The following is a 56,679-nucleotide window of genomic DNA, read 5'->3' on the forward strand; positions in this document are numbered from 1 at the left end:
TTTGCCTTCGCAGGCGGCACTCGCTAGAGCCAAACCCATGTCGAGAGGGATCGCCATCAGGATTCTTGCCGGGTTCGGCCTGTGCGCAGCGCTTGCCGCATGCGACACGGCTGCCGATGATCGCCCGGCGAGTTCGCAGGATTTCCCGCGCGCCTATCGCCCCGTGTCAGATGTCGGCAGCAACGCCTTTTCCACCGAGCAGACCCGTGACGATCGCGGCGAAGCGGAAACGGTGATGGACCAGGCCGCGATTACCGAAGGCATGACCGTCGCCGATATCGGTGCGGGTGAGGGATATTACACCGTCCGCCTGTCCGCCCGCGTCGGCCCGGAAGGGCGCGTGCTGGCGCAGGATATTGACGATGGCGCGCTTCGTCGCCTCGGCGGACGTGTTGAGCGCGAACGGCTCGACAATGTCTCTGTCATCACCGGCGGTATCGATGATCCGAATTTGCCGCCCGATAGTTTCGACCGTATTTTCATGGTCCATATGTATCACGAGATTACCGAGCCTTACGCCTTCATCTGGCGCATGCGTCCGGCGCTGCGCGAAGGTGGTCAGGTGATCGTGGTCGATGTAGACCGGCCCACCGATCAGCACGGAATTAATCCGCAGCTACTGTTTTGTGAATTCGAACGGGTCGGCTATCGGCTTGTGGAATTCATCCGCAAGCCCCAGATAGCTGGCTATTACGCGCAGTTTGAAGTCGTTGGAGAACGACCCGATCCGCGCGATATCGAGCCATGCGTTCAACCGGGCGACGATATTGAACAAATAACGATAGAGGAACCAGTGGGCGAAACCGTTTCGCAGCGTGATTCCTCAGGGGAAAATAATGACATTTAAGGGTCTTAAACCCATCATGTACGGTGGCAAGGAAGTCTGGCCGCTGATCGAAGGCGGTAAGGGCGTTTCGGCGACCAACCATATGTCCAGCGGAGCATGGGCCGCAGCTGGCGGCATTGGCACGGTGAGCGCCGTGAATGCCGACAGCTACGACAGCGATGGCAATCCCATTCCGCAGGTCTACCCGCAGGCCACTCGCGTCGAACGTTTCGAGCAGCTGGTCCGCTACGCCATTGATGGCGCTACCGAACAGGTGAAGCGGGCGCATGAAATTGCCAATGGCAAGGGTGCGATCAATATCAATGTGCTCTGGGAAATGGGCGGCGCGCAGCAAGTGCTGGAAGGGGTGCTGGAAAACTGCAAGGGCATGATCACCGGCGTCACTTGCGGTGCAGGCATGCCCTACAAGCTGGCCGAGATCGCCCAGCGCTTCAACGTGCATTACCTGCCGATCGTATCCTCCGCACGTGCGTTTCGCGCACTGTGGAAGCGCAGCTATTCCAAGGTTCCGGACTTGATGGCGGCTGTGGTCTATGAAGACCCATGGCTGGCTGGTGGTCACAACGGCCTTTCCAATGCCGAGGACCCGACAAAGCCGGAAGATCCCTATCCCCGCGTCGCCGCTCTGCGAGAAACCATGCGCAAGGAAGGCGTTTCCGAGGACACTGCAATCGTGATGGCAGGCGGCGTCTGGTACCTGCGCGACTGGGAAAACTGGATCGATAATCCGGAGCTTGGCCAGATCGCCTTCCAGTTCGGCACGCGTCCGCTGCTGACAGAGGAAAGCCCGATCCCGCAGGTCTGGAAAGACATGCTGCGCACGGTCGAGCCGGGTGATGTGCTGCTGCACAAATTCTCTCCGACCGGCTTCTACTCCAGCGCGGTGAAGACGCCGTTCCTCTACGATCTGATGCATCGCAGTGAGCGCCAGATTCCGATCTTCAAGCGCGATCAGGAAGAAGGCACAATTCCGCTGATGGATCACGGCAAGGCGAAGTATTTCTTCGTCCACCCGGGCGATCAGCGCAAGGCGCAGTCGTGGATGGCAGAGGGCTTTACCGAGCCGCTCAAAACGCCCGACGATACCGTGGTGTTCGTGACGCCCGAAAGTGCCGACAAGATCCGCACCGATCAGGCCGAATGCATGGGCTGCCTGTCGCATTGCCAGTTTTCGAGCTGGAAGGACCACGACACGCACACGACCGGTCGCCTTGCCGATCCGCGCAGCTTCTGCATCCAGAAGACACTGCAGGACATCGCGCACGGCGGTGACCCGGACGATAACCTCGCTTTCGCAGGCCATTCGGCATACCGCTTCAAGACCGACCCGTTCTATTCGAACAACTTCACTCCTACAGTGAAGCAGCTGGTCGATCGCATCCTGACCGGGGACTGATACTGGAACACCGCAGCGCGCCTCCACCGCTGCGGCGGACCTTGCGAGAGGGGCTGTCGCTTCCGCGCCTATTGCTCAATCCGTTGCGGCGGCCTGTTCCCGGTCCGAAGATCGGGCAAGGCCGCTTTGCGCTCGTCATTCCGGGCCTGACGACTGGCGATATCTCGACCACACTGCTGCGCCGCACACTCGCCGCGCGGGGCTTTCGACCCGAGGGCTGGGGGCAGGGCATCAACCTTGGTGCCGATCCGCAAAAGCTGGCCCGTCTCGAAGCACGCATTGCCGAGATGCACCGGACAAGCGGCCAGAAGGTTCTGCTGATGGGCTGGAGCCTGGGCGGACTGTATGCCCGCGTTCTCGCCAACCGCATGCCGGACGATATCGATATGGTGGTGACCGTCGCCACGCCTTTCTCAGGCAGCAGGCGCGCCAATTCGGCGTGGAAATTGTATGAGGCTTTGAACGATCACAAGGTCGACAATACCCCGTTCGATACCGATCTGGAGCAGAAGCCGCCCGTGCCAACGCTCGCCGTCTGGTCCGGCGTTGACGGGATCGTGTCGCCCGAATGCGCCTGCGGCAAAGAGGGCGAGCGCGACGCAGAGCTGCGCATCGATGCGACGCATTTCACCATCGGCACCTCGCGCAAATGCATCAACCAGATCCTCGCCAAAATGGCTGAGGTCGATCCGGCGAGCGCCTAGATCACCTTTTCCGCAGGCCGTGGATTGGGCCCGTAGCGGTTGTTGTCATCACGCGCAGGCCAGATGAGTAGCACGATCGCCGCAAGCCAGCTGGCCGCGTAGATCAGCTCGAGCCCTCCGCGATTGTACCAAAGATCATTGTCCGGATAACTCTCAATGGCATCGAGCCAGCCATCGTAGACAGCCAATCCGATGAGAACAAAGATCGCGAGCGCAAGCCAACCGGTTTTCCCGCTATCGTGCAGACGCCGGATGATCGCGGCGGGGATCGGCACAAGGAACGCGAGCATCACCGCGAGGCCGGCCCAGTCCGGAATAACTACGCTTCTGCCGAAAAGAAAAATCGCGCCCGCCAAGACCCACATCAGCACTATCGGTACCACACACAGCATCGCCAATTCTGTCCGCGATGATCGTCCGCGCGGGTCCCAGAACAGCTTCCACCCGCGACCATAGCTCGCAATGTCGGCGATGCAGCCGGGGCGCATTCTCAGATCGGCTTGGGCCACAGATCGCCGTCAGTCGAAATGCCAGGCGCGTTCGCCGTGGCTGCTGGCGTCGAGGCCTTGCAGTTCCTCGTCCTCGCTCACGCGCATCGGGATGAAGAGGCTTACACCCACGGCCAGCACGGCTGTCATGAAGGCGCTGAAGACACAGACGGCAACGATACCGATAGCCTGCACGCCCATCGCCAGAGGAATGTCGACCGCGAAGCTGTATCCGGTTCCGCCAAGGCCAGACCAGATAAACAGACCGAGCAGTAGCGTGCCAAGGATGCCCCCAACGCCGTGGACGGCAAATACGTCGAGCGAGTCGTCAATGCCGAGCTTATTCTTCACCAGCAGGATCGCCTGATAGCAGACGAAAGACCCCGCCGCGCCCATCAATATGGCAGCACCCGGCGCGACATACCCTGCAGCCGGCGTAATCGTGGCAAGGCCAGCAATCGCGCCGGTCGCAAAGCCAATTGTGGTGGGCTTGCCGAACTTGAACTTCTCGATCAGCAACCATACCAGAGCGGCGACCGCTGCGGCAAGATGGGTGTTGATGATCGCTGTCGATGCGTCATCGGTCGCCGTAAGCGCACTACCGCCGTTGAAGCCGAACCAGCCAACCCACAGCAGCATGGCACCAAGCATGGTAAGCCCCGGTGCGTGGGGAAGCAATTGCGATGAGCCGAAACCCTGCCTCTTTCCGAGCAGCAACACGACCACTAGCGCGGAAACTCCGGCAGTTGCGTGCACAACGAGGCCACCCGCAAAATCGACCACACCCAGCTGCCCCAGCCAGCCGCCACCCCATATCCAGTGCGCCACGGGGGCGTAGACCAGAAGGCTCCACAGGCCGGTGAATGCGAGCACCCAGCCAAAGCGCGCACGGTCCACCCACGCTCCGACCATCAGTGCAGGAGTGATCGCGGCGAACGTCATCTGGAATAGGGCGAAGGTGCTTTCGGGAAGGAGCATTCCCTCACGCAGGATCGTCAGGTCGTTGAGCATCCATTTGCTCGTGCCGCCGATCACCGCATTGAAACTCGGCCCAAAGGCGAGTGAGTAGCCGATGACGATCCACAGCACCGAAGCGAGGCCTGCCACGGCGGCAACCTGCAATGCGACCGACAGGAAATTTTTCGCGCGCACCAGCCCGCCATAGAATAGCGCGAGACCGGGCAGAGTCATCAATAGGACGAGCGCGCTGGAGACGAGAATCCACGCCGTATCGCCCGAATCGTTCTGGGCGATGTTGGTCATGCCGTCCTGCGCCATGGCAGTGTGCGGGATAGCGAGCAGCGCCGCTGCCAGCCCAATCTTGCGAACCATGAAAACCCCTCTCGATCTGCGCCGCGGCAGGTGACCCTCTATGCAGGGTACATATGACCAATTTGGAAAGAGCCGCAAGAGCGTGCGAGGTAATGGTTGCCGCGACTCAACGCGCCGCGTTAGACGGACCGCATGCGGTCCCTTCTGTGCGTTCTTTCCTTACTATTCGCTATCCCGGCATCGGCGCAGGACGTCGAATTGCCCTATTGGGCAAGCATCAGCGCTGAAGAAGCGAACATGCGCGCCGGTGCGAGCGAGGTCTATCCCATTGAATGGGTGTATGAACGCCCCGGCCTGCCGGTGAAGGTGATCCGCCTGTATCAGGGCTGGCGCTATATCGAAGAGCCGGACGGAACGCGTGGCTGGATGTTCAGCGGGCTGCTCAGCACACGCCGCACGGCAATCGTCACAGGCGACGAGCCCGTGCCGATGCGCGAAGCGGCGACGGATAGTTCTGCGCTGCGATGGAATCTGGAACCTGGTGTAATCGGGGAGCTGGGCGAGTGCGCATCAGGCTGGTGCATGCTCGATGTCGATGGTCACATGGGCTGGGTGGAGATGGACAATCTTTGGGGCGCTGGCGAACCCTGAACGAAAAAGGGCGACCCAAAGGCCGCCCTCATTTTCTGCAGTATGTTTGCGCTTATTCGGAACGCGCTCGCGTCGTAGTCTCGCCATCCGGACCAGTCCATTGAACGTCGCCTTGTGCGTCCGGTTCAGAAATCTGGTAACAGAGCGGGTCGGCGTCCAGAGCACCATCTTCGGTAAAGCACACATCGCCATCAGCAGCTGACCATGTTCCTGTGCGAACAATTTCGCCATCGATGGAATCGCTATAAATGCCATCCTCAGTCAACGTTGTGGTGAAAGTAGCGCCGTCGCTGCCTTCGCTCGTGTAAGTGCCTGCCAAAGCAACACCGATGGTTTCGCCTGCCGGTTCAAGGTCGGCAATTTCGGCTTCTACAGGCTCGTCCACGCCTTCATCCGCACAAGCGGCGAGGGCGAGGGGAAGCGCAGCGGCTGCGGCAATCAGTTTCTTCATGTAGTCTCTCCGGTATTTATATCGTTCAGGCCAGCTCGACAGCGACTGCGGTGGCTTCACCGCCGCCGATGCAGAGGCTGGCGACGCCGCGCTTCTTGCCCTGCTGCTTGAGCGCGTTGACGAGGGTGACGATGATACGCGTGCCGCTCGCGCCGATGGGGTGCCCGAGGGCCGTGCCGCCGCCATTGACGTTGATCTTGTCGTGGTCGATCCCGATGTCCTGCATCGCGAACATGGCGACACACGCGAAGGCTTCGTTCACTTCCCACAGATCGACATCGTCGACGCTCCAGCCGGTCTGTTCGAGCAGCTTCTGGATAGCGCCGACAGGGGCGATGGTGAATTCCTCGGGCAGCTGCGCATGGGCGGTCATGCCGACAATCGTGGCGACCGGCGTCTGGCCCTTCTCATCGGCCACGCTCTTGCGCGTTAGAACAAGCGCTGCCGCGCCATCCGAAATGGAGGAGGACGTTGCCGCGGTGATGGTGCCGTCCTTGGCGAAAGCCGGGCGGAGCTGCGGAATCTTGTCCGGGCGGCCCTTGCTTGGCGCTTCGTCCGTGTCGACGGTCACGTCGCCGCGACGCGTTGTGAAAGTTACGGGCACGACTTCATCGGCGAAAGCGCCGCTGTCGATGGCCTTGTTTGCGCGCTCCAGCGAAGCGATCGAATATTCGTCCATCGCTTCACGGGTGAGTTGGTACTTGTCCGCCATCTCCTGCGCGAAAGTGCCCATCGCGCGCCCTTCTTCGTAGGCATCTTCCAGCCCGTCGAGGAACATGTGGTCATAGGCCTTGTCATGGCCGATGCGCGCGCCCGAGCGATGTTTCTTCAGCAGGTACGGCGCATTGGTCATGCTTTCCATGCCGCCCGCAATCACCGTGTCGACGGTTCCGCTGGCGAGCGCTTCTGCGCCCATGATCACCGTCTGCATGCCGCTGCCGCAAACCTTGTTCACGGTGGTTGCCTGCACGCTCTTGGGAAGGTCGGAAAGGATCGCCACCTGGCGGGCAGGGGCCTGGCCAAGGCCGGCGGGAAGAACGCAGCCCATGTAAATCCGGTCCACATCATCGCCCGAAACGCCCGCGCGCTCGACTGCGGCCTTCACCGCGTGGGCGCCGAGATCGGTCGCGGCCACATCGGCCAGCGCGCCCTGCATCGCGCCCATCGGGGTGCGGGCATAGGAAAGAATGACGATAGGGTCGGATTCGTTGAAAACGGGCATCTTGGGTAAGCCTTTCAGTCGCGAATGGTGGTTCAATTTCGCGAGCTATTTAGGGTTGCACTGCAACGAATGCAAACGAGGCGCGTTGTAGATACGAATGCGTCATACTGGCGCTAAAGCAACACAAACAGGTGCAATTCATGTCGCAAGACACGCAATCCAAGAACGCAGACAACACGCAATGGCTCGATCAGATGCTGGATCGCCAGCGCAAGGCCTTCAATGCCGCGCGGCCAGAAGAGCTTTCCGTACGGCAGGACCGGCTCGACCGGCTGATCGCGCTGCTCGCGGAGAATGACAAAGCGCTCTGCGAAGCCATGAATGAAGATTACGGCAATCGCAGCGAAGTGCAGAGCATGATCACCGACGTGATGAGTGCGATCACTTTCGCCAAATATTGCAAATCGAATTTGAAAAGCTGGGCCGCGCCGTCGCGTCGCAGCATGCAATTTCCACTTGGATTGATTGGCGCGAAAGGTGAGGTGCGGTTCGAGCCCAAGGGCGTGATCGGCATCATCAGCCCCTGGAATTTCCCGATCAATCTCGCTTTCGGTCCGCTGGCGCAGGTTCTCGCTGCTGGCAATCGCGCGATGATCAAACCAAGCGAATTCACGCCAGTGACCAGCAATCTGATTGCCGAGCTTGTGGCGCATCATTTTGCGCCTGAAGAGGTCAGCGTAGCAACTGGCGGTGTTGAAGTGGCACAGGCGTTCTCTTCGCTTCCATTCGACCATCTGGTGTTTACCGGCTCAACCGAAACGGGCCGCAAAGTGATGCAGGCCGCTGCTGAAAATCTCGTGCCTGTCACGCTGGAACTTGGCGGCAAGAGCCCGACGATCATCAGCCGCAGCGCCGATCTGGAGCGCGCCGGATCGCGCATTGTAACGGGCAAGATGATGAACGCCGGGCAGATTTGCCTCGCGCCTGATTACCTCCTTGTCCCGGAAGAGATGGAAGATGGCGTGATTGCCGCGCTCGAATTGGGAGTGATGGACCAGTATCCGACCCTGCGCGACAATCCGGACTACGCCAATGTCATCAATGACAAGCAGTTCGAGCGGCTCCAGAACATGGTTGCCGATGCCCGCGACAAGGGAGCCGAGGTCATCGAGATCAATCCCGCGGATGAAGATTTCTCCGCCGGCAACCAACGCAAAATGCCGCTGACGGTGATCCGCAATCCGACCGATGACATGCAGGCGATGCAGGAAGAAATCTTCGGCCCGGTCCTTCCTGTCATCACCTACGGGCAGATCGAAGAAGCGATCGACTTCGTGAATGATCGCGACCGCCCGCTCGGCCTTTACTATTTCGGCGACAATTCGTCGGAGCGGGAGAAGGTGCTCAGCCAGACGATTTCTGGCGGCGTGACGCTCAATGATGTGGTTTTCCACGTCTCGGCCGAAGACATGCCCTTTGGCGGCATCGGACCGAGTGGAATAGGCTGCTATCACGGTCTGGAAGGCTTCAAGGAATTCAGCCACGCGCGCAGCGTTTATACCCAGCCCAAAATGGATGTGGCGGGGCTTGGCGGTCTGAAGCCACCCTATGGCGAGCGGGCAAAGAAGCTGCTCCATTTTATGGCCCGCAAATAGGGCGCGGCAGTTAGGATAAGCTGGCGGCGAGGGGTGACAACTGGGCAGGGCAGGCGGTATCGCTTTGCTCATGCTTCGCCTGACGATACTCCTCGCCGCCGCTATTTCGACGACATCCTGCGCCTCGCGCATCGAGCTTCCCGGCAGCGTCCTTCCGCCTGAGCAGGAAGCCGCGGCGGTCGAAGGCATGGGCGCGCCGGAGCCTTGGCGGTCTGTTGACGCCACGACTGGCCAAATCGCCGATGCAGAGGGGCTCATCCAGCTCGCGGAGGATTTTCCCGATTCTGCATCGGTGAGGCTCCGCTTGCTCGGCAATGCCTATCGCGATGACAGGCCCGATGATGTCTTGCAGCATTGGTACTGGCTAATGGATCGCAACTACTCGCTGGGACACCAGACCGTTGTCCAATTGAGCGCGTATCTAGCCAGCAAAGGCGAGCAGTATACCGAGGGGGTGGGCGATGATCTCCGGATCGCACACGAAGCAACGCTGGATTTGCTGCGAGAGAGCAGTGAACTGATAACCGCTGTCCCCGAAACTATTCGATTGCCAGAAGCTGTTTTGCGCAATGAGAGCAACGGGCGCACCCTAGTGACCAGCATCGTATCGCGCGGACTTTTTGTGCAGGATGGCGGGGCGAATTGGCGTGAAATCGCGATCGCTGATGCAGGAAGCCTTGCCGGCATCGCTCTGGACGAACCGCGCGGGCTCATCTGGATCGGCTCCGGTGTCGTCGACCAAACGCCCAATCCGGAAACAGCTTTTCGCGGCATTATCGCGCTCGATCGCATCACTCTGGAAGAACGCCGCCGCGTGCCAGCTCCGGATGGTGTTTCCATTTCCGATATTGCGGTAGGGCCTGACGGCACAGTCTACGGAAGCGACCCGGTAGGGGGAGGGGTATACATGGCCGCGCTGGGCGATAACGCGATGCAGACCTTCATCGCACCGGGCACTTTCCGCTCTCCGCAGGGAATTGCTGTCCGGCCAGACAACACTGCGCTCTACATCAGCGACTATCGCTATGGCCTTGCCCAAGTCATGATCCGCAGCCGTGTTGCCTATCGCATGCGCGCGGCCGAGCCGATGCTGCTCGACGGGGTCGATGGACTCTGGCTGCGCGGCAATGAACTGATCGCGGTGCAGAACGGCCTTGATCCGCAACGGGTCACGGCATTCGAACTGGGACAGGGTATCGGCGTGATAGCCTCGCAGCGCACGCTTGAATACGGGAACCCCGATTGGAAAGAGACGCTTGGAGGAGCGATTGCGGGGAATTCGCTATACTATATCGGCAGTGGTCAATGGGCCGTTTACGAAGGGGGCGGCGTATTTATCGAAGGCAGCGTCGTGGAGCCCGCACAGATCCGTCGGCTGCAACTCGTGGAAACTCCCCCCGAATAGGCGGAAATTGGCCTTTCTGCTGCCTTGCATCACGGCACGTGAACGCTTAGACGCGCCCTCGGAACCTACAGCGAACGCGAGTCCATCTTGGTCGACCTATCTCAATACCTGCCGATATTGCTGTTTCTGGCAATAGCTTTCGGCCTGTCCGTCCTCTTCGTTTTCCTGCCGATGGGCGTTTCGCGCCTGACAGGAGCGCACAACCCCGATGCTGCCAAGCTGACGGAGTATGAATGCGGCTTCCCCGCTTTCGAGGATGCGCGCAGCCAGTTCGACGTGCGCTTTTACCTCGTCGCAATCAGCTTCATCATTTTCGACCTGGAAGCAGCCTTCCTGTTCCCCTGGGCGGTGAGCTTGGGTGAAACGGGCTGGGCAGGCTGGCTCGCCATGATGACTTTCCTTGGCATCCTCGCCATCGGCCTCGCATATGAATGGAAGAAGGGAGCTCTGGACTGGGAATGAGCACCGATCCGAATACCGATCCCGCATTTGCCGGGCAGACTTCGCTCAACCCGGCGCTGGATGGCCAGCGTATGCGGGACAGCATCACTCCGACTGCCAAGGGCGGCGAAGTGAAGCAGCCCGATACGGACTATTTCAACTCGCTTCAGACCGAAGTGAACGACAAGGGCTTTCTCGTCACCTCGACCGAGGAACTGTTCCAGTGGGCACGCACCGGCTCTCTGTGGTGGATGACCTTCGGCCTCGCGTGCTGCGCGGTCGAGATGATCCACGTCAATATGCCGCGCTACGATATGGAGCGCTTCGGCATCGCCCCGCGCGCGTCGCCGCGCCAGTCCGACGTGATGATCGTCGCCGGGACGCTCTGTAACAAGATGGCCCCGGCACTGCGCCGCGTTTACGATCAGATGTCCGATCCGAAATATGTGATTTCGATGGGCAGCTGCGCCAATGGCGGCGGCTATTATCACTACAGCTACTCTGTGGTGCGCGGCTGCGATCGCATCGTGCCGGTCGATATCTACATTCCGGGCTGCCCGCCGACAGCCGAAGCGCTGCTTTATGGCGTGATGCAGCTGCAGCGTAAAATCCGCCGCGTGGGGACGATCGAGCGATGAGCACCGTGTTTCACTCCGCCCCGAAATTCGCTTCTAACGATGGCGTGCTGGAAACTCTTTCCACCGCGCTCGGCAGCATGGTGGTGGACACTCTCGAAGCCCACGGTGAGATCATCATCACCGTCGCGCGTGACAGCATCGAGGATGCCTTGCGCCTGCTGCGCGATGAGCACGCCTACCAGCAGCTCGTCGAGATTGCCGGTGTCGACTATCCGGGCCGGGCAGAGCGGTTCGAAGTGGTTTACATGCTCCTCAGCCTCACCAAGAACCACCGTGTGATGGTGAAGGTCAGCACCGATGAAGACACGCCGGTGCCAACCGTCACCACGCTGTGGCCTGTCGCCGGTTGGCTCGAGCGTGAAGTGTTCGACATGTATGGCGTCACTTTCGACGGCAACACCGATCTTCGCCGCATCCTGACCGACTATGGCTTCGAAGGGCATCCCTTCCGCAAGGACTTCCCGCTGACGGGCTATACCGAACTGCGCTATTCCGAAGAGGAAGGCCGCGTTGTGTATGAGCCGGTCGAGCTGGCGCAGGACTTCCGCACTTTCGACTTCACCTCGCCATGGGAGGGCGCGGATTACGTGCTGCCGGGCGACGAAAAGGCCGATGTGCCGCCAGTCGACGATCCCAAGGTTACCGACAGTCCGAAGGATACGGGTGCAGGCGCCAAGGCGGATGACAAAGCCGCGAAAAAGGTAAGCGCAGGCTCTCCGGCGGAAAAGGACACGGGAAAAAAGGCCGCGGGTGCTCCCGAGGCAACCGAGGACTCGCCCGATCGTGCCGCCAGCAAGGGCGATGTCGAAGAGACCAAGGGTGCCACCGTGCCCGAAACGAAATTGGATAAGGAGGACGACAAGTGAGCGGCCTCGTAAGAGAAACATCGCCCACCACGGGCGAGTATGAAATCACCAATTACACGATCAATTTCGGCCCCCAGCACCCTGCGGCGCACGGCGTGCTGCGCATGGTCATGGAGCTCGATGGCGAGATCATCGAGCGTATCGACCCGCATGTCGGCCTGCTCCACCGTGGCACCGAGAAGCTGATCGAGTACAAGACCTATCTGCAGGCGCTGCCGTATTTCGACCGGCTCGATTATTGCTCCCCGCTCGCGCAGGAGTATTCCTACGTTCTCGCCATCGAAAAGCTGCTCAATGTCGAAGTGCCCGAGCGTGCGCAGTACCTTCGCGTGCTGTTCGCCGAGCTGACGCGCATCTGCAACCACATGCTCAACATTGGTGCGCATGTGATGGATGTGGGCGCGATGACGCCCAACCTGTGGGTATTCGAGCTGCGCGAAGACTGCATGAATTTCTTCGAGCGGGCTTCGGGCGCGCGTATGCATGCTGCTTGGTTCCGCCCGGGCGGCGTTCACCAGGACGTGCCGCTGAAGCTGCTCACCGATATCGGCGACTGGGTCGACAATCGTCTGCCCGAGCTGTTCGGCGACGCGATGAGCCTGGTGCAGGACAACCGCATCTTCAAGCAGCGCAATGTCGATATCGCCGTGGTCTCGAAAGAGGATGCGGTGAAGTGGGGCTTCTCCGGCCCGATGATCCGCGCTGCCGGCATTCCGTGGGACCTGCGCAAGTCGCAGCCCTATGACGTGTATGACCGCATGGATTTCGAAATTCCGGTCGGCACCAATTCGGACTGCTATGACCGCTTCATGGTCCGCTGCGAGGAAGTCTACCAGTCCGCGCGCATCATCAAGCAGTGCCTCGCCGAATTGCCCGAAGGCCCGATTGCGAGCGACAACAAGAAGGTGTCGCCTCCCAAGCGCGGCGAGATGAAGCAATCGATGGAAGCGCTGATCCATCACTTCAAGCTCTACACCGAAGGCTTCCATGTGCCTGCCGGCGAAGTCTATGTCGCGACCGAAAGCCCCAAGGGCGAATTCGGTGTGTACCTGGTGGCAGACGGCACGAACAAGCCATACCGCTGCAAGATCCGCCCGACCGCATTCTCGCACCTGCAGGCGATGGACTTCATGTCCAAAGGCCACATGCTGCCCGACGCGACCGCCATCCTCGGCGCAATCGACGTGGTGTTCGGGGAGTGTGACCGGTGATTGGTTGGCCAGACCTCGTCATTGTAATCCTGCCTGCATTGCTGTCTGCAATTTTCGTTCACGTGGTGTTGGTTCGTGCAGGTTTTCGTTCGTTTCTTGGTATCCGCGTTGGCGCAATTGTGGCGGCTTTGTTTACGGCACACCTTAGTATTTTGGGGTCATTCGCCGTCGGGTGGTCGACTGATTCCACGCTTGCGATGATAGGGGTGTTGTTTGTCGCGGCATTCCTGCCATCGGCTATGATCTTGGCAATAGCGTTGGTTGCAAGGGCAATTTTGTTTGCTGGCAAGAATGTTGTTGTTGAGGAGGAACACAAATGATCCTCCGCGAACTCTTCATTCTTATCGCCGCATTCGCCGCCTTTGCATCGGCGGTCGCGGCGTATCTGGCGGTCTTCCACGGCGAAGCACCGCTCAAGGACATTTTCTCGACCGCAGCCGCTGCGGTAATTGGCCTCTATGTAGGCCGTTATTTTGAAAGACGGAGGCTGGCCCATGGCGGGTAGGCACATCGCCCCTGATACACCCGAACTGCGCGAGCGCTGGGGTGGTTGGAGTTTCACGGACGCGAACCGTGAAAAGGCCGATTGGCACATCAAGAAGTATCCTGAAGGCCGCCAGAAGTCTGCGGTGATGCCGCTGCTCGACCTTGCGCAGCGCCAGGTGGGTGAAGAAACCGACACGCAAGGCTGGCTGCCTCTGCCGGTGATCGAATATGTCGCCGAGTATCTGGACATGCCGGTAATCCGCGTGCTCGAAGTCGCGACCTTCTATATGATGTATAACCTTGTTCCGGTGGGCAAATTCCACGTGCAGGTATGCGGCACCACGCCGTGCATGCTGCGCGGATCGGACGAGATCATCGCCGCCTGCAAGGCGCGCGGCATGAAGTTCGGCGAAGTGTCCGAGGACGGCCTCTGGACGCTGACCGAAGTCGAATGCATGGGCAATTGCGCTACCGCGCCGATGGTCCAGATCAACGACGGCAACTATGAAGACCTGACTGTCGAGCGCCTCGATGCCGTGCTTGATGCGCTGGCCGCTGGCGAGCAGCCGAAGGAAGGCACGCAGGAGCCCGGGCGTCACACGTCGGAGCCTTCGGGCGGCCCGACGACGCTCAAGGAAATGGTCGACGCCAATCACGATTACCGGGGAGACTGGTGAGCCGATGGCAACCGCCGCGCTTCCCTTCCAGCGAGCTGATCGCCCGGCACCGCGCGTGAGCAAGTCGCGCAGCGAGATGCTGTCGCGCAGCCTGCGTTATGCGTGGAACCACCCGCTGGCCAGCAAGGACCGGTTGGGCATGGTTCGCCGTATGGCGAGCTGGCAGCTGCGCAGCGCATTCAGCCGCGGGCCGCATGTGTGCGACTGGGTCAACGGGACCAAGTTGGTGGTCAGCCGCGGGCAATCGGGACTGACGGGAAATCTGTATTTCGGCCTGCATGAATTCTGCGAAATGGCGTTTTTCGCGCACTTCCTCCGTCCCGAGGATGTGTTCGCGGATATCGGCGCCAATGCAGGGAGTTTCACAGTGCTGGCAGGCGCCGTCGCAGGAGCGAAAGTTTACGCTTTCGAACCCGGCGAGCAGGCGTTGGAGGGTCTTGCACGCAACATCGCTGCCAATGACTTGGATTCCACCGTTGAGGTCTATCCAGTGGCGCTTGGGCGTGCCGATGGGCAAAGCCTGTTCACGACTGGCAAAGGCCCCACCAACCGTATCGTCGATGAACAGCAAACCGGCACCCGACTGGTAGAGGTGCGCGAAACCGACAGTATGCTGGCTGGCAAAGGCGTGACCGCGATCAAGATCGATGTGGAGCGCAGCGAGCATTTGGTGATCGGCGGCGCAAAGAAGTTGCTGGTCGAACCGCAACTGGCTGCGATGTCCGTCGAAACACCGATGAAGGCCGTTGACACAGCGCTTCAATCCGCAGGGTTTGAACGTCTCTGGTACAACCCCTATGAGCGTCGCCTGACGGACCGGCCAAACGGATTGCGGGTGAAGAACCACCTTTATATTCGCGAACGCGCGCTGGTGGAGCAGCGCCTGCGCACCGCCGCGCCACTCACATTCGGGGAGCTATCGGTATGACCGAGCAGATCATTCCCATCATCATCGCGCTGATCCTTATCGTGATCGCGTGGAAGGTGCTGAAAGGCATCATTAAAACTGTTGCGCTGATCGCCATTCTGGCGGCCGTCGCATTCTGGGTATTCGGAGTCATGGCATAATGCTGGCTGACAAGGACCGCATCTTTACAAACGTCTACGGCTTCCAGGATTGGGGCCTCAAAGCCGCGCAGGCGCGCGGCGATTGGGACAACACCAAGAAGCTGATCGAGATGGGCCACGATTCCATCATCGAGGAGATCAAGTCCTCCGGCCTGCGCGGCCGTGGTGGCGCTGGCTTCCCCACCGGCATGAAGTGGTCCTTCATGCCCAAGGAAAGCAAGGATGGCCGCCCAAGCTTTCTCGTTATCAATGCCGATGAATCCGAGCCCGGTTCGTGCAAGGATCGCGAAATCATACGCCACGATCCGCACAAGCTGATCGAAGGCGCCTTGGTCGCCGGTTTCGCCATGCGAGCGAGGGCGGCCTACATCTACATTCGCGGCGAATATATCCGTGAAGCAGAAACGCTGCAGAAGGCGATCGACGAAGCGTATGACGCGGGCCTGATCGGCAAGAATGCCAGCGGTACAGGCTACGATTTCGACGTGTTCATGCACCGCGGCGCGGGCGCTTACATCTGCGGTGAAGAAACCGCGATGATCGAAAGCCTCGAGGGCAAGAAGGGGCAGCCGCGTCTCAAGCCGCCTTTCCCGGCTGGTGCGGGCCTCTATGGCTGCCCGACAACGGTCAACAATGTGGAATCGATTGCGGTCGTGCCGACGATCCTGCGCCGTGGTGGTGCATGGTTCGCCAGTTTCGGGCGTGAGAACAACCACGGCACCAAGCTTTTCCAGATCAGCGGTCATGTCGAAAAGCCCTGCGTGGTCGAGGAAAGCATGAGCATTCCGTTCCGCGAACTGATCGAGAAGCATGCCGGGGGCATTCGTGGTGGCTGGGACAATCTGCTCGCCGTTATCCCGGGCGGCTCCTCCGTTCCGCTGGTCCCTGCCGCAGAGATCATGGACGCGCCGATGGATTTCGACGGTCTGAAGGAACTCGGCTCGGGCCTCGGCACGGCGGCAATCATCGTGATGGACAAATCGACCGACATCGTCCGCGCGATCAGCCGCATCAGCTATTTTTACAAGCACGAAAGCTGCGGCCAGTGCACGCCCTGCCGTGAAGGCACGGGCTGGATGTGGCGCGTAATGGAACGCCTGCGCCACGGCGAAAGCTCACCCGCAGAGATCGACATGCTCTACCAGGTCACAAAGCAGGTTGAGGGCCACACGATCTGCGCGCTTGGCGATGCAGCCGCATGGCCGATCCAGGGCCTGCTCAAGCACTTCCGCCCTGAACTCGAACGCCGCATTGAAGAGCGCGAGGCGGCTCTTCAGGAGGCAGCCGAATGATGCGCTTCTTTGGACTGGCCATTGGCACTGCTCTTCTTGGCGCCGTTGCAACACCTGCAATTGCGCAAGAAATTGAGCGGGGCGAATTCGGTGAAGAGCAGATGATCGGCACGCGTTTCGAACGTGAGCCCGAAACTGCGGACGCGGCAGAGGCGCGCTGGATGCAGAAGCGGGTGGCCAACTGCACCTTCAATCGTAATCGGGAAGAGTCGGTGGAGTTGCTCGCCAACAGCAATTTTTACCAGATCCACTTTGACGCGCTCAGCTACTCCGACGAGGAGTTCTGGGACGACTTTGAAATCAATTATTGCATCGGCAGGCTGATGCGCGGCGCCGATAACCGCAATCTCAGCATGTATATGCAAATCCAGTTTTCCACTTTGCGCAATTTGCTCGCTGAAGAGGCATATCTGCGCGCGAACGATGATCCCGTTGTGATTGCACCGGGCGAGCCACAGGACATCGCGGCACGTTTCGACGGACAGCGCGTGCATCCGCAGATTTCGACGATGGCCGGGCTCGCCGATTGCGTCGTCTATAATGCGCCCGACACAGCGCATGAACTTCTGGAAAGCCGTCCGGGTTCGGGTGACGAAGGCGAAGTGGTCGACGCGCTGGGGCCCACGATCGCGGCGTGTGCGGGTAGCGACGAAACCATGACCATCTCCAGCTCGCTCGTACGGCAGATGGTCGCCGATGGCCTCTGGTCGCGCAGCTATTACTCCGCAGCTGCGGGGAGCGGCGAATAATGCGTTTGGCCCTCGCCAGTATTGCATGTGCAGCGGGACTTTGTGTCTCGATGCCTGCGCATGCGCAGCTGGCGCCGGGCTATTCCGGCTATTCGAGCGCGCCTCGCCAGGGGGTAGATGCCGAATATTGGCGCTTCCTCGATCAGGTGGGGCCTTGCCTCGCCAATCAGAAGCCCGATGATTCCGAGGCTTTTATCGACACGGTGATCGGCTCGGATGCAGAGGAAGCGGCGTTCGATACGCTTTTCAATGTCGGGCGCAATCGCCGCAACAATTGCATGGGTCGCTATTCCGGCGTCTATGGCGCGCAGCGTGCCCACATTCGCGCCTCGGTTGCGGAGGGTCTGTTTGAGGATCTTTCGGAAGCAAACATCGAAGCGCTTATCGCTTCGCCACCGGTTGCTCCTGACAGCATTGACACTTTGCACGATATTGCCAGTTGCTATGTCGCCAATCACCCGGCAGAGGCGCGCGAGTGGCTGCGCCAGACGGATATTGCGACAGAAGGTGAGCTCCAGTTTATCGGCGAGAGAGTCGACCAGCTCGGGGCCTGTTTCCCGATGGATCGCGAAATCTCGCTCGATGCCACGACTATTCGCATGGCGGTTGCGGAGGCGGCGTATCGCGCTGCTACCGGTCGCCCTGTAGCGACGATTGAAGGTAGGGACTAATGCCCAAAGTTACCGTTGACGGTCAGGAAATCGAGGTGCCGAACGGCGCAACCGTGCTGCAGGCGTGTGAGCTTGCAGGCAAGGAGATTCCGCGTTTCTGCTACCACGAACGCCTGAGCATTGCGGGCAATTGCCGCATGTGCCTGGTAGAAGTGAAGCCTGGTCCGCCGAAACCGCAGGCGAGCTGCGCTCTGCCGGCCACCGAAGGCCAGGAAATCCGCACCGATAGCGAAATGGTGAAGACCGCGCGCGAAGGCGTGATGGAATTCCTGCTGATCAATCACCCGCTCGATTGCCCGATTTGCGATCAGGGCGGCGAATGCGACCTGCAGGATCAGGCCATGATGTATGGCCGTGGCGGCTCTCGCTATGAAGAGAACAAGCGTGCGGTCACGTCCAAGAACATGGGGCCGTTGATCAAGACGATCATGACCCGGTGCATCCACTGCACCCGCTGCGTGCGCTTCTCCGAAGAGATTGCCGGTGTCGATGAAATCGGCGCGCTCTATCGCGGCGAAGACATGCAGATCACGACCTATCTGGAGCAGGCGGCCAAGCACGAGCTTTCCGCCAATGTGATCGATCTGTGCCCGGTCGGCGCGCTTACCAGCGGCCCCTACGCTTACGAGAGCCGCCCGTGGGAGCTCAAGAAGACGCTGGGCATCGACGTGTCCGATGCGGTCGGTGCGAACATCCGTATCGACAGCCGTGGCCGCGAAGTGCTGCGCGTGCTTCCGCGCGATAATGACGAGGTCAATGAAGAGTGGATCTCGGACAAGGCACGTTACCAGGTCGATGGCCTGACGCGCCGCCGTCTCGACAAGCCCTTCATCCGGAAGCGCGGCAAGCTGCAGGCTGCAAGCTGGGATGAGGCATTCAAAGCGATTGCCAAGGCCAAACCGGGCAAGAGCATCGCGGCGATTGCAGGCGACATGGTTGATTGTGAAACGATGTTTGCCGCGAAGTCGCTGCTCAAGGCAGCGGGCAGCAAACTGATCGAAAGCCGCCAGACCGGCATGGACTACGACGTTTCGAACCTCGCGGCTGTCAATTTCAACAGCAGCTTTGCCGGGATCGAGGACGCTGGAGCGATCCTGATCATCGGCAGCCACATCCGCTGGGAAGCACCACTGGTCAATGTCCGCATTCGCAAGGCGGCAAAGCGCGGCGCGAAGGTATTCGTGGTCGGGCCCGAGTGGGATACGACCTATCCGGCGGAGTTCCTCGGTAATGACCTCGGCGTGCTGAGCAAGCTGCCAGCGAGCGTCTCCGATGCGTTCAAGGGCGCGGAGAAATCCGCAGTCATCCTCGGTGCAGCAGGCTTCGCAGCCGGTGCGCATGAAGCGACTCTGGCCGTCAGCAGCACGCTGAAGGCCGAATTCAACGCGCTGCACACCGCTGCTGCCCGCATGGGCGCGCTAATGCTGGGCTTCGCGCAGAAGGGCGGGATCGCCGATATCGCCAAGGCGCAGCCGAAGGTCGTGCTCGCGCTGGGCGCAGACGAGGTGGACTGGAGCCAGTTCGACGGCTCGCTCAAGATCTATATCGGCCACCATGGTGACAAGGGAGCGCATGCGGCGGACGTGATCCTGCCAGCAGCGGCCTACACCGAAAAGCCTGGCACTTACGTCAACACGGAAGGCCGCGTGCAGATGTCCGACAAGGCGATCTTCGCTCCGGGCGATGCGCGCGAAGACTGGACGATCCTGCGCGCGCTCGCCGATGCGCTGGGTGTGTCGGTCGGCTTCGACAGCTTTGCCGAGCTGCGCGCCGCGATGACGGCAGAGGTGCCCGCGCTCGCCAATGAAGGCGAGATCGCCGATTACGGCGCGCTACCTGCGGCTCCCAAGGGCGCGAAGTCTTCGGGCTCAATCGACGCCTATCCGATAAAGGATTTCTACCTCACCAACCCCATCGCCCGCGCCAGCACGGTGATGCAGGAATGTTCGGCAGAATTGCTGCACGGCGATGAGCTGAAGGAGGCCGCAGAATGAGCCTATTCTTGATCATTGTGGCGGCCGGCGCAGTGGCCATTCTCCTCATGGGTGGCGTTCTTTGGGCGACTGCTCGTTCAGGAGGCGGTATCGGCAACGGAAACGTAAGAAACTGGGCGGAATCCGGTCACGGCAATCCCGATGGCTATGGTGGCTCAGTCTATGACTGTGGCGGCGACGCTGGCTGCGGAGGGGGCGAATAATGACCGAGTTTTTCCAATCCCTCGGCATGAATTACGAATGGGCGTGGTTTGTCGCGACCATTTCGGGAATCCTGCTGATCGCGTTGCCGGTGATGCTCGCTGTGGCGCTAGTCATTTACATGGACCGCAAGGTGCTGGGCGCTGTCATGATGCGTCGTGGCCCGAACGTGGTTGGTCCCTTCGGGATCCTCCAGAGTTTCGCGGACGGTTTGAAGGTCTTCCTGCAGGAAACCATTATTCCCTCGGCTGCGAACAAGGGGATCTTCCTGCTCGCGCCGATCATCACCTTTACCGTGGCGCTGCTCGCCTGGGCGGTCATTCCGTTCGATGCGGGCGTGGTGCTGGCGGACATCAATGTCGGCCTGCTCTATGTGCTCGCGATCAGTTCGCTGGGCGTTTACGGCATCACCATGGCGGGCTGGGCGAGCAACTCGAAATACCCGTTCTTCTCCGCGATGCGCGCCGCTGCGCAGATGATTTCATATGAAGTCTCGATCGGCTTCATCCTCGTCTGTGTGGTGCTGTACGCCAACTCATTCAACCTGACCGAGATCGTCGAAGGCCAGCGCGGCCACGGCTTCGGGATTGTGAACGGCTATTACTTCAACCTGTTGCTGTTCCCGATGTGGGTGGTGTTCTTCATCAGCTCGCTCGCCGAAACACAGCGCGCGCCGTTCGACCTGACCGAGGCGGAGTCCGAACTCGTCGCCGGTTACCAGACCGAATACAGCTCGATGAGCTTCGCGCTCTTCTGGCTTGGCGAATATGCCAACATCCTGCTGATGTGCAGCCTCAACACGCTGCTGTTCTTCGGTGGCTGGCTGCCGCCGATCGACTGGGCTCCGCTATACGTCGTGCCGGGCTTCATCTGGTTCCTGCTGAAGACGATTTTCTTCTTCTTCATGTTCAGCTGGATCTGGGCGACCGTGCCGCGTTACCGCTACGACCAGCTGATGCGCCTGGGCTGGAAAGTCTTCCTGCCTATGAGCCTCCTATTCGTCGCTTTGACGAGTGGCTGGCTGATGCTTACCCGATATGGAGGTGCGGCATGACCGCCGTCGCTCAATTCATCAAATCCTTCACACTTTGGGAATTCCTGAAGGCGCACGCGCTGACGCTGAAGTATTTCTTCAAGCCGAAGGTGACGAACAACTATCCTTACGAGAAGAACCCGATTTCGCCGCGGTTCCGTGGGGAGCATGCGTTGCGCCGCTATCCCAATGGCGAGGAACGCTGCATCGCTTGCAAGCTGTGCGAGGCGGTGTGTCCGGCACAAGCGATCACCATCGAATCCGAACCGCGCGACGACGGCAGCCGCCGCACCACGCGCTACGATATCGACATGACCAAGTGCATCTATTGCGGCTTCTGCCAGGAAGCCTGCCCGGTGGATGCGGTGGTCGAGGGGCCGAACTTCGAATATGCGACCGAAACGCGTGAAGAACTGCTCTACGACAAGGCAAAATTGCTGGCGAACGGGGACAAGTGGGAGCGAGCGATTGCCGCAAACCTTGAAGCCGACGCGCCGTATCGTTAAGCGCGCCGCACAGGACAACGGGGACCTTTCTTGACCGTCTTTGCATTCTACATGTTTGCCGCTTTCGTGATCGCGTCCGGCGCGATGACGATCCTGTCGCGCAACCCGGTGCACTCAGTGCTCTGGCTCATCCTCGCTTTCTTCAACGCGGCGGGCCTGATGGTCCTCGTCGGGGCGGAGTTCCTCGCGATGCTGCTGATCGTCGTCTATGTGGGCGCGGTCGCGGTGCTGTTCCTGTTCGTCGTGATGATGCTCAACATCGATTTTGCTGAAATGCGCGCCGGGTTCATGAAGAACGCGCCGCTCGGCCTAGCCGTGGCGGTTATCCTGCTTGCGGAGCTGGTGCTGGGCATCGGTGCCTATCGCGCAGGCAAGCTGGAGCTCGGCACGCCGACAGGCGACGCTGCCCCGATAGCGGGTGCCAGCAATATCGAGAATATCGGCGCGCTGCTTTACGGCAAATATGTCTTCCTGTTCGAAGCGGCGGGCATCATCCTGCTGGTTGCCATGATCGGCGCCATCGTGCTGACCCACCGCGAGCGCCGTGCGACCCGTGGCCACCAGAACATCGCCAAACAGAACGCCCGCCGTCCGGATGAGGCAACCGTCAATGTGAAGCCCGAATACGGGCAGGGGGTCGAACTGTGATCGGTATCGAACACTATGTCGTGGTCAGCTCCATCCTGTTCGTGATGGGCGTGCTGGGCATCTTCCTCAATCGCAAGAACATCATCGTCATCCTGATGGCGATCGAATTGATCCTGCTTGCAGTGAACATCAATCTCGTGGCCTTCAGCGCCTTTCTGGGTGATTTGACCGGACAGGTCTTCGCCATGTTCGTGCTCACCGTGGCCGCTGCAGAAGCTGCCATCGGCCTTGCCATCCTCGTCGTCTATTTCCGTAACCGCGGCACCATCGCGGTGGACGATGTCAACCGGATGAAGGGATAAGTTCCTTGAGTACCTCCATCCTCATCATCGTTTTCGCGCCGCTGCTGGCTGCGATCATTGCCGGTCTCGGCAATCGCAAGCTGGGCAATACGGTTGCCAAGTCGATCACCACAGGCGGCCTTTTCCTTGCCTGCGCGCTGAGCTGGCCGATCTTCATCGGTTTCCTGACGGGTAGCGAGACGGCAACGGTCGTTCCGGTGCTAAAGTGGGTCGAAAGCGGCGCTTTCAGCTTTGACTGGGCCCTGCGCGTCGACACGCTGACCGCGGTGATGCTGGTGGTCATCACCACCGTATCCGCGCTCGTCCATCTGTATAGCTGGGGCTATATGGAGGAAGACCCGGATCAGCCGCGCTTCTTCGCCTATCTCTCGCTTTTCACCTTCGCCATGCTGATGCTGGTGACGGCCAACAACCTCGTCCAGATGTTCTTCGGTTGGGAAGGCGTGGGTCTCGCAAGTTACCTGCTGATCGGTTTCTGGTTCAAGAAACCCTCCGCGAACGCCGCAGCGATCAAGGCCTTCGTGGTGAACCGCGTGGGTGACCTCGGCTTTATGCTTGGTATCTTCGGTACGTTTCTCGTCTTCCAGACGACGAGCATCCCCGAAATCCTCGAGATGGCCCCGGCCATGGAAGGCGCGAGCACCATTGGCTTTATGGGCATGCGCCTCGATACGATGACGATCCTGTGCATCCTCTTGTTCATCGGCGCGATGGGCAAGTCGGCACAGCTGGGCCTCCACACATGGCTGCCGGACGCGATGGAAGGCCCGACGCCGGTCTCCGCACTGATCCACGCCGCCACCATGGTGACCGCAGGGGTGTTCATGGTCTGCCGCCTGTCGCCGATGTTCGAAGCTGCGCCTGCAGCGCTCGCCTTTGTTACCATCATCGGTGCAGCGACATGCTTCTTCGCCGCCACCATTGGCACCACGCAGTGGGACATCAAGCGGGTGATCGCCTATTCGACCTGCTCGCAGCTCGGCTACATGTTCTTTGCCGCCGGCGTTGGCGCGTATGGCGCGGCGATGTTCCACCTCTTCACGCACGCCTTTTTCAAGGCGCTGCTGTTCCTCGGTGCAGGCTCGGTGATCCATGCGATGCACCATGAGCAGGACATGCGGTATTACGGCGGCCTGCGGAAGCAGATCCCGTTCACCTTCTGGGCGATGATGGCGGGAACGCTCGCGATTACCGGGGTCGGTATCTACCACCTCCAGGCTGGTTTCGCAGGTTTCTGGTCGAAGGATGCCATTCTCGAGGTCGCCTATGCCTCCGCCGGTGCTTATTCCGACATGGCCTTCTGGCTCGGCACGATCGCTGCGCTGCTCACCAGCTTCTACAGCTGGCGCCTGATGTTCCTGACCTTCTGGGGCAAGCCGCGCTGGATCGAGAGCGAACACATCCAGCACAGCGTCCATAAGACGCCGGAAGAGGCAGGCGAAGACACCACGGGCGGCTACCATCCCCATGAGAGCCCCTGGACCATGCTTGTGCCGCTCGGCATCCTGAGCGTGGGCGCGGTGTTTGCCGGACAGGTCTTCCACGATGCCTTCCTCAGCGTCGAAGATAATTTCTGGGCTGGCTCGCTCGCTTTTGACAATGAGCTGATGCACGCAATGCACGAAGTGCCCTATTGGGTGAAATACGCCGCTTTCGTGGTGATGCTTATCGGCCTGTTCGGGGCGTGGCTCGCCTATATCCGCAAGCCTTCACTGCCAGCGGAAACGGTCAAGCAACTCGGTCCGATCCACACCTTTGTTTATCGCAAGTGGATGTTCGACGAGCTGTATCACTACGTCTTTGTCGTCCCGGCCTTCTGGCTCGGCCGCTTCTTCTGGAAGCGCGGTGACGAAGGCACCATAAACCGCTTCGGCCCTGACGGGGCAGCGTGGGTGGTGATGCAGGGCTCTGCCTTCGCCAAGAAAGTTCAATCCGGTTATCTGACGAGTTACGCTCTGATCATGCTTATCGGCCTTGTCGCCGCTGTCACATGGGTGCTGTTCTGATGGGCGGTTTCCCAATCCTTTCGCTGATGCTGCTCGTTCCGCTGGTCGGAGCGATCGTCTGCCTGTTCCTTGATGCGAAGCCTGCGCGCCAAGTCGCTCTGGCCGCAACGCTGGTCAATCTGGCGCTCGGCATCGTGCTCTGGGCCAATTACGAAATTGGCGGCGAGCAGTGGCAATTCCAGGAATATCACGCGCTGTTTGCGGGTTTCTCTTATGCCTTGGGCATCGATGGCATCGCCCTGATGCTGATCATCCTCAGCGTGTTCCTGATGCCGATCTGCATCGGCGCGAGCTGGGAAGCTATCCAGAAGCGCGTGGGCGAATACATGGCCGCCTTCCTGTTCATGGAAGTGCTGATGATCGGCGTGTTCGCCGCGCAAGATCTGTTCCTGTTCTACATCTTCTTCGAAGCAGGCCTGATCCCGATGTATCTGATCATCGGTATCTGGGGCGGCGATAACCGCATCTACGCCAGCTACAAATTCTTCCTCTACACGCTGCTCGGCTCGGTCCTGATGCTGATCGCGATGTTCTGGATGGTGAACGCTTCGGGCACGACGTACATTCCGTATCTGATGGAGTATGACTTCGCTGCAAAGGCGCAGACATGGCTTTGGCTCGCATTCTTCGCCAGCTTTGCCGTGAAGATGCCGATGTGGCCGGTCCACACCTGGCTGCCGGATGCGCACGTTCAGGCGCCCACAGCCGGTTCGGTGATCCTGGCAGGTGTGCTGCTGAAGCTTGGCGGTTACGGTTTCATCCGTTTCAGCCTGCCGATGTTCCCCGATGCCAGCGCGCAGTTCGTGTGGCTGATCTGGGGCCTCAGCATGGTCGCGGTTGTGGTCACCAGCCTGATCGCGCTCGTCCAGCACGATATGAAGAAGCTGATCGCCTATAGTTCGGTCGCCCACATGGGCATCGTGACCGTCGGCCTGTTCGCTTTCAACGTGCAGGGCCTCGAAGGCGCGATGATGATTATGCTCGGACACGGCCTTGTGTCGGGCGCGCTCTTCCTCTGCGTCGGCGTGATCTACGATCGCCTGCATACGCGTGAGATTGCGCGCTACGGCGGGCTTAGCATCAACATGCCTGCCTATGCTGTCCTGTTCCTGCTGTTTACCATGGCCAGCATCGGCCTGCCGGGCACCAGCAACTTCGTGGGCGAATTCCTGGCACTCGCCGGCATCTACCAGATCAACAGCTGGGTCGCTTTCGTCTGCACCACCGGCATCATCCTGGGTGCCGCCTACATGCTTTATCTCTATCGCCGCGTTTGTTTTGGCCAGCAGGTCAATGACGATGCGGCTGCCATGCCGGACCTTTCCATGCGCGAATACCTTCTCCTCGGCCCGATTGCCGCCGCTGTTCTGTGGATGGGCGTCTATCCGGAAAGCTTCCTTGCACCGATGCGCGAAGACATTGCATGGCTCGATGAACGCCTGGCCGAAGCGGAGCCGGCCAGCGATGCGGACCTCCAGCAGGTAGCCGCTGCGGAAGGGGAGGCGCAGTGATGGATTACTCAGCTTCCTTCGCGCTGATCGCGCCCGAACTCGTCCTGACGATTTCCGGCCTGCTCTTGCTGCTTGTCGCGGCATGGGGCGGTGACAAAGCTTCGCGCCTGATCAGCATCGCCGCTGCCGTCGCCCTCGGCGGAGCTTTCGCGCTGGCCGCACCTGCCGTCTGTGCCGGCGCGACCGGGCTCGATACAATGGCCTTTGGCGACCTTTTCCGGGCCGATGCCTACGCAAATCTGGCCAAGCTGATGATTTTCGCTGCGGCAGGTGCCGTGCTCGTCGTGGCCCCGCGCTTCTTCACCAGTATCGGTGAAATGCGCGCCGAATACCCGATACTTGTGGTGTTTGCCGCACTCGGCATGAGCATCATGGTCTCGGCGACCAATTTGCTGACGCTATATATCGGCCTCGAATTGAACTCGCTGGCCGCCTACGTCCTCGCCGCCTTCCTGCGCGATGATGAGCGTTCTGCCGAAGCGGGTCTCAAATACTTCGTGTTGGGCGCGCTTGCTTCCGGCATCCTGCTGTTCGGCATGAGCCTAGTCTACGGCTTCGCCGGCACCACGAATTTCATGGGCATTGCCGAGGCTGTGCAGGGCGATTTGTCGACCGGCATGCTGTTCGGCCTCATCTTCATGCTCGCGGGTCTTGCTTTCAAGATCAGCGCCGCGCCGTTCCATATGTGGACGCCGGACGTGTACGAAGGCGCTCCCACGCCCACGACGATGTTCTTCGCCAGCGCGCCGAAGGTCGCTGCCGTCGCACTGCTGGCACGCGTCATGATGGAGGGCTTCGGCACGCAGGTCGATGCGTGGCGTCAGGTCGTGATCGCTGCAGCCCTGCTGTCGATCATCATCGGTGCGCTCGGCGCTATCGGACAGACGAATATCAAGCGGCTGCTCGCCTTCTCATCGATCAACAATGTCGGCTTCATCCTGATTGGTCTTGCCGCAGCAACGGTCACCGGGATCAGCGCGATGCTTGTTTATCTCGCGATCTATGTTGTCATGACGGTCGGGGGCTTCGTCGCCGTCCTGCTCATGCGCGATGCGGATGGCAACCAGGTCGAGGGCATTTCGGACCTTGCCGGCCTTTCGACCACGCGACCTGCACTTGCTGCGGTGATGGCGATGCTGATGTTCAGCCTTGCCGGCATCCCGCCGCTGTTCGGTTTCTGGGGTAAGTTCGTGGTCTTCGAGGCGGTTGTGCAGGCAGACATGCTCGCGCTGGCCGCCATCGGTATTGCAGCCTCGGTCATCGGTGCCTTCTATTACATCAAGGTTGTGAAGGTGATGTATTTCGACGAGCCGGCAGGCACGATCACTGGTGAAGGCGATACGCCGCACTGGGCGCTCCTGTTCATCTGCGCAGCGATCGTCTCGCCATTGGGCTATCTGATCACGCCATGGTTGGGTGAACTGGCAGACGGTGCAGCTGCTTCGCTGATGCTGCCGGGTTAAGGCAGAGCCGTTGATCGAGATCGTCGAGGAAACCGGCTCGACCAACGCAGACCTGCTGGATCGTCTTCGCAAGGGCGAAGAGTTGGTGGATGGCCACTGGCTGCTCGCACGTTCCCAAAGCAAGGGAAGGGGGCGCAGCGGCCGACCGTGGCTCGCCACGGGCGGTAACCTGTATGCGAGCACCATCCTCCGCTTGCGGGAAGATGACCCTCCAGCGCACACGCTCTCGCTCGTGATCGGCTTGGCGGTTTATGAATATGTCTGCGGCGCGATGTTCGACCATGATCGGGACAAGGTTGCGCTGAAATGGCCCAATGATGTGCTGATCGATGGGGCGAAGACAGCCGGAATTTTGCTCGAACGGCACGAGGACACTGTGGTCGCAGGTGTCGGCATCAATCTGCACGGCGCTCCGGAAATTGCTGGCAGGAAGACCACGTATCTCTCTCAATGGAACTCGAAATACGAAGCGAGCCAAGAGCATGCGCTCAAATATCTGGCACCGTGCGTCAAGCGGGAGCTCGATCATTGGCGCACAGAAGGAACGCCGCATTTGATAGCTCGCTGGTGTGCCGCTGCGCATTCGATTGGTACGAAGCTCGTAGTGCACGATGGCCAAGGCCAGGTGGCAGCCGGTAAATTTGCTGGACTCGATCAGGACGGGGCACTGATCTTGCGTTTGCCCGATGGTCAAACCCGTGTCATTCACGCGGGCGATGTAATGCTGGAGGATTGAGCATGCTGCTCGCAGCCGATGTCGGCAACACCAATGTCGTCTTCGCCATTTTCGATGGCACCGAGATACGCGCGCGGTGGCGCATCGCGACTGACGGTCGGCGCACGGGCGATGAATACGCTGTGTGGCTGCTTCAATTGCTCGCAGTCGAGGGCATCGAGCGGAGCGCCATCACGCGCATCATTTTCTCGTCCGTCGTGCCGCGAGCCGATCACAATCTGACTGTTCTCTCCCAAAAATACTTCGGCATAGAGCCGCTCTTCGCAGGGCAGGGCGCCGCAGCCTGGGATTTCGAGATCGACGTTGATCAGCCACACACGCTGGGATCGGACCGCGCGCTCAATTGCATCGCCGCACATGAGCTGGTCGGCGGCGACATGATCGTGGTGGACTTTGGTACCGCTACGAAGTTTGAAGCGGTCGATTACAACGGCGCTTACAAGGGCGGCATCATCGCGCCGGGCATCAATCTCTCGCTCGACGCGCTGGTTGGCAAGACGGCCAAGCTTCCGCGCATCGCCATCCGCGCGCCTGAAACGACCAGCGTGATCGGGCGCAATACAGAGGATCAGATGTTGATCGGCGTGTTCTGGGGCTATGTCGCCATGATGGAAGGGCTGATCGATCGGATGAAGGCCGAGTTCGGTCGCCCGGTAAAGGTTGTAGCGACGGGCGGGCTCGCCATATTGTTCGATGAGAAGACGGATATTTTTGACGTCATAGATGCAGATTTGACGATACGCGGCCTCCAGATCCTGGCTGACCGCGCAGGAGCTTAATGAAAAAAGATTTTACCCCGCAGGATGAACTCCTGTTTCTGGCACTTGGTGGTTCGGGCGAGATTGGCATGAACGTCAATCTCTATGGCTGTCAGGGCAAATGGCTGATGGTCGACCTTGGCATGAGCTTTGGCGCAAGTGAGTATCCGGGCACCGAACTGATGTTCGCTGACCCGGAATTTATCGAAGATCGCCACAAAGATTTGCTCGGCATCGTCCTGACGCACGGGCACGAGGACCATATCGGCGCGATTCCCTATTTTGCCGATGAGCTTGGAGTGCCGCTCTATGCGACGCCGTTCACTGCCGACCTGATCATGCGCAAGCTGGAAGAGGCGGGGCTCAGCAATTCCATCGAACTGAATGTGATCGATGAGGATCACGGCAGCTTCGATATCGGTCCATTCAACATCACCTATTTGCCGCTTGCCCACTCGATTGCCGAGGGCAATGCGCTGCTTATCGAGACGCCCTACGGCAAGATTTTCCACACTGGTGACTGGAAACTGGACGAAGAGCCGATCATCGGGGAGCCGACCACAGAGGACGAGCTCGCCGAGATAGGCGACGAAGGCGTTCTCGCGCTGGTCTGTGACAGTACCAATGTATTTAATCCGGTGCCGTCGGGTAGCGAGGGTGCGGTGCATCGCGGGCTTCTCGAAGAAGTGCAAAAGCATGCCGGCAAACGCGTGCTGGTGACAACTTTCGCCTCGAATGTCGCGCGTTTGCAGACGCTGGGTGAGGTGGCAAAAGAAACCGGCCGCCAGCTATGCGTTGCAGGCCGCTCGCTTGATCGCATGATCAGCGTGGCGCAGGCCAATGGCTATCTGCAGGACTTCCCCGAACCCGTCGATTTCGACCGGGCGATGGACTTGCCGCGCGGAAATCTGATGATCATTGCTACCGGCGGACAGGGCGAGCCGCGCGCTGCACTGAGCCGAATTGCGGAGGACAACCATCCTTTGGCTCTCGATCGCGGAGATGTGATCCTGTTCTCGAGCCGCGTGATACCAGGCAATGAAATGTCGATCGGACGCGTCCAGAACATGCTCGCCGAGCGCGGCATTGTGATGGTGACCGACAGGCAGAGCGAGATCCACGTCTCCGGACATCCCGGGCGGCCCGAACTGGAAGCGCTCTATGGCTGGATCCGGCCGGAGATCCTGGTCCCAGTTCACGGAGAAGTGCGACACATGCAGGAACAGGCGCGGCTTGGCGCTGCGAATGGCATTCCGCACAACGTTTTCCAGAAGAATGGTGACATCATTCGCCTTGCTCCCGGTAAGCCGGAAAAGCTCGCCGAAGTGCGCACCGGGCGACTGGTGCTCGATGGCGATCTGATCATCCCATCCGATGGCGATGCGATCACCATGCGACGTCGTCTGGCGCATAGCGGGATTTTGCTTGTCGTGCTCGACGGGCAGGGCGGTGTTCTCGTAGAAGGTATCGGCCTGCCGCTGGACGAGGATTACGATGATTTCGTCGCAGAGGCGCAGGCCGATGTCGTCAAAGCGCTGGTCAAACTCCGCAAAGGCCGCAGGGACGATCCCGATGCGATCAAGGAAGCGGCGCGACTGGCTGCTCGTCGCGCGGCGCAGCGCTGGTCGGGCAAGAAGCCGCAGACGCGCGTGATCATGGTCGATGCTGATTAGGCGGAGGCAATGAAGCTCACCTCTATCATCGCGATTTACCTGCTGTTCTGGGTGATGAGCGCCTTCATCCTGCTGCCTTTCGGGGTGCGCACCGCTGACGAAGCCGGCGTTGAGAAGGTGCCGGGGCAGGCCGATAGCGCACCGGTGAATTTCCAACCTTGGCGCATCGTCTGGCGCGCTACGATCCTCGCAGCGGTGCTCTGTGCGCTCTACGTCGCCAATTACATTGAGGGTTGGGTGACCGTCGACGACATAAACATTTTCGGGACGCCGCCCGGGTACGAATGATCAGTTGCGCAGGCGGTCGATCGCCTGTGCCAACGCGACATACAGCTTGCCCGTATCGCTGGACAGCAGCGTGACAGCAATCGCATTGCCATCGCGGGTCGCGAGGATCTCGCGCAGCATCGCCTCGAAATCGTGGATGAAGCGATTGACCGTCTCGCGGAATTCACTGTCCTCACCGTAGATTTCGGCCACCGCGCGGGCATCCTGCTTATCAAGCAGCCGCACAGCACGGCGTGTGAAGATCCCGCGATCACCTTTCAGATATTGCGCCCATTGCGTGTCGGACACCTCATTGTCGAACGCCTTCGCAATATCGATCGCAGCGGAATTGAGCGCCTCTGTGATGAGCGCCATTCGGCGTGAAAAATCGCTGTCGACTTTCTCTTCGGCCCGCTCCCGCGCGTAAGTGACGCGCTGCTCAAGGTTGCTCACGAGCTCGTTCAGCTTGCCGAGCTGGTTGCGCAGGCCGACAGCGGTGTCGCGACCATTTTCGGACGCGCGCACAACCGCGGCTTCCAGTTCGGAAATCGTCGAAGCTGCATCGGCCTTGATCGCATCGGATATGCGCTCGCGGCTTTCGCTGGCAATCTTTGCGGCGATATCATCGAGCACGCTGTTCTGATCATCGCGCAGACTTTCAAGCGCCGTGGTGGATGATGCAGCAAGCAGTTCCAATGCCTCGCGCAATTCGCTTCCCGTGCGCTCTGCAAGTCGCTCGCTCTCAGCAGCAAGCGTGGAGACTTGGGTTTCCATTTCGCGCAATTGCTCGAGAGTGGCCTGCCCGCCGGTGTTGGCCGCCTCGACATGGCTCGCGAGCGTGGCCCCGCGCCCTTCTGCTTCCCCGATAAGAGTATGCAGGCGCGTGGCTTCCTCGCCGAAGGCTGTGAGGCGGGTTTCCGCCTGACCCACGGCTTCGGCGAGAGCACCCTGCGAATGATCCGCGCTCGACCTGATGATTTCCAGCAGGCGGACGCTATCGTCTGTCAGGTTCGAAATCAGCGTGCCGCTGTCCTCCAGCATGGTCCGGCTCTGCGAAATGCGCTCACCAAGCAGGGCCGCAGCCTCGCCAAGATCTTCGCGCGTCAGGTCTCCGCGAGAGGCGATTTCGCTCATCTGCGCGTCGATTTCGGCAAGGCGCTGTGCAAGTGCATCGCCGCGTTCGGCAAGACCCGCGACATGGGCGAGATGCTCTTCCTGACGTTCCGCAATCCGCGCATCCAGCTCAGCAATCTTGGTTTCCAGCGCTTCCACTTCCGCAGCTTCGCGCTCGTCCAGCTGGCTGCGGCGGCGATCCATATCGGCATCGAATGCGGCGATAGATTCCGCCGTCCGCTCATCGACGCGCTCGGCTTCTTCTGCCAACTGCGCGAGGCGGTTGCGCGCGTTCGCCATAGCCGCTTCATCGACCCGCGTGATTTCGGCAATGGCTTCCGTCATGCGGGTTTCGAGCGCCACAATCGCTTCGCTCCAGGCAGAAGCAGCCTCTTCGCGCCCGTCGCCCATCTTGGCGAGTAGTGCTTCGCCCTCCGAGGTCACCGTAGCGATACGCTCCCGCATATTGGTCAGCGCGTCGTCTTCCAGTTCCTGCTGGGCATTGAGCTGGGTGTTGAGTGCAAGCGAAAGCTCCGCCGCACGGTGCTTGATCGTCTCAAACGCAGCATCCTCGGATTCGACCAGATCGGCGCGGAAGGTGTCGCTGACTTCGCGCAATTTGCGGAAGCGCGCCTGCGTAACTTCACCGATAGCCGCCACCTGGCGATCGAAAGCGTCGAGTGTGCTGGTGACGGTGTCATTCACGCGCTGGACGTGGATCTCGCCAGTCTCGCCGAATTGGTTGAGGCGCTCGAAGGCCTCCACCAGCGATTCAACCTGCGTTTGCGCCGTATTGCCTGCATTGCCGATCTGGTTCGACATGTCGCGCGCCGCGCTGGAAAGGACCGGCAACTGGTCACGCACTTTTTCCATATTGCTGACCGCGGTCTCGCCAACCGTCCGAATATTGTCCAGCTGGGCGGAATTGTCATGGATCAGCGATTGCAGGTGGCTGGCGTTGGTCGAAAGCCGTTCTGTGGCCACTCGGCCGAGCGATTCGAGATCGCGTGTCTGCGCAGCAATAAATTCGCGCGCCAGGCTCAGTTCACGGTTTACCACCGCAAGGCGGGATTCGAGGAGGGCGGATTCGTCTGACAGCTGACGGGCAATGCCGCCGAAACGGGCTGCTTCGCGTGCGCTATTGCGGAGCGCAAGCAGGCACAGCCCCACGATCAGCAGAACAGGGACGCACCATGCAACAATCCAGTCAGCCCATTGCGAGGGTGTTGCTCCGGCAAGTATCTCCGCCTGATGGATCCACCCGAAAAAGCCCGTCCAGCCCAACACGGCGAGGATGGCAAGCGTCGGGACGACCCATCCGAAACGGGCGGGGCGATACGCATCTTCATATTCGGGTTCGGTCAGAAACTGGTCTGACTCGCTCTCATGCTCGGCTTCCTGCTCAATTTCCGGAGCAGTTTCAGCCTCAGCTTCAAAGGCCTCGTCATTATCGACGGGATGGAGTGAACGGCGGCGCGACATTTCGTATACCTAACACACCCTTCATCGGTTGAAACCCTGCCTTAACGCGTTGTCCGCTATTGGCAACGCCATGGCGTATTCGCATCCCGACTTTGAATTGGCGCTCGCTACTGTGGCAGGCGACGATCTGGCGTTGCGCAATGAGCTGCGTGACAGTTTTCGCGAAAGCCTCAACAACCAAATCGACCTGTTGCGCCGGTCCCGGTGTGACGGCAATTGGCGCATGGCCGCCGAACGCATCAAAGGTCTGGGTGCCAGCTTTCATGCGGCTCGATTGGTCGCTCTTGCGGAGGAAGCGCTGGATGGAGCCCCCGGTGATCCGGCAATCATTCGCAAATTGAACCTCTTCAGTCGGGAATTTTCGGCGGACAGCTGACGGCTTCGCTTGGCAGCGCGGACAGGACTGCCTAGTTTCCGGCGCAGGCAATTCCGCCTTGGGAGCATTCCAGTTTGCGCGCCGCGCTCATTTCCTTGCCGCAACCGGGTGATACGCCCCAGCCAGCAGTCGCAGGCAAGACACTCGCCCAGCGGCAATTGCTGTTTGCGCAGCAATGCGGTTGCAAGCAGGTGATCGCGCATGGCGGCGGCGCGTCGGAGGATGCGATTGCGTTGCGCCACGCGGTCGAGAAGGCGGGTATGCGCTATCAGGTCATCTCCAATGCGCATGCGCTGCCCGGAGCGATTAAGGATGACGATAGTCTGCTCATATTCCAGCCAGGCCTGTTGCCCGAATCGCGGCAAGCGCTTGAGCTGATCCGCGCAGAAGGCGACCGGATGCTCGTTTTTTCTGCAGGGCCCGGGACAGCGGCAGGGTTCGAGCGGATCGATCTGGACCGGGCATGGGGCGGAGTGATGACCTTGCCGGGCAAATGGCTGGGCCAATTGACCTCCCTGCCAGAAGATGCGGCGCCTCACGCAGCTTTGCTGCGCATCGCCCTGCAACACCGCCTTTCCGAAGCGCGGTTGGACGACAGCGTACTCGATGATGGCAAATGGCAGATTATCCGGGACGCGGACTCCGCCAAGAGGCATGAAGCTGGATGGATGCAAACGCATCTCGGAAAGGGGTCTCTGACTGCACCATCGCGTTGGCTGGGCAGTTCCATAGCGGCTCGCGCCGGTGGCTGGCTGATGCAGAGATCCTGGGCGAAACCCGGTATTCTCGCGCTCTCGGGCCTTCTGCTCGTGGGGAGTATAACAGCCGCTTTCTATGAATTGCCTGTCGCCGCGTTCGCGCTCGCTGCGCTGAGTGTCCCGGTGCTGGAAGTGATGCTTGGCATTTCAAAGCTTGCCGTGGCGCCGTTCGGACAGATAACGCGTTGGCCCATCCTGCGAAAAGCGGTCGATGTTGCGATCCTTGCCAGCGGTGTCCTCACCATCGACAGTCTGTGGTATCGCGCCGCATTTCCGCCATTCGTATTGTTCGCCGCGCTGTTTCTGCTCGACCGACGGCCAATACCCGCAATCAGTGCCCCCTTGCGGGACCGCGCCCTGATCGCCAGTGGATTGGCTATACTTTCAGCCGTTCTGCCTCCCGAAGTAGCATTCATGCTTGTTGCGACGCTAGTTTTGGCGGCGCATCTCCTGCCGCCGGCGGCAGACAGCGGCTAACGCGGAATTAACGCTGTCATATTATGCCCGCACGCATGAGCGAGCAAAATTCATCCGGTTCATCGGCCAGCGCGGTCGAAAAGACGCTGCAGCGCGAGCTTGCGCATGGCGATGTGATTATCGCAACTGCGCCCCCGATCCTGCGCCATCTGCTGGCCAATGTAGACCACGCGCTGTTCAGCGATGAAGTCATCGCCACCATTCGCGGGATGATGCTGCATCTCGCCCAGCAGATGTTGGCGAATCTCGTGGATGTCAGGGGCATCAACAACCGGACCGAGTTTATCGAGGAAAATCTCGACGAGATCGCCTTGGCCTTGCTCGATGAGACGGACTTCCTGTCGCATGCGCACGCGATCACTATCGAGGCCAAGCTGGCTTCAAACTTGAGCCGTCGGAGCGGGATCGATGCCGTGCTTTCGCCGCTGCTACAGGAACTTGCGGCCTCGACAGATGAAGCTGTTGCGGCCGGGGCAATGCACGCTTTGGCCGCACAGGCGCGCTTCATGCAGCAACAGGGCCGCATGGAATTGCCGATTTATGAGCTTCCGCACGATTTGTTTGAGCGAGCCATGCAGATTTTCCGCGAGCATACCGCAGAGCACGGCGAAAGCGCAGCATCTGCCGAAAAGGCCATGTGCGATGCGTATGATCCCGATCAACGCCGCGTTGCGCAATTTATTCGCCTGATTTCCGCCATGCAGCACCGCGCCAACCGCGCGCTCGCCGTGGATCATGCCGGACTGTCGATTTTCGTCACCGCCGTGAGCATGGCCGCGGATCGCAAGCGCGATACCGTCATCATGTCCCTCGGCGAAAACCAGTGCGCCCGATTGGCCTTGAGCCTGCGTGCCGCCGGTCTCAGCCAGAGCGCGGTCGAAGAACAGTTCCTGTACCTGCATCCAGAAATCACGCTGCCCGATGGCTTCGACACGATCCGCGCCGATCGTGCCGCTGCGATGTTGGATGAAGCGCTAAACGAAGGCATGCATTGAGGCAATGTCCTCCGCCAGCATCATATCTGCCCGGGCGCGAACTGACGCCGACAACCGCCTGATCGAGGCGGAAGAGCCGCTGGCGAGCTTTCACATGCGAGCCGGCGGTGAAATCCCCGGCGCTATCGTCACGCCTGCCTTGCTCGAACTTGTATGCAAGGCGCGCCAGACGGGGAAGCGCTTGTCGCGCGCCATACGCGCGCAGGACTCAGTCGAACAGATTTCTGCCTGGGCGGAAGTGGTGCCAGGCAAAGCAGGCACGATCATCACCATCAGCACGTGGGACGCTGAAGATATTCCGATCGCTGCCGCAGATGACGAGCGCCGTGGCCACCTTGCGCTGGTACGGCACTTGTCCGGCCTGACAGCACGCCTTGATGCCGACCAGAAGCTTTTGACAGTCGACTGGACGGCGGTGGATCTCGATATGCTTGGCGAGCAGATGATGGCAGGCGTCGGCCAGCCATGGACCAATTTTGCAAGCCCCGCTGGCTATAGCCACGAGCAGCCGCTGCATTGGCGCCTGCTGGACGGCGCTCTCGTCTCGGTGCCCGAGAGCAAACGCGAATGGGCCGCCCAGCTTGTTCCAATGGGCAAGGCCGAGCCCGGCAGCGAGGGCTTTGAGCTTTACCTCGTACCGGATCGCCCGCTGGAAGAGCGCATCAAGAAGCAATCGCGAAAACCGGAACGCAGCGCAGGTATCGGGCGTGATATCGCGCCGGTCCTGCGGCAGCCTGTCAGTCGCATCATCGCCAATGCCGAGACCATTCGCACGCAGCTCGCTGGCCCACTCGCGGACGAGTATAGCAATTACGCTGCCGATATCGCCTCCGCCGGTGAGCATCTGTTGGCGCTGATCGATGATCTGACGACGCTGGAAATGGTCGAGGATGAGGAATTCTCACCCGCGCCAGACAATATCGACCTGGCTGATGTCGCGCGCCGTGCGGTCGGTATTCTGGGTGTTCGCGCGAAGGAACGCGGCATTCAGCTCGATGCGCCCAAGGATGATGAGAGCGTGCCTGCCATTGGCGAATTCCGGCGGACCTTGCAGGTCCTGCTCAACCTTATCGGTAACGCGATCCGTTATTCGCCTGAGGGCGGACAGGTATGGGTCCGCGTTGAAGAAGAGAACGGGCACGCCCGAGCCGTAGTCGCCGATCAGGGCGAGGGGCTGGATGACGACCAGCAATCCAAGGTCTTCGCCAAATTCGAGCGATTGGGCCGTAAGGGCGATGGCGGGTCGGGCCTCGGCCTCTATATCTCGCGCCGTCTTGCCCGCGCCATGAATGGCGATCTCACGGTGGAAAGCGCCAAGGGGCAGGGCGCTCGCTTTACCTTGGAAATTCCTGCCGATCCGGATGGCGGTTAGGCATAAAAAAGCCCCCGCCGAAGCGGAGGCTCTCTTATTCGAAATGCGAAAGCTTAGCGTTCGCTGACCGGCACGTAATCGCGCTGCGTCGGCCCGGTGTAGAGCTGGCGCGGGCGACCGATGACCTGGCCGGGATCGGAGATCATCTCGTTCCACTGCGCGACCCAGCCAACGGTACGGGCGAGGGCGAACAGCGCGGTGAACATCGTCGTCGGGAAACCGATCGCCGACAGGATAATGCCGGAATAGAAGTCCACATTCGGGAACAGCTTCTTCTCCTGGAAATAGGGATCGTTCAGCGCGATCTCTTCCAGTTGCAGTGCCGTTTCGAACACCGGATCCTTGACGTCGAGCGCATCGAAAACTTCGCGCACGGTCTTCTGCATCACGGTCGCACGCGGATCGTAGTTCTTGTAGACGCGGTGACCGAAGCCCATCAGGCGGAACGGGTCGTTCTTGTCCTTCGCGCGCTCGATGTAGTGCGGGATTTTGTCCGGCGTGCCGATTTCGCGCAGCATGTTGAGCGCAGCTTCGTTGGCGCCGCCATGCGCCGGGCCCCACAGGCAGGCGATACCGGCAGAGATACAGGCGAACGGGTTGGCGCCAGACGAACCGGCGAGGCGAACGGTCGAAGTCGAGGCGTTCTGCTCGTGATCGGCGTGGAGAATGAAAATCCGGTCCATCGCCTTTTCGACAGCCGGGATCACTTCATACTCTTCGGCCGGCACGCCAAAGGTCATGCGCAGGAAGTTGCCGGTGTAGCTGAGCGAGTTCTGCGGCTGCATGAAGGGCTGGCCGACAGCATATTTGTAAGCATTTGCAGCGATCGTCGGCATCTTGGCGATCAGGCGATGGCTGGAAATCTTGCGGTGCTCGGGGTCCGAAATGTCGGTGCTGTCATGGTAGAAGGCAGAGAGTGCGCCCACCACACCGCACATGATCGCCATCGGGTGCGCATCGCGGCGGAAACCCTGATAGAACTGCCGCATCTGATCGTGCAGCATCGTGTGATAGGTGATGGTGTTGGTGAACTCGTCCAGCTCATCCTGCTTCGGCAATTCGCCATTGAGCATCAGATAGCTGACTTCCATGAAGCTGGAATGCTCGGCCAGCTGGCCGATCGGATAGCCGCGGTGGAGCAGCACACCTTCATTGCCGTCAATAAAGGTCAGCGCGCTTTCGCAGGCCGCTGTCGATTTGTAACCCGGATCGAACGTAAACTTTCCGGTCTTACCGTAGAGCTTGCGAATATCGATGACCTCGGGGCCAACGCTCCCCTCAAGAGTGGGAAAGTCATGCGTTTCACCGCCTACTGTCAATTCCGCCTGCTTGTCAGCCAAAGGGCTTCTCCTTCAAAATTGTCCTAACTGGGCAGCCGTTTCAGGCCGCTGCCTGCGCATCAATCCGCGCGAGGCTTTCTTCCCGTCCGAGAAGGACCAGCACATCGAAAATTCCGGGCGAGGTTGTCGTCCCTGTAAGCGCCGCGCGAAGCGGCTGTGCGAGCTTGCCAAGACCCAGTCCCAGCTCCTCCGCATATGCTTTCAGATTGGCCTCCAGCGCCTCAATTGTCCAGTCCGTTTCTGCCTGCAACCGGCCTGAAATAGACGAAAGTCGCATACGCACCTCGTCATCGAGCAATCCAGCTGCCTTTTCGTCCATTTCCAGCGGTCGCTGCTTGAACAGGAACTCTGCACCAGCGGCCAATTCGTTCATATCGCGCGCGCGCGTTTTGAGCACCGGCATGGCTTCCGTTAGCAGCGCGACATCGGCTTCCGGGCCGATCAGATCAGCTGCGATCTTTGCCAAACGTGCATCATCCGCCTGGCGAATGTAATTGCCGTTCATGTTCAGCAGCTTCTTCATGTCGAAGCGGCTCGGGCCCTTGTTCACCGCGTCGATATCGAAAAGGGCAATCGCCTCTTCCATGCTGAACTCTTCCTGGTCGCCGTGGCCCCAGCCAAGACGCAGCAGGTAATTGAACAGCGCTTCGGGAAGGATGCCCATCTCGCGATAGTCACGCACACCCAGCGCGCCATGACGCTTCGAAAGCTTCGCGCCGTCATTACCGTGGATCAGCGGCACATGGGCATAGGTCGGCTCTTCCCAGCCATCTTCGACACCCTGCATCGCTCGGATCACCTGAATCTGGCGGAAGGCGTTGTTGAGGTGATCGTCGCCGCGGATGATGTGGGTGCATCCCATATCCATATCGTCGACAACGACTGCGAGCATATATGTCGGCGTGCCATCTGCACGGAGCAGGATGAAATCGTCGATCTCGCTATTCTTCACCGTGACGCGGCCCTGCACAGCATCTTCGATCACGGTTTCGCCATCAGTCTCGGTCTTTACGCGGATCGTGTAAGGCGCATCTGCAGGCGCTTCCGAAGCGTCGCGATCGCGCCAGCGACCATCATAGCGCATCGGCTGCTTGTTGGCGCGCTGCTGTTCGCGCATCTCGGCAAGCTCTTCGGGCGTTGCAAAGCATTTGTATGCCTTACCGGCATCCAGCATCTTGTGTGCGACTTCGGCATGGCGATCGGCGCGAGAGCTTTGGTAAACCGGCTCATCATCGAACTCGAGACCGAGCCAATCGAGGCCGTCAAAAATGACGTCGATGGCTTCCTGCGTGCTGCGCTTCTTGTCGGTATCTTCGATCCGCAGAAGTGCCTTGCCACCGAAATGGCGCGCATAGAGCCAGCTGAACAGACCGGTACGGGCATTGCCAATGTGTAGGAACCCGGTCGGGCTGGGCGCAAACCGCGTCACCACCGGACGATCATTGCCAGCATTTAATCCGGTTGCGCTTGCCATAAGCCGTTGTTTCCTGTCCTGTATCTTTCATGGCAACGCGGCAGCCACCGCTGGTTCCGCTGGGGGACGATGAGCGCGATGTTGCGTTGCAGCAGACGCCTTGGCGAAAGCGCGCCTCTTTGTCCAGCTTGGCCGACGGTGCAGAGGCATTTCTTGCAGGTGCAGGCTTCGATCGCGGGCCGTGGATGGCGGTTGCCATGGCCTCCGGGATTGGCGCGTGGTTCGCTCTTCCCAGTACCGCAATGTGGGTTGCCGCTATTGCTGCCGGCCTCATGCTCCCCTTGGCTGGATTGGCGTGGTGGCGCGGGCGAGACGATCGCGTGCATCTGACCGGCGGCCTGCTCGGGATCGGCCTGCTATTCGCATTTGGCGTTGCGCTGATCTGGACGCGGTCCGAAATGGTCGGTGCCGAGGCCTTTGAAAGGCCGATGTTCGAAGAGATTGAAGGCCGCATTCTCGAGCGGATCGAACAACCCGCCCAGGACCGCGTCCGCCTGGTGCTCGCCATTCGCTCGCCGGATGATGGGGAAGCGGTCAAGATACGTATCAACGTGCCGATTGAAGACGCTGAAGATGCAATGGCCGAAGGCGCGCTCATCCGGGCACAGGTACGGTTGATGCCGCCGACGGCGCCCATGTTGCCGGGGAGCTATAACTTCGCTCGCACGGCCTGGTTTCAGGGCCTCGCCGCGACCGGAAGTGTGCAGGGCGACATTTCGATCATCGAACCAGCACGTGGGGATCAGGCGCCTATAGCGCAGCTACAGCGCGTACTATCCAATCATGTGCGGGGTGAATTGGGCGGCTCGGCGGGAAGTATTGCTGCGGCGTTTGCCAGCGGTGATCGCGGAGGGATTTCCGAAGCGGATGAAGATGCGATGCGCGACGCTGGGCTGACGCATCTTCTGTCTATCAGTGGGTTGCATGTGAGCGCGGTGATCGCAGCGGGGTATCTGATATCCATCAAGCTGCTCGCATTGTGGCCTTGGCTAACCTTGCGCGTGCGATTGCCGGTGGCCGCAGCGGGAATCGCGGCGCTTGCGGGGGTGGGGTATACCCTACTCACCGGCGCTGAGGTGCCGACGGTGCGTAGCTGCATTGCCGCTCTGCTGGTGCTAATCGCGCTTGCTCTGGGCCGGGAGCCACTGTCGCTCCGGATGGTAGCAGTCGCGGCGATGGCAGTGATGCTGGTCTGGCCCGAAAGCCTTGTCGGTCCGAGCTTCCAGATGAGCTTCTCGGCCGTCATCGCCATCATCGCATTGCATAACGCCGAGCCGGTGAAACGCTTTCTCGCACCAAGAGATGAGGGTAGGCTGACCTGGCTGTCTCGGCGCACGATCATGCTGCTCGTTACGGGGCTCGTGATCGAAATAGCACTGATGCCCGTGGTGCTTTTCCATTTTCACCGCGCGGGTGTGTACGGTGCACTCGCCAATGTGATCGCCATTCCGCTCGTCACTTTTATTTCCATGCCACTGATCGCGATTGCGCTTATCTTCGATGTCATCGGTGCTGGAGCGCCATTCTGGTGGCTGGTCGGCAAATCTCTCGACCTGCTAATTGGCATAGCCCATTTTACGGCCGATCAACCCGGCGCAGTCAAACTGATCCCACAGATGACCTTGGGCACTGTCCTGCTCTTTGTCGCTGGGGGTCTCTGGCTGGCGTTGTGGCGTGGCAGGGCGCGATTGCTTGGATTTGTGCCTGCTGCGATTGGTTGCATCGTCCTGGCGATCACACCCGTGCCAGATGTGTTGATTTCTGGCGACGGGCGCCACGTCGGCGTCACGGGAGAGGATGATCGCCTGCTGGTCCTGCGTGATACGAGAAGCAGCTTTACGCGCGACAATTTGCTTGAGCTTGCCGGGGTAGAGGGTGAACCACTGCCACTAGCTGAATGGCCGGGGGCGGAATGCAGTCGCGATTTCTGCGTGATTGCGCTCAATAGGGGCGGGCGTGACTGGCACATCTTGATGAGCCGAAGCCGCGATATCGTCGCCGAACGCGCCCTCGCTGCCGCTTGCGAGCGCGCTGATATCGTCATCGCCGATCGCTGGTTACCCCGAAGCTGCGAGCCGCGCTGGCTGAAGGCGGATGGCCGGATGTTGAGCGCGACCGGAGGGCTTGCCATCAACCTTGGTGACGAAAGCTATCGCTCGGTTGCCCAAAGCGAAGGTGATCATGGCTGGTGGCGCGGCAGGCGGGAAGAGGACTGACCCGCTCCGCGTCTGCTCAATGCGCGAGACTCCAAAGAGAAAACGCCGCGCTGTCCCGGAGACTGCGCGGCGCTTCCTCTGGAATGCAAAAACTAAATCTAGTGGTAGCGGCGCAGCAGTCCGGCAAGCTTGCCTTGCACTTCGACCTGACTGTCAGCGTAAACCTGCGGATCGTAAGAGGAATTCGCCGGATCGAGCCGAATGCTGCTGCCTTCATGGAAGAGATACTTCAGCGTTGCTTCCTCACCATTGACGAGTGCAACCACGATATCTCCATCACGCGCAGTATTGCCCTTCTTCACGAGAGCGTAATCGCCGTCGAAGATGCCGGCCTCGATCATAGAGTCGCCGGAAACTTCCAGAGCGTAATGCTCGCCAGAGCCGAGCAAAGCTGCGGGAACCGGAAGGGACTGGCTGTCTTCCAGCGCCTCGATCGGAACACCTGCGGCGATGCGGCCGTGCAGAGGGATTTCGATCACGTCATTGGCGGGCGCAGGCGCGGAAGCAGGCGGCGTTGTGGCCTTGGCGACCGCATCATTCGCAACGTTGTCCGGCATTTTGACGACTTCGAGCGCACGGGCGCGGTTGGGAAGCCTGCGGATAAAGCCACGCTCTTCCAAAGCCGAAATCAGGCGGTGAACACCCGATTTGCTCTTCAGATCGAGCGCCTCTTTCATCTCTTCAAAGCTGGGCGAAATGCCCGCCTCTTCCAGACGACGATTGATGAATAACAGCAATTCATGTTGCTTCGCGGTCAGCATGCGCTTGTCCCTCACTCAAATGTTCCACATCGGGAACGAATAAAGAACAATTATGAAACAGAATTGCTGAAGTCAAGCGATACCGCCATTTTCGAGCAAATAGGCTTTAACCGGTGTTCCCACCTCTTGGGGGCCAGACCCTTCCGGTCGCTCGATGAGGGCATTGGCGGCTGCAAGTGCGCGCAGGGCGCTGCTGTCATTCTCGTTCACCGGGGTGATCTCGCCGCCTGCTAGGTGCGCGCGAACGAACTCGCGCCTGTCACCCACCGGCGGCAGCTTCGCCGTAAGTTTCGCCATGACGGTCGTGGGTAATGATGCGGATGGCCCAGCGAGGCGGCGGAGCAGCGGTAGCAAGAACAAATAGCCGGTAACGAAACTCGAGACCGGATTACCTGGCAGGCCAAGGATGATAGTCTTGCCTTTGCGCGCGACCATCAACGGCTTTCCCGGCTTCATCGCAACACGCCAGAAGTCCAGCGTGGCGCCCCAGTCTTCGAGGGCGGGACGCACGAGGTCGTGATCGCCGACAGAAGCGCCGCCGCAGGTAACGATCACATCCGCCTCGGTTTGATCGAATGCGGCGATGAGTTGCGCCTTATCGTCGGCGATCGGTCCGATCACCTTACATTGGGAAGCATAGGGCGCGGCCATCGCGGCGAGCATGGGGCCATTTGTGGCGGGGATTTGGTGATCTGCGGACTCCAAGGGGTCTGCTGCAAGCTCGTCGCCGCATTCGATAATTGTGATCTGCGGCAATTTCCCTGCGTTGATTGTCGAATGTCCCCCAGCTAGCGCAACGGCAATCTGCGCGGGACCGATCCGCGTTCCTGATTTAAGAAGCGCATCGCCTTTGCGGAAATCGAAGCCTTGCTTGCGAACGTATTGCGGGCTGGCTGAGTGACTATCCGTCACTGACAGAGTGTCGCCTTCGCGGTGCGCGTGCTCCTGCAAAAGCACCGCGCCGCCGGCGTCCGGCATGTGCGCGCCGGTTGAGATACGTATCGCCTCTCCATGCTTCAGCGAGCCTGCAAATGGATGACCCGCGGCGCTTTCACCAATGATGCGCCACGGTCCCGCCAGATCGTCTGCACGAATGGCATAACCATCCATTGCGGAAAGATCTGCCGCCGGATTTTCGCGTAAAGAACACAGATTGTCGGCAAGATAGCGGCCCGCTGCCGTGGATACGGGAAATATTTCGGATTCCAGCGGCTCAGCAAGCTCAAGAAGTCGCTTTTGCGCTTCCTCCAAGGGAATCGGCGGGGGAGGGCTCACCTTGCCTCGCTCGCGTGCCAGTCACCGCTCTTGCCCCCGGTCTTCGACAGCAGCCGCACCTGCTCGATCACCATGCCTTTTTCGAGCGCTTTAGCCATGTCGTAAAGTGTCAGGAGTGCGATGGAAGCTGCTGTAAGCGCTTCCATTTCAACGCCGGTCTTGCCAGAAAGGCGCGCGGTCGCAGTGACCGCAATGCTCTCTTCATGAAAGGCAAAGTCGATTGTGACGCTGTCCAGCGGAAGCGGATGGCAGAGCGGGATGAGATCAGCGGTCTTTTTCGCCGCCATAATTCCGGCAATCCGCGCAGTGCCCAGCACATCGCCCTTGGGCGTGTTACCTTCACTAATGGTAGCGATTGTACTGGCTGAAGCGCGCAAAAAGCCCGCAGCAGTTGCGCTCCGCTCGGTCACTTGCTTGGCGCCGACATCGACCATGCGCGCCGCGCCGTCATCATCCAGATGGGTAAGCTCAGACATGGCAGGCGACCTATCGCAGATCGCCCGCCATGTCAGCTAGTTCGAGGATATCAGTCGAGCATCGATGGCGGAACCTTGCCGCCCTCGGCTGCGATTTTCGCCATCACCTGACGGTGCAGCCAGATGTTTTCTTCGGCCTTGCCCGAATAATCATTGTCACCCAGCTCAGCGGCCAGCTCCTTGCGGTTCTCATAGCTTGGGTCGATGCCGACGAGCTTCATCAGATCGACAATCGAAGTCCGCCAGTTGAGCTTGTCTGCGCCCGGCTTGTTCTCCAGCGCTTCTTCCAAATCCATTGTGCTGACAGGCCGCGGGCGGCCTGCCTCGACAGTCTTCGACGCGGGTTTCGCGCCGTGCTCCACCTTCTTGTCGTCGTCATCGTCGCCGAAAATCGCGTTCTTTATCGAGCTGAAAATACCCATAATTGCATCCCCTTCATGAAAGTTGGTCAGGGGTGTAACATAGGCACGGTTGGGCGCATTTGCGAAGAATGATTTGTAAAGTCTAGTGACCGAGTAGGCTACGGGTTGCCGCCTCGACATCCTCTTGCCGCATCAGGCTTTCCCCGACGAGGAAACAGCGCACACCACTTTCGGCAAGACGCAAGCAGTCTTCATGCGAGTTGATGCCGCTTTCACCCACCAGCAGGCTGCCCTCCGGAGCGAGCGGCGCGAGGCGTTCGGTCGTGCTGAGGTCGGTGGTGAACGTCTTCAGATTGCGATTGTTGACGCCGATCAGGCGAGAGGTGAGGTGCGTGGCTGCGCGTTCCAGTTCCTCCTCGTCATGCACTTCGATCAGTACATCCATCCCGCGCTCGATCGCGGCGGCTTCGATTTCCGCCATCTGCGCGTTGTCCAGCGCCGCCACGATGATCAGGATTGCATCCGCGCCGAACATGCGGCTTTCGGCGATCTGCCACGGGTCGACCATGAAGTCCTTGCGCAGCACGGGCAGATCGGTGGTCGCCCGCGCTTCCATCATGAAAGACTCGTGACCTTGGAAATACGGAGCATCGGTGAGGACAGAGAGGCAGGCCGCGCCGCCTTTAGTGTAATCGAGCGCATGCTGATGCGGCCGGAAATCGGCACGGATCAGCCCCTTCGAAGGACTGGCCTTCTTGATTTCCGCGATGAGGCCGAAGCCTTCGGCAGATGCTTCCTCAAGCGCGCGCTTGAACCCGCGTGGCGGCGTGCTCTTCTGCGCGATACGATCACAATCGGACAGCGTCTTTGCCGCCTTGCGGCGGGCGACCTCCTCACGCTTCACAGCGCAGATTTCTTCGAGCTTGTTCATTACTTGGCCGTGTCGATCCAGCATTCGAGCAGCGCCTTCGCGAGACCCTTGTCGATAGCCTCGGCCGCCTCTTCGACGCCGTCCTGCCAGCTGTCGACTTCGCCAGCGACCATCAGCGCGCCTGCGCTGTTGAACAGGACGGCATCGCGATAGGGGCCGGGCGCGCCGAGAAGTAGCGCTTGGAGCGCCTTGGCATTGTGGACCGCGTCATCCCCCCTGATAGCTTCGACAGGAGCATGATTGAGGCCCGCATCGCTCGCATCGACGCGGCGCATACGGACTTCGCGGCCCGTCACATCGGCAAGCTCGTTGCCTTCATCCAGGCTCAGCTCGTCCAATCCTTCGTCGCCGGAGACGATAAAGGTGCGCTCGGTGCCGAGGCGCGCCATCGCATCTGCATAAATCGGCACGTAGGCCGGGCGCGCTATACCGATCAACTGACGCCGAACCTTCGCCGGGTTCGACAGCGGCCCCATCAGGTTGAAGATCGTGCGCTTGCCGAGCTTCTGGCGGATCGGCTGAATGCGGCCCATCGCGGGGTGATGGTTCTTGGCGAACAGGAAGCAGATGCCAATCTCTGCGAGCGTCTTCTCCGCAGTCCGCCCGGCTGCATCCATATCGAGGCCCAGAGCTTCGAGCGTATCTGCTGCGCCCGATTTCGAACTCGCCGCGCGATTGCCGTGCTTCGCCACCGGAACGCCGCAGGCCGCGACGACAAGAGAAACAGCGGTCGAGACGTTTAGCGTATGGTGGCCATCGCCGCCCGTGCCGCACACGTCGATTGCGTTGTCGGGCGCTTCGATCGGGATCAGCCGCTTGCGCATGGCCCGCGCGGCACCGGCGATCTCCTCCGCGCGCTCACCGCGATCGGAAAGTCCGCTCAGGAATTCGGCGATTTCCTCTTCGCTGGGCTTGCCGTCGAGCATATCGCCAAAGGCACGCTCGGCATCAGCTTCAGTCAGCGGGATATCAGTGGGAGGAAGAACGGTCATACAGGCACCTTCGCTTCGATCCCGCAGATGTTGAGGAAATTGGCGAGCAGCCTGTGGCCATGCTCGGTGGCGATGCTCTCCGGGTGGAACTGCACGCCATGGATCGGAAGGTCCGCATGGCGGAAACCCATCACACTGCTGCCATCGAGCCCGGGAGTCTCGCTTCGCGCATTCACCAGCAGGCAATCGGGAATGTTGTCCACGATCAGCGAGTGATAGCGCGTCGCGATATAGGGCGAGGGGATATTGGCGAACACGCCTGTCCCATCATGGTCTACCGGCGAAGTCTTGCCGTGCATCAAACCGCCGCGCGCAACGCGTCCGCCGAAATGCTGACCGATAGCCTGGTGGCCCAGGCATACGCCGAGCAACGGCAGTGCTTTGTCAGCACAGGCCGCGACCAGATCGAGCGAAACACCGGCTTCATTCGGCGTGCACGGCCCCGGAGAAATCAGCACGCCTTTCGCGCCGCGCGCCACAGCTTCTGCCGCCGTCATCGCATCGTTACGCTCGACCAAGACTTCGGCGCCCAGCTCCATCAGATAATGGACCAGGTTGAAGGTGAAACTGTCGTAATTGTCGATGACGAGGATCATTGCGCCGCCATTGCCTCTGGTGCCTGCACAATCAAGCCTGTTTGCCAGCAAGCTCATCGGTTGCGCGGACGAGGCCGTCGACGATACCCGGCTCAAATGCGCTGTGACCTGCATCGTGAACGATCCGAAGATCGGCTTCGGGCCACGCCTTTTTCAGTTCCCATGCGGAAACGGGCGGTGTGCAAATATCGTGGCGCCCCTGAACGATGATGCCGGGAATGTCTTTCAGCCTGTCGGCATTCTTCAGCAGCTGCCCTTCTTCGAGGAAAAATTCCTTCAGGAAGAACTTCGCACAAATCCGCGCGAAGGGAACAGCCTTTGCGGGATCGGCAAAACTATCGAGCAACTCCTTGTTCGGCAGCAATGTCGCGACGCTTCCTTCCCACAGAGACCATTCCTTGGCCGCAGCGAGGCGCGTTGCCTCATCATCGCTGGTCAAGCGATCGTAATAGGCTTGCACAAGATTTCCGCGCTCGGCTTCGGGGATGAGACTGCTGAAATCGTCCCACTGCTCCGCCATGATCTCGCTCGCGCCGCGGCTATAGAGCCAGTCCTGCTCCTTTCGCCGCCCAAGGAAGACACCGCGCAGGACCAATTCGCTGCACCGTTCGGGGTATTTTTGCGCATAGGCGAGGGCGAGGGTGGACCCCCAGCTGCCGCCGAACACCTGCCATTTGTCAAAGCCGCACATTTCGCGAAGGCGCTCCATGTCCTCGACGATGCGCCAAGTATCGTTGTTCTCGATTTCCGCGAAGGGCAGGGACTTGCCGCATCCGCGCTGGTCGAACAGCAGGACGTCGTAAAGTTCGGGATCCCACTGGCCGCGATGTGTTGGAGAGATGCCCCCGCCCGGGCCGCCGTGCAGCATCACCGCAGGCTTCGCGCCTTTCGTGCCGACGCGCTCCCAATAGAGCGAATGGCCTTCGCCCACATCCAGCATGCCGCTGTCGAAAGGCTCGGTGATCGGGTAAAGTTCGCGGTATTCGCTCATGAATTCTCGTCCTGCATTGTGACAACGATCAACGGACCGATGGGCGATCCGGTTTCCAGTCGATCATTGGGTACATCCCATATTTGCGACACGCTGCCATCCAGATAGAGGGCGTTGTCGACATTCAGGACGTCGCGGTAATAGCGCGCGAGCTTGCCGAAGCTCACCGGCACTTCGCTCATCACGAAATGTGCGCGGCCCAGCTCGTCTACCCCCACGGCGTTGCGGATACGCAGAGAGGTGCCGTTGGGCTGGATATCGGGGTGCAATTCGCCGTTCACCACCAGCATGGGCCCCGATTGCGTGGCGAAGTTCGGTCGCTGGCCGCGGCTTGCGAAGCGTTCCGTATCGAGAACCTGCCAAGGGCCTGCGGGACCATCGCCGAAGAAAACACCATTGGGCCTCATATGGAAATTGCCCGGCCCATCGCGTTGATTGAGAACGGTCAGCCGCCGGCCATCCTCGACGTAATAGCCGATGGGAAAGCCTTCCTCATCGAACATGCCGCCATTCGCCGCGAACACGATATGCGGCGCGCCGTCCGGTCGCTCGGCGAAAGAAAGCTCGCGCAGGGAACGATAGGGCGTTTCCTCGCCTTCGGGAGCCAGATCCATAGCGATGGCGTGCTGCGCAGGATCGGCAGTGCATTGCACCAGAGGAGTATCTTCGAAGATCACCGGCTCGCAGATCGAGACCAGCTCTTCCTCAATCTCCTGCTCAAAGCGGATGTCACAGCCACCGATGGCCAATGCGAGGGGAATAAGCGTGAGGCGACACGCTCTCACTGCCCGAACTCTGCTTCGCCGGCGATGGTCACCGCTTCTCGCGCGGCTGCGATCAGCGCACCCGCCTTGTGGCGACATTCGGCGGCTTCATAGGCGGGATCACTGTCGGCAACGATGCCGGCTCCGGCCTGGACGTGCATCGTGCCATCCTTGACGACCGCGGTGCGCAAAACGATGCAACTGTCGACAGAACCATCGGGCGCGAAATAGCCGACACCGCCCGCGTAGGCACCGCGTGTTTCCGGCTCCATCTCTGCAATGATCTCGCAAGCGCGGATTTTCGGCGCGCCGCTAACGGTTCCGGCAGGAAAGCCAGCGAAAAGGGCGTCGAGCGCATCCTTTTCGCCCGTCAATTGGCCCACGACATTGCTGACGATGTGCATCACATGGCTGTAGCGCTCGATCGTGAAGCTGTCGGTGACGGTAACGCTGCCCGCTTCGGCCACGCGCCCCACATCATTGCGGCCAAGATCGAGCAGCATCAAATGCTCGGCGCATTCCTTCGGATCGGCGAGCAGGCTTTTCTCATTGGCCTTGTCCTCGCTGTCGGTCGATCCACGCGGACGGGTGCCTGCGATCGGGCGAATGGTGACTTCGCCATTTCTGACGCGCACCAGGATTTCAGGGCTGGAGCCGACCACGGCAAAGCCGGGCATGTCCAGGAAGTAAAGAAACGGAGACGGGTTCACCCGTCGCAGCGCACGGTAGAGCGCGATAGGCGGGAGCGGGAAGGGACAGGTGAAGCGCTGGGCGAGGACAACCTGGAAGATGTCGCCTGCAGCGATGTATTCCTTCGCGGACAGCACCATCTCCGCGTAATCCGCCTCGTCCATCACAGGGGTGAGGGAGCATTCGGGCAGATCGGCAAGACGCGGCGCGGAGGGCACCTTTTCACCCAGTTTTCGCAACGCTTCGTTGACCCGCTCTTCGGCCCGCTCGATCTTGGCATCTGCATCGCCATCATCCGCCCAAAGCGGCGCGATCACGAAAAGCGCGTCAGTCAGCCTGTCGAACACCAACACCAGCGCCGGTCGCGCGAACAGCATATCTGGCAGCGCGAGGTCGCTCTGTGGTGCTCTCGGCAGTTTCTCGACGAGGCCGATCGTTTCGTAACCGAAATAGCCAACAAGGCAGGCCAGCGCGGGCGGCAATTCTTCCGGAACATCGATCCGGCACGATTGCACCAGTTCACGCAACGCTGTCATTGCATCGTCGCCGACTGCCACAAAGTCCTCGCGATCGTGGCGCCAATTGCGATTGATTTCGGCGGCGCTGCCTGTGGCGCGGAACATCAGGTCGGGATCTAGCCCTAGCAGCGAATAGCGACCGCGGATTTCACCGCCCTCCACCGATTCCAGCAGAAAGTCTCCGCGCCCTTCCTCGATCAGCTTCAGCGCGCCGCCGATTGGGGTCTCCGTATCGGCAACGACCTTGCGCCAGACGAGCGTGTTGCGCCCGCTGGCAAGTGCGTCGCGGGCGGCGTCGGCGTTGTTGAGACCAATGGCCAGCGCGGCCTCCTAGATACAGGTGTTAGCGCGTGGCGCCTGTCAGCTGGTCGCGCACGGCGTTGATACCGTCTTCATTGCGTTCGATATCCAGCGAGGCTTCTGCACCGGCGACGAATTGAGCAACATATTCCTCGCCAAGCTGATCGGAAAGCTGCCGCATCGTGTTCTCGATCTGCGCGCGGCCCTCTTCGGTGTCGCTCAAATCGGGGGCCTGGATTTCATTCAACTGGACCACGAACCAGCTATTCGTCTCTTCGACCGAAACGCGCTTTGCAGTGCCTTCTGCCATGGAGAAGAAAAGAACGGTCGCGCGGTTGACCTGGCCGGAAGCTGCCAGCTCCTGACGATTGAGGCTGAGGCGATCAGGCGCAGGCAGGCTGACATCTTCTGCAGCCACGGCATCGGCCAGCGACATTCCGCCTTCCATGCGCTCAACGATGCGTGCTGCCGCTTCGGATGCAGCCGTCATGCCGCGATCGCGACGCCACTGCAGGGCGACCTGTTCGCGAATCTCCGAAAGCGGCGCTGCCGAGCTGGTGAAAATCTCGCCGACATCGAAAATCATGTAGGCGACATCGGGCACGATCGCAGCGATCTGCGGCTCGTTTTCGCCAAGATCGAAGGCAAAGCTCACAACGCGCGCCAGCTCTTCCGGTGGCTGGCCGCGCTGGCCGTAGACCTGCCCATTGGCGAGAAGCTGCGGGGTCGACTGGATTTCCACGCCCAATTCCTCGGCCGCTTCCTCCAAGCTTTTGCCGCGAGCGAATTCGTCTTCGAAGCGCTCGGTCAATTCGTTCAGGGCTTCACTGCGGCGCTCAGTTTCGAGGGTCTCGCGAATTTCGTCGCTGGCGTCGGCGAGCGAACGCGCGGCGATGACATTCACATCCGTCACGCTGAGCACGTACCAGCCCAGCGTGCCACGAACCGGACCGACGAGATCGCCTTCTTCCCCATCGAAAGCCGCTTCGGCAACTGCCTCCGAAGTGGTGGTCGCGAAATCGGCTTGCTCGACTTCCGTAACATTTGTGGTGGAAAGGCCTTTCGACCTCGCCGATGCCTCCAGAGAGGTTCCGCCGTTCACTTCGTTGATCACAGCCTGCGCTGCGGCCTGAGTGGGCAATACGAGCTGGGTGAAGCTGCGCTCCTCACCGGCTTGGTACAGTACGGCATTTGCTTCATAGCGGGCAGCGATCTGGGCCTGCGTCACCGGGGGCAGATCACCCAGAGCGGATTCGTCGAACGCGGCATAGCGGATGATACGGCGTTCCGGGCGGATAAAGCGCGCCTCATTCTCTTCGTAATACGCCTGCAATTGCGCGTTTGTCGGTTCGCCGTCAGGCGCGAAAGCGGAGGCAGGAAGCCGCACCGCATCGCCGATGCGCGTCTCGTTGAGCAATTGCGCATAGGTGCGGGCAAAGCTGCGCGGCATGCGGGACTGGTAGGACAGCGGAACAACTGTCTGACGGGCCAGCAGGCTCAGCGCGAGATCATTGCGCACTGCCGATTCGGTCAGCCCCTGGCCGCGAATGGCTGCGCGAAACGCGTCAGGATCGAATTCGCCATCGGCACCGCGGAACCCGGGCTCATTGGTGATTTCACTATCGACAAGCCTCTGACCGGCACGAAGGCCCAGCAGTTCGGCGAATTCCGCCAGCGCATTGCGGCTGATCACCTGATCCAGAACATTGTCGAATCCGCCCTGCGCAATGAAAGCCTCGATCGATAGCGTCGGATCCTGCGAACGCGCCTGCTGGTAGGCATTGTTGACGTTCTGCTGCAGGTCAGAAGTGGCAATCGTGCGATCCCCAACGACAGCAACGCGGTCACCGCCAGCGACGCCGCCAAACATGCCAGTGTTCGCCACATCGGAGCTGGCGAAGGCGACCGCGATCAGGCCAAGAAAGGCCAGAGTAACGACGATCCCGATCTTGGATTTGAAAAAACCGCGAAAGAGCTGGAGCATAAAATTCAGTTCTGCTGTGGCCGAAGCCGGTAAAGGGGGAGGGCAGACGCCGCTCGACTTATGAGCGGGAGGCTTTATCTCGGCTGCGACCACGCCGCAACAGGCGCGATGCGCTTTCCCGCAATAGGCAAAAGTGCCTTTGACAAGGAGCGAGGGTGGCTATAGCGGACTTTTCATTAGATAGAGATACGGTTGCGCGCCGACGCGCGAACCAACTGAATTATCGGGAAATTGATGACTATTCGGCCTTACATCGTTGGCAATTGGAAGATGCACGGCACCCGCGCCATGCTGGCAGAGGCGCGCGCGATCGATCGCGCGGCAGAGCGGCTCATCAAGGTGGAAGTGGCTCTGGCCCCGCCATCGACGCTGATTCACGCCTGCCGCAAGGAAGCCAATCTCATCGGAATCGGTGCGCAGGATTGTCATCCCGCAGATGGCGGCGCGCACACCGGCGATATCTCCGCCGCCATGCTGAAAGACGCGGGCGCTGGCTTTACAATCGTTGGTCACAGCGAACGACGCGCCGATCACGGCGAAACCAATGCGCTCGTCAAGCAGAAGGCGGAAGCCGCTATTGAAGCGGGCATGGCCGCAATCGTCTGCGTCGGTGAAACCGAAGCTGATCGGGATGCTGGCAAGGCCGAAGCGACCGTCGGTCGCCAGCTAAAGGCGTCACTTCCTGAAGGCGAAGCAGCCGCTGCCAATGTTACCGTGGCTTACGAGCCGGTCTGGGCTATCGGCACCGGACGCACGCCGACGCCTGAAGATATCGCAGACATGCACCGCCACATTCGCAGCAAGCTTGTGGAAGTTTACGGCGAGGTAGGGCAGGAAATCCGCATCCTCTACGGCGGTTCGGTAAAGCCTGAAAATGCAGCAGAATTGCTTTCGGCGGACGACGTCGGCGGAGCACTCGTCGGCGGCGCAAGCCTGACGGCGGAGAGCTTCCTCGGCATTATTATCGCCGCCGCAGGGGATGACGCGGAGTAAAACCTCTCGCCATCCGCTCTTGTGAACTGGGCGAACGCAGCCTAAATGCGCCCTCCGGCATGGTGCCGTATTGAACAGATTGACTGACTGATATGACCCTTTTCCTCTTCCTCACCGTTGTGCAGGCCTTCGTGGCCGCTGGCCTCGTGATCCTGGTGCTGATGCAGCGCTCTGAGGGTGGTGGTCTTGGCATCGGTGGCGGTGGGAGCCCTGGCGGTCTGATGTCTGCGCGCGGTGCAGCCGATGTGTTGAGCCGGGCAACCAAATGGTTTGCCATTCTATTCGTCGCGCTTTCGATTGTCCTCGCAGCAGTCGCCGTAGACGCGACGGGTCAGCGAGACTTTGACGATTCGCTCGATCGCTCGACCTCTGCACCGGACCTGCCGAGCAGTTCCGCACCAGAGGCAGAGGAAGCCGCACCGGCAGATGATCCGCTGGCTGACGTCACCGAATAATCGCGCCTGTTCCGGCGAGTACGCTCGCCCGATCGCACTAATCCCCCGATACACGCAAAAAAGCGGCGCAATTCGCTTGCACCGAATCCTTGCGTCAGCTTAAGGCTTGCCTCCCATGGCGCGGTACATTTTTATCACCGGCGGCGTGGTCTCCTCGCTCGGCAAAGGTCTTATGGCAGCCTCTCTGGCGGCCCTTTTGCAGGCGCGTGGATACAAGGTCCGTATCCGGAAATTCGATCCCTATCTCAATGTCGATCCGGGCACGATGAGCCCGTATCAGCATGGCGAAGTCTATGTGACGGACGATGGCGCGGAGACCGATCTCGATCTCGGTCATTATGAGCGCTTCACCGGGGTTTCCGCGCATCAGAACGACAATATAACTTCGGGCCGCGTCTATCGCGACATCATCGCCAAGGAACGCCGCGGCGATTATCTCGGCGCGACTGTCCAGGTCATCCCGCACGTGACCGATGCGATCAAGGATTTTGCGCTCGCCGACCAGGGCGATCACGATTTCATACTGTGTGAGATTGGCGGCACCGTGGGCGATATCGAAAGCCTGCCGTTCATGGAGGCGATCCGCCAGCTGCGTAACGAGCTGGAGCCGGATCAAACCGTCTCCGTCCATGTGACGCTGGTGCCTTATATCGCTGCAGCGGGTGAGCTGAAAACCAAGCCGACGCAGCACTCGGTACGCGAGCTAGCGGCATTGGGCATCAAGCCGGATGTCCTGCTGTGCCGTGCAGAGCATCCGATCCCGGATAGCGAACGCCAGAAAATCGCCAATTTCTGCAACGTGCGCAAGGAGTCGGTCATTCCGGCGCTCGACGCGACGAGCATCTACGCCGTCCCGCAGCAATATCACGAAGAAGGTCTCGACACTGAAGTGCTTCGTCACTTCGGCATGCTTGGCACCAGCAACCCGCCGGACATGGCGCGCTGGACCGATGTCGTCGATCGCTACGAGAATCCCGAGGGCGAAGTTACCATTGGCGTTGTCGGCAAATATGTGGGCCTGCCCGATGCGTATAAGTCGCTGAATGAGGCGCTCGTTCACGGCGGCATGGCCAATCGCACCAAGGTCAATATCCGCTGGATCGATGCCGAGGTATTCGAAGGCGATGATGCCGATATCGCCGCGCAGCTTGAGCCGCTTCACGGCATTCTGGTGCCCGGCGGGTTCGGCGATCGCGGCAGTGAAGGCAAGATTGCCAGCGTACGCTTTGCCCGCGAGCGCAAGGTTCCGTTCCTGGGGATCTGTCTCGGCATGCAGATGGCCTGCATCGAAGGCGCGCGCAATACTGCCGATATATCAACGGCTTCTTCGACGGAGTTCGGAGAGACTGACGAGCCGGTAGTCGGCATCATCACAGAGTGGATGAGCGAAGAGGGCTTGCAAAAGCGCTCCGAAGAAACCGATCTTGGCGGCACCATGCGCCTTGGCGCCTATGATGCGAAACTGACGGGTAACAGCCACGTCTCGCAGCTTTACGACGGCGCCACGGAAATTTCCGAACGTCATCGCCACCGCTACGAAGTGAACTCGGCCTATATCGACAGGCTGGAGAAGGGCGGACTGGTGTTTTCCGGCATGTCGCCCGATGGCCTGTTACCCGAAATCGTCGAGCGCCCGGATCACCCCTGGTTCGTCGGTGTACAGTTCCATCCGGAATACAAAAGCCGACCGTTCGAACCGCACCCGCTGTTTTCCGGTTTCATCGCGGCAGCGCTCAAGCAGTCACGCCTCGTCTGACGAT

Annotated in this window: 57 protein-coding genes; 39 read left to right on the top strand and 18 right to left on the bottom strand. The window is 60.3% G+C overall.

From position 1 onward, the window contains the following. Positions 1–37: 37 nt before the first annotated feature. The 3 genes from O2N64_RS11430 (at position 38) to O2N64_RS11440 (ending at position 2,947) form a co-directional block, all read left to right on the top strand. Positions 38–847: a class I SAM-dependent methyltransferase gene (locus O2N64_RS11430; RefSeq protein WP_271077719.1), complete on the top strand. Its 810-nt coding sequence runs from the start codon at positions 38–40 to the stop codon at positions 845–847. Then, entirely contained in the window at positions 837–2,243 is a 1,407-nt protein-coding gene (locus tag O2N64_RS11435) for an NAD(P)H-dependent flavin oxidoreductase (protein ID WP_271077720.1), read from the top strand. Before O2N64_RS11430 ends, O2N64_RS11435 begins: the two co-directional genes overlap by 11 nt. An 83-nt stretch (positions 2,244–2,326) precedes the next feature. Then, entirely contained in the window at positions 2,327–2,947 is a 621-nt protein-coding gene (locus O2N64_RS11440) for an alpha/beta fold hydrolase (protein ID WP_271077721.1), read from the top strand. Here O2N64_RS11440 and O2N64_RS11445 read toward each other — a convergent pair. Further along, positions 2,944–3,456, bottom strand: coding sequence for a DUF805 domain-containing protein (locus O2N64_RS11445; protein ID WP_271077722.1), 513 nt, complete (start codon positions 3,454–3,456; stop codon positions 2,944–2,946). The two genes, O2N64_RS11440 and O2N64_RS11445, sit on opposite strands and share 4 nt — an antisense overlap. Positions 3,457–3,465: 9 nt before the next feature. Further along, entirely contained in the window at positions 3,466–4,767 is a 1,302-nt protein-coding gene (locus O2N64_RS11450) for an ammonium transporter (RefSeq protein ID WP_271077723.1), read from the bottom strand. Positions 4,768–4,899: 132 nt separating this feature from the next. On the opposite strand from O2N64_RS11450, the gene O2N64_RS11455 reads away from it, so the two are divergent. Then, positions 4,900–5,358 carry an SH3 domain-containing protein gene (locus O2N64_RS11455; RefSeq protein WP_271077724.1) on the top strand — a complete coding sequence of 153 codons (459 nt, stop codon included), beginning with the start codon at positions 4,900–4,902 and terminating at the stop codon, positions 5,356–5,358. Positions 5,359–5,410: 52 nt separating this feature from the next. Here the strand turns inward: O2N64_RS11455 and O2N64_RS11460 are convergent, their stop codons facing one another. Both O2N64_RS11460 and O2N64_RS11465 read right to left on the bottom strand, forming a co-directional pair. Continuing rightward, positions 5,411–5,809 (bottom strand): hypothetical protein, encoded by a 399-nt coding sequence (locus O2N64_RS11460; RefSeq protein ID WP_271077725.1) that lies wholly within the window; start codon positions 5,807–5,809, stop codon positions 5,411–5,413. Positions 5,810–5,834: 25 nt separating this feature from the next. After that, a complete protein-coding gene (locus tag O2N64_RS11465) occupies positions 5,835–7,031 on the bottom strand; it encodes a thiolase family protein (RefSeq protein ID WP_271077726.1) in 1,197 nt (398 codons plus the stop codon). A 140-nt stretch (positions 7,032–7,171) separates the two neighbouring features. Here O2N64_RS11465 and O2N64_RS11470 point away from each other — a divergent pair, with 140 nt between their 5' ends. The 27 genes from O2N64_RS11470 (at position 7,172) to O2N64_RS11600 (ending at position 31,249) form a co-directional block, all read left to right on the top strand. Then, complete coding sequence (locus O2N64_RS11470) at positions 7,172–8,626, top strand: coniferyl aldehyde dehydrogenase (RefSeq protein ID WP_271077727.1); 1,455 nt, start codon at positions 7,172–7,174, stop codon at positions 8,624–8,626. Positions 8,627–8,696: 70 nt separating this feature from the next. Beyond that, positions 8,697–10,031 carry a hypothetical protein gene (locus tag O2N64_RS11475; RefSeq protein ID WP_271077728.1) on the top strand — a complete coding sequence of 445 codons (1,335 nt, stop codon included), beginning with the start codon at positions 8,697–8,699 and terminating at the stop codon, positions 10,029–10,031. An 87-nt stretch (positions 10,032–10,118) separates the two neighbouring features. Beyond that, entirely contained in the window at positions 10,119–10,493 is a 375-nt protein-coding gene (locus tag O2N64_RS11480) for an NADH-quinone oxidoreductase subunit A (protein ID WP_197921416.1), read from the top strand. Between the two features lie 71 nt (positions 10,494–10,564). Beyond that, a complete protein-coding gene (locus O2N64_RS11485) occupies positions 10,565–11,110 on the top strand; it encodes a NuoB/complex I 20 kDa subunit family protein (protein WP_271079655.1) in 546 nt (181 codons plus the stop codon). Continuing rightward, a complete protein-coding gene (locus tag O2N64_RS11490; RefSeq protein ID WP_271077729.1) occupies positions 11,107–11,976 on the top strand; it encodes an NADH-quinone oxidoreductase subunit C in 870 nt (289 codons plus the stop codon). The genes O2N64_RS11485 and O2N64_RS11490 overlap by 4 nt, the downstream gene beginning before the upstream one ends. Beyond that, the gene (locus O2N64_RS11495; RefSeq protein WP_271077730.1) at positions 11,973–13,187 is read left to right on the top strand and encodes an NADH-quinone oxidoreductase subunit D; all 1,215 of its coding nucleotides are present in this window, start codon (positions 11,973–11,975) and stop codon (positions 13,185–13,187) included. The genes O2N64_RS11490 and O2N64_RS11495 overlap by 4 nt, the downstream gene beginning before the upstream one ends. Then, the gene (locus tag O2N64_RS11500; RefSeq protein WP_271077731.1) at positions 13,184–13,507 is read left to right on the top strand and encodes a hypothetical protein; all 324 of its coding nucleotides are present in this window, start codon (positions 13,184–13,186) and stop codon (positions 13,505–13,507) included. The genes O2N64_RS11495 and O2N64_RS11500 overlap by 4 nt, the downstream gene beginning before the upstream one ends. Continuing rightward, entirely contained in the window at positions 13,504–13,692 is a 189-nt protein-coding gene (locus O2N64_RS11505) for a hypothetical protein (protein WP_271077732.1), read from the top strand. Before O2N64_RS11500 ends, O2N64_RS11505 begins: the two co-directional genes overlap by 4 nt. After that, positions 13,682–14,350: an NADH-quinone oxidoreductase subunit NuoE gene (nuoE, locus tag O2N64_RS11510; protein WP_271077733.1), complete on the top strand. Its 669-nt coding sequence runs from the start codon at positions 13,682–13,684 to the stop codon at positions 14,348–14,350. Before O2N64_RS11505 ends, nuoE begins: the two co-directional genes overlap by 11 nt. Positions 14,351–14,354: 4 nt before the next feature. Beyond that, entirely contained in the window at positions 14,355–15,278 is a 924-nt protein-coding gene (locus O2N64_RS11515) for an FkbM family methyltransferase (protein ID WP_271077734.1), read from the top strand. Beyond that, positions 15,275–15,418 carry a hypothetical protein gene (locus O2N64_RS11520; protein ID WP_271077735.1) on the top strand — a complete coding sequence of 48 codons (144 nt, stop codon included), beginning with the start codon at positions 15,275–15,277 and terminating at the stop codon, positions 15,416–15,418. The genes O2N64_RS11515 and O2N64_RS11520 overlap by 4 nt, the downstream gene beginning before the upstream one ends. Next, on the top strand, positions 15,418–16,710 hold the full coding sequence (gene nuoF, locus O2N64_RS11525; RefSeq protein WP_271077736.1) for an NADH-quinone oxidoreductase subunit NuoF: 1,293 nt from the start codon (positions 15,418–15,420) through the stop codon (positions 16,708–16,710). Before O2N64_RS11520 ends, nuoF begins: the two co-directional genes overlap by 1 nt. Beyond that, positions 16,707–17,459 (top strand): hypothetical protein, encoded by a 753-nt coding sequence (locus O2N64_RS11530; protein WP_271077737.1) that lies wholly within the window; start codon positions 16,707–16,709, stop codon positions 17,457–17,459. The genes nuoF and O2N64_RS11530 overlap by 4 nt, the downstream gene beginning before the upstream one ends. A 50-nt stretch (positions 17,460–17,509) precedes the next feature. After that, on the top strand, positions 17,510–18,130 hold the full coding sequence (locus O2N64_RS11535) for a hypothetical protein (RefSeq protein ID WP_271077738.1): 621 nt from the start codon (positions 17,510–17,512) through the stop codon (positions 18,128–18,130). After that, a complete protein-coding gene (nuoG, locus tag O2N64_RS11540; protein WP_271077739.1) occupies positions 18,130–20,124 on the top strand; it encodes an NADH-quinone oxidoreductase subunit NuoG in 1,995 nt (664 codons plus the stop codon). Before O2N64_RS11535 ends, nuoG begins: the two co-directional genes overlap by 1 nt. Continuing rightward, positions 20,121–20,327: a hypothetical protein gene (locus tag O2N64_RS11545; RefSeq protein ID WP_271077740.1), complete on the top strand. Its 207-nt coding sequence runs from the start codon at positions 20,121–20,123 to the stop codon at positions 20,325–20,327. The genes nuoG and O2N64_RS11545 overlap by 4 nt, the downstream gene beginning before the upstream one ends. Next, positions 20,327–21,379: an NADH-quinone oxidoreductase subunit NuoH gene (gene nuoH / locus O2N64_RS11550; RefSeq protein ID WP_271077741.1), complete on the top strand. Its 1,053-nt coding sequence runs from the start codon at positions 20,327–20,329 to the stop codon at positions 21,377–21,379. The genes O2N64_RS11545 and nuoH overlap by 1 nt, the downstream gene beginning before the upstream one ends. Beyond that, positions 21,376–21,864, top strand: coding sequence for an NADH-quinone oxidoreductase subunit NuoI (nuoI, locus tag O2N64_RS11555; RefSeq protein WP_271077742.1), 489 nt, complete (start codon positions 21,376–21,378; stop codon positions 21,862–21,864). Before nuoH ends, nuoI begins: the two co-directional genes overlap by 4 nt. Positions 21,865–21,915: 51 nt before the next feature. Then, on the top strand, positions 21,916–22,512 hold the full coding sequence (locus tag O2N64_RS11560) for an NADH-quinone oxidoreductase subunit J (RefSeq protein ID WP_271079656.1): 597 nt from the start codon (positions 21,916–21,918) through the stop codon (positions 22,510–22,512). A gap of 44 nt (positions 22,513–22,556) precedes the next feature. Beyond that, positions 22,557–22,814 (top strand): NADH-quinone oxidoreductase subunit NuoK, encoded by a 258-nt coding sequence (gene nuoK, locus O2N64_RS11565; protein WP_234035187.1) that lies wholly within the window; start codon positions 22,557–22,559, stop codon positions 22,812–22,814. Between the two features lie 5 nt (positions 22,815–22,819). Further along, positions 22,820–24,820 carry an NADH-quinone oxidoreductase subunit L gene (gene nuoL / locus O2N64_RS11570; RefSeq protein ID WP_271077743.1) on the top strand — a complete coding sequence of 667 codons (2,001 nt, stop codon included), beginning with the start codon at positions 22,820–22,822 and terminating at the stop codon, positions 24,818–24,820. Beyond that, positions 24,820–26,331, top strand: a complete 1,512-nt coding sequence (locus O2N64_RS11575; RefSeq protein ID WP_271077744.1) for an NADH-quinone oxidoreductase subunit M — start codon at positions 24,820–24,822, stop codon at positions 26,329–26,331. Before nuoL ends, O2N64_RS11575 begins: the two co-directional genes overlap by 1 nt. Next, positions 26,331–27,794 (top strand): NADH-quinone oxidoreductase subunit NuoN, encoded by a 1,464-nt coding sequence (gene nuoN / locus O2N64_RS11580; RefSeq protein ID WP_271077745.1) that lies wholly within the window; start codon positions 26,331–26,333, stop codon positions 27,792–27,794. The genes O2N64_RS11575 and nuoN overlap by 1 nt, the downstream gene beginning before the upstream one ends. A 10-nt stretch (positions 27,795–27,804) precedes the next feature. Beyond that, a complete protein-coding gene (locus O2N64_RS11585; RefSeq protein WP_271077746.1) occupies positions 27,805–28,530 on the top strand; it encodes a biotin--[acetyl-CoA-carboxylase] ligase in 726 nt (241 codons plus the stop codon). A 2-nt stretch (positions 28,531–28,532) separates the two neighbouring features. Further along, the gene (locus tag O2N64_RS11590) at positions 28,533–29,309 is read left to right on the top strand and encodes a type III pantothenate kinase (RefSeq protein ID WP_271077747.1); all 777 of its coding nucleotides are present in this window, start codon (positions 28,533–28,535) and stop codon (positions 29,307–29,309) included. Next, positions 29,309–30,961: a ribonuclease J gene (locus O2N64_RS11595; protein ID WP_271077748.1), complete on the top strand. Its 1,653-nt coding sequence runs from the start codon at positions 29,309–29,311 to the stop codon at positions 30,959–30,961. The genes O2N64_RS11590 and O2N64_RS11595 overlap by 1 nt, the downstream gene beginning before the upstream one ends. Positions 30,962–30,970: 9 nt before the next feature. Continuing rightward, positions 30,971–31,249 carry a DUF1467 family protein gene (locus tag O2N64_RS11600; protein WP_271077749.1) on the top strand — a complete coding sequence of 93 codons (279 nt, stop codon included), beginning with the start codon at positions 30,971–30,973 and terminating at the stop codon, positions 31,247–31,249. Here the strand turns inward: O2N64_RS11600 and O2N64_RS11605 are convergent, their stop codons facing one another. After that, positions 31,250–33,823, bottom strand: a complete 2,574-nt coding sequence (locus tag O2N64_RS11605) for a hypothetical protein (protein WP_271077750.1) — start codon at positions 33,821–33,823, stop codon at positions 31,250–31,252. Between the two features lie 70 nt (positions 33,824–33,893). Between O2N64_RS11605 and O2N64_RS11610 the strand changes: the two genes are divergently transcribed. The 4 genes from O2N64_RS11610 (at position 33,894) to O2N64_RS11625 (ending at position 37,801) form a co-directional block, all read left to right on the top strand. Beyond that, a complete protein-coding gene (locus O2N64_RS11610; protein ID WP_271077751.1) occupies positions 33,894–34,199 on the top strand; it encodes an Hpt domain-containing protein in 306 nt (101 codons plus the stop codon). 95 nt (positions 34,200–34,294) lie between these two features. Beyond that, on the top strand, positions 34,295–35,434 hold the full coding sequence (locus O2N64_RS11615; protein ID WP_271077752.1) for a hypothetical protein: 1,140 nt from the start codon (positions 34,295–34,297) through the stop codon (positions 35,432–35,434). Positions 35,435–35,469: 35 nt separating this feature from the next. Next, positions 35,470–36,429, top strand: a complete 960-nt coding sequence (locus O2N64_RS11620; protein WP_271077753.1) for a hypothetical protein — start codon at positions 35,470–35,472, stop codon at positions 36,427–36,429. A 4-nt stretch (positions 36,430–36,433) separates the two neighbouring features. After that, a complete protein-coding gene (locus O2N64_RS11625; protein ID WP_271077754.1) occupies positions 36,434–37,801 on the top strand; it encodes a sensor histidine kinase in 1,368 nt (455 codons plus the stop codon). A gap of 53 nt (positions 37,802–37,854) precedes the next feature. Here the strand turns inward: O2N64_RS11625 and O2N64_RS11630 are convergent, their stop codons facing one another. Both O2N64_RS11630 and gltX read right to left on the bottom strand, forming a co-directional pair. Then, entirely contained in the window at positions 37,855–39,141 is a 1,287-nt protein-coding gene (locus O2N64_RS11630; RefSeq protein WP_271077755.1) for a citrate synthase, read from the bottom strand. Positions 39,142–39,181: 40 nt separating this feature from the next. Further along, positions 39,182–40,615, bottom strand: a complete 1,434-nt coding sequence (gene gltX, locus O2N64_RS11635; RefSeq protein ID WP_271077756.1) for a glutamate--tRNA ligase — start codon at positions 40,613–40,615, stop codon at positions 39,182–39,184. A 29-nt stretch (positions 40,616–40,644) separates the two neighbouring features. Here gltX and O2N64_RS11640 point away from each other — a divergent pair, with 29 nt between their 5' ends. Beyond that, positions 40,645–42,831, top strand: a complete 2,187-nt coding sequence (locus O2N64_RS11640; RefSeq protein WP_271077757.1) for a ComEC/Rec2 family competence protein — start codon at positions 40,645–40,647, stop codon at positions 42,829–42,831. 98 nt (positions 42,832–42,929) lie between these two features. On the opposite strand, the gene lexA is transcribed toward O2N64_RS11640, so the two are convergent. The 11 genes from lexA to O2N64_RS11695 form a co-directional block, all read right to left on the bottom strand. Next, complete coding sequence (gene lexA, locus O2N64_RS11645) at positions 42,930–43,592, bottom strand: transcriptional repressor LexA (protein WP_271077758.1); 663 nt, start codon at positions 43,590–43,592, stop codon at positions 42,930–42,932. A 72-nt stretch (positions 43,593–43,664) separates the two neighbouring features. Further along, positions 43,665–44,867, bottom strand: a complete 1,203-nt coding sequence (locus O2N64_RS11650) for a molybdopterin molybdotransferase MoeA (protein WP_271077759.1) — start codon at positions 44,865–44,867, stop codon at positions 43,665–43,667. Continuing rightward, positions 44,864–45,343 carry a cyclic pyranopterin monophosphate synthase MoaC gene (gene moaC, locus O2N64_RS11655; RefSeq protein ID WP_271077760.1) on the bottom strand — a complete coding sequence of 160 codons (480 nt, stop codon included), beginning with the start codon at positions 45,341–45,343 and terminating at the stop codon, positions 44,864–44,866. Before moaC ends, O2N64_RS11650 begins: the two co-directional genes overlap by 4 nt. 50 nt (positions 45,344–45,393) lie before the next feature. Further along, positions 45,394–45,765 carry a DUF3597 domain-containing protein gene (locus tag O2N64_RS11660; protein WP_271077761.1) on the bottom strand — a complete coding sequence of 124 codons (372 nt, stop codon included), beginning with the start codon at positions 45,763–45,765 and terminating at the stop codon, positions 45,394–45,396. Positions 45,766–45,847: 82 nt separating this feature from the next. Then, the gene (gene trpC, locus O2N64_RS11665; protein ID WP_271077762.1) at positions 45,848–46,636 is read right to left on the bottom strand and encodes an indole-3-glycerol phosphate synthase TrpC; all 789 of its coding nucleotides are present in this window, start codon (positions 46,634–46,636) and stop codon (positions 45,848–45,850) included. Further along, on the bottom strand, positions 46,636–47,628 hold the full coding sequence (gene trpD / locus O2N64_RS11670) for an anthranilate phosphoribosyltransferase (protein ID WP_271077763.1): 993 nt from the start codon (positions 47,626–47,628) through the stop codon (positions 46,636–46,638). Before trpD ends, trpC begins: the two co-directional genes overlap by 1 nt. Further along, positions 47,625–48,224 (bottom strand): anthranilate synthase component II, encoded by a 600-nt coding sequence (locus O2N64_RS11675; RefSeq protein ID WP_271077764.1) that lies wholly within the window; start codon positions 48,222–48,224, stop codon positions 47,625–47,627. The genes trpD and O2N64_RS11675 overlap by 4 nt, the downstream gene beginning before the upstream one ends. A gap of 31 nt (positions 48,225–48,255) precedes the next feature. Next, positions 48,256–49,215 (bottom strand): prolyl aminopeptidase, encoded by a 960-nt coding sequence (gene pip, locus O2N64_RS11680; RefSeq protein WP_271077765.1) that lies wholly within the window; start codon positions 49,213–49,215, stop codon positions 48,256–48,258. Next, the gene (locus O2N64_RS11685; protein ID WP_271077766.1) at positions 49,212–49,964 is read right to left on the bottom strand and encodes a phosphodiester glycosidase family protein; all 753 of its coding nucleotides are present in this window, start codon (positions 49,962–49,964) and stop codon (positions 49,212–49,214) included. The genes pip and O2N64_RS11685 overlap by 4 nt, the downstream gene beginning before the upstream one ends. Before the next feature lie 32 nt (positions 49,965–49,996). Next, a complete protein-coding gene (trpE, locus tag O2N64_RS11690; RefSeq protein WP_271079657.1) occupies positions 49,997–51,502 on the bottom strand; it encodes an anthranilate synthase component I in 1,506 nt (501 codons plus the stop codon). A 28-nt stretch (positions 51,503–51,530) separates the two neighbouring features. Further along, positions 51,531–53,471: a peptidylprolyl isomerase gene (locus O2N64_RS11695; protein WP_271077767.1), complete on the bottom strand. Its 1,941-nt coding sequence runs from the start codon at positions 53,469–53,471 to the stop codon at positions 51,531–51,533. Between the two features lie 234 nt (positions 53,472–53,705). On the opposite strand from O2N64_RS11695, the gene tpiA reads away from it, so the two are divergent. The 3 genes from tpiA (at position 53,706) to O2N64_RS11710 (ending at position 56,675) form a co-directional block, all read left to right on the top strand. Next, positions 53,706–54,464, top strand: a complete 759-nt coding sequence (gene tpiA, locus O2N64_RS11700) for a triose-phosphate isomerase (RefSeq protein ID WP_271077768.1) — start codon at positions 53,706–53,708, stop codon at positions 54,462–54,464. A gap of 92 nt (positions 54,465–54,556) precedes the next feature. Continuing rightward, positions 54,557–54,919: a preprotein translocase subunit SecG gene (gene secG, locus O2N64_RS11705; RefSeq protein WP_271077769.1), complete on the top strand. Its 363-nt coding sequence runs from the start codon at positions 54,557–54,559 to the stop codon at positions 54,917–54,919. Between the two features lie 115 nt (positions 54,920–55,034). Further along, the gene (locus tag O2N64_RS11710; RefSeq protein ID WP_271077770.1) at positions 55,035–56,675 is read left to right on the top strand and encodes a CTP synthase; all 1,641 of its coding nucleotides are present in this window, start codon (positions 55,035–55,037) and stop codon (positions 56,673–56,675) included. Positions 56,676–56,679 lie beyond the last annotated feature (4 nt).

It is taken from the genome of Aurantiacibacter sp. MUD61 (genome assembly GCF_027912455.1).
Classification (GTDB): Bacteria; Pseudomonadota; Alphaproteobacteria; order Sphingomonadales; family Sphingomonadaceae; genus Alteraurantiacibacter.

Excerpts from the sequence above, each read along its gene's own strand:
- O2N64_RS11430 (WP_271077719.1), top strand. The coding sequence starts at position 38 with ATGTCGAGAGGGATCGCCATCAGGATTCTTGCCGGGTTCGGCCTGTGC.
- O2N64_RS11435 (WP_271077720.1), top strand. The coding sequence starts at position 837 with ATGACATTTAAGGGTCTTAAACCCATCATGTACGGTGGCAAGGAAGTC.
- O2N64_RS11450 (WP_271077723.1), bottom strand. The coding sequence starts at position 4,767 with ATGGTTCGCAAGATTGGGCTGGCAGCGGCGCTGCTCGCTATCCCGCAC.
- O2N64_RS11455 (WP_271077724.1), top strand. The coding sequence starts at position 4,900 with ATGCGGTCCCTTCTGTGCGTTCTTTCCTTACTATTCGCTATCCCGGCA.
- O2N64_RS11460 (WP_271077725.1), bottom strand. The coding sequence starts at position 5,809 with ATGAAGAAACTGATTGCCGCAGCCGCTGCGCTTCCCCTCGCCCTCGCC.
- O2N64_RS11465 (WP_271077726.1), bottom strand. The coding sequence starts at position 7,031 with ATGCCCGTTTTCAACGAATCCGACCCTATCGTCATTCTTTCCTATGCC.
- O2N64_RS11470 (WP_271077727.1), top strand. The coding sequence starts at position 7,172 with ATGTCGCAAGACACGCAATCCAAGAACGCAGACAACACGCAATGGCTC.
- O2N64_RS11475 (WP_271077728.1), top strand. The coding sequence starts at position 8,697 with ATGCTTCGCCTGACGATACTCCTCGCCGCCGCTATTTCGACGACATCC.
- O2N64_RS11485 (WP_271079655.1), top strand. The coding sequence starts at position 10,565 with ATGCGGGACAGCATCACTCCGACTGCCAAGGGCGGCGAAGTGAAGCAG.
- O2N64_RS11490 (WP_271077729.1), top strand. The coding sequence starts at position 11,107 with ATGAGCACCGTGTTTCACTCCGCCCCGAAATTCGCTTCTAACGATGGC.
- O2N64_RS11505 (WP_271077732.1), top strand. The coding sequence starts at position 13,504 with ATGATCCTCCGCGAACTCTTCATTCTTATCGCCGCATTCGCCGCCTTT.
- nuoE (WP_271077733.1), top strand. The coding sequence starts at position 13,682 with ATGGCGGGTAGGCACATCGCCCCTGATACACCCGAACTGCGCGAGCGC.
- O2N64_RS11515 (WP_271077734.1), top strand. The coding sequence starts at position 14,355 with ATGGCAACCGCCGCGCTTCCCTTCCAGCGAGCTGATCGCCCGGCACCG.
- O2N64_RS11520 (WP_271077735.1), top strand. The coding sequence starts at position 15,275 with ATGACCGAGCAGATCATTCCCATCATCATCGCGCTGATCCTTATCGTG.
- nuoF (WP_271077736.1), top strand. The coding sequence starts at position 15,418 with ATGCTGGCTGACAAGGACCGCATCTTTACAAACGTCTACGGCTTCCAG.
- O2N64_RS11530 (WP_271077737.1), top strand. The coding sequence starts at position 16,707 with ATGATGCGCTTCTTTGGACTGGCCATTGGCACTGCTCTTCTTGGCGCC.
- O2N64_RS11535 (WP_271077738.1), top strand. The coding sequence starts at position 17,510 with ATGCCTGCGCATGCGCAGCTGGCGCCGGGCTATTCCGGCTATTCGAGC.
- nuoG (WP_271077739.1), top strand. The coding sequence starts at position 18,130 with ATGCCCAAAGTTACCGTTGACGGTCAGGAAATCGAGGTGCCGAACGGC.
- O2N64_RS11545 (WP_271077740.1), top strand. The coding sequence starts at position 20,121 with ATGAGCCTATTCTTGATCATTGTGGCGGCCGGCGCAGTGGCCATTCTC.
- nuoH (WP_271077741.1), top strand. The coding sequence starts at position 20,327 with ATGACCGAGTTTTTCCAATCCCTCGGCATGAATTACGAATGGGCGTGG.
- nuoI (WP_271077742.1), top strand. The coding sequence starts at position 21,376 with ATGACCGCCGTCGCTCAATTCATCAAATCCTTCACACTTTGGGAATTC.
- O2N64_RS11560 (WP_271079656.1), top strand. The coding sequence starts at position 21,916 with ATGTTTGCCGCTTTCGTGATCGCGTCCGGCGCGATGACGATCCTGTCG.
- nuoK (WP_234035187.1), top strand. The coding sequence starts at position 22,557 with ATGGGCGTGCTGGGCATCTTCCTCAATCGCAAGAACATCATCGTCATC.
- O2N64_RS11575 (WP_271077744.1), top strand. The coding sequence starts at position 24,820 with ATGGGCGGTTTCCCAATCCTTTCGCTGATGCTGCTCGTTCCGCTGGTC.
- nuoN (WP_271077745.1), top strand. The coding sequence starts at position 26,331 with ATGGATTACTCAGCTTCCTTCGCGCTGATCGCGCCCGAACTCGTCCTG.
- O2N64_RS11590 (WP_271077747.1), top strand. The coding sequence starts at position 28,533 with ATGCTGCTCGCAGCCGATGTCGGCAACACCAATGTCGTCTTCGCCATT.
- O2N64_RS11595 (WP_271077748.1), top strand. The coding sequence starts at position 29,309 with ATGAAAAAAGATTTTACCCCGCAGGATGAACTCCTGTTTCTGGCACTT.
- O2N64_RS11600 (WP_271077749.1), top strand. The coding sequence starts at position 30,971 with ATGAAGCTCACCTCTATCATCGCGATTTACCTGCTGTTCTGGGTGATG.
- O2N64_RS11605 (WP_271077750.1), bottom strand. The coding sequence starts at position 33,823 with ATGTCGCGCCGCCGTTCACTCCATCCCGTCGATAATGACGAGGCCTTT.
- O2N64_RS11610 (WP_271077751.1), top strand. The coding sequence starts at position 33,894 with ATGGCGTATTCGCATCCCGACTTTGAATTGGCGCTCGCTACTGTGGCA.
- O2N64_RS11620 (WP_271077753.1), top strand. The coding sequence starts at position 35,470 with ATGAGCGAGCAAAATTCATCCGGTTCATCGGCCAGCGCGGTCGAAAAG.
- O2N64_RS11625 (WP_271077754.1), top strand. The coding sequence starts at position 36,434 with ATGTCCTCCGCCAGCATCATATCTGCCCGGGCGCGAACTGACGCCGAC.
- gltX (WP_271077756.1), bottom strand. The coding sequence starts at position 40,615 with ATGGCAAGCGCAACCGGATTAAATGCTGGCAATGATCGTCCGGTGGTG.
- O2N64_RS11640 (WP_271077757.1), top strand. The coding sequence starts at position 40,645 with ATGGCAACGCGGCAGCCACCGCTGGTTCCGCTGGGGGACGATGAGCGC.
- lexA (WP_271077758.1), bottom strand. The coding sequence starts at position 43,592 with ATGCTGACCGCGAAGCAACATGAATTGCTGTTATTCATCAATCGTCGT.
- moaC (WP_271077760.1), bottom strand. The coding sequence starts at position 45,343 with ATGTCTGAGCTTACCCATCTGGATGATGACGGCGCGGCGCGCATGGTC.
- O2N64_RS11660 (WP_271077761.1), bottom strand. The coding sequence starts at position 45,765 with ATGGGTATTTTCAGCTCGATAAAGAACGCGATTTTCGGCGACGATGAC.
- trpC (WP_271077762.1), bottom strand. The coding sequence starts at position 46,636 with ATGAACAAGCTCGAAGAAATCTGCGCTGTGAAGCGTGAGGAGGTCGCC.
- trpD (WP_271077763.1), bottom strand. The coding sequence starts at position 47,628 with ATGACCGTTCTTCCTCCCACTGATATCCCGCTGACTGAAGCTGATGCC.
- O2N64_RS11675 (WP_271077764.1), bottom strand. The coding sequence starts at position 48,224 with ATGATCCTCGTCATCGACAATTACGACAGTTTCACCTTCAACCTGGTC.
- pip (WP_271077765.1), bottom strand. The coding sequence starts at position 49,215 with ATGAGCGAATACCGCGAACTTTACCCGATCACCGAGCCTTTCGACAGC.
- O2N64_RS11695 (WP_271077767.1), bottom strand. The coding sequence starts at position 53,471 with ATGCTCCAGCTCTTTCGCGGTTTTTTCAAATCCAAGATCGGGATCGTC.
- tpiA (WP_271077768.1), top strand. The coding sequence starts at position 53,706 with ATGACTATTCGGCCTTACATCGTTGGCAATTGGAAGATGCACGGCACC.
- secG (WP_271077769.1), top strand. The coding sequence starts at position 54,557 with ATGACCCTTTTCCTCTTCCTCACCGTTGTGCAGGCCTTCGTGGCCGCT.
- O2N64_RS11710 (WP_271077770.1), top strand. The coding sequence starts at position 55,035 with ATGGCGCGGTACATTTTTATCACCGGCGGCGTGGTCTCCTCGCTCGGC.